Raw genomic sequence first — 40,614 nt, forward strand, 5'->3', positions numbered from 1 at the left:
TGCTTGATTTGCGCGTTCTCGGTGCGGCCGTTGCGCTGGGTCGGCACCGGCATCAGCGTGGCGTCGATGATCTGGCCGCAGCGGGCCAGATAACCGTGAGCTTGAAGCTGGCGGTTCACTTCATCAAACAGTGCCGCACCCAGGCCGGCCTGAACCAGCTTCTCGCGGAAGGTCCAGACGGTATTGCGATCCGGCACCTTGCCGCTGTCCTTGATGCCCAGGAAACGCTGGAAGCTGCTGCGGTCAAGCACCTGATATTCGCGCTGTTCATCCGACAAGTTGAAGAGCTGCTGGATGACCAGCAGCCGCACCATCAGTTCGGTGGGATACGGTGGGCGACCGCCGAAGTAGCGATGCGGCCGTGGCAGTGCCCGATCTACCGCGCCAGCCAGTGCAGTGAAATCGACATGCTGGTTGAGCGATTCGAGCGGATCGCCCAGCTTGGAGCGCTTGGCTTCGCGTTCTTCGTTGGCAAACAGGCTGGGCATGGTGGATGTTCAGGTCTGAGGGTGGATGGCAAGATCATGCCAGAGGGGGAGGTTTTTGGAAGTCCCCTGTACGCGCGCCTTCTGCCCATTCGCTGTGCGTAAGCACTTCCTCTCAACATTTCAAATTCATGAAATCTTCATGTGCCGATGTTATAGCTATGCCCATCCTGCACCCGTATGACAGCGCGCTTAAACAGCAACGGCAAGGTAGTGTGTGGACTGCAAACACGCGCCCTCGCACAGCCGGCTTGTTACCTTGCGCCATGCGGCGCCGCGGGCAGCGCATAACAAGGAGCTCAGTTTGGAATTACGCAAGATCATCGGTCCTGGCTTGGCTGTGCTGGTGGGCATCGGGCTCGTGGGCGGGCTGGTTTTTTCGGCGTTCAACAAGCAGCAGCATGATCGCATCCAGGCGGATGCCGATAGCGTGGTCACGGTGCGTGGCCTGGTGGGGTCAGAGAAAGAAGCGTTCTACCGCGATACGCGTGTGGTGGCGGCTTTCAAGCGGCTGGGGCTGGCGGTGGTGGTGGAAAAAGCCGGCTCGCGCGAGATCGTGGCGCGGCCCGATCTGAAGAGCTTCGATTTCGGCCACCCGGCCGGGGCACCCGCGGCGCTCAAGCTGCAGCAGGCGGTCAAGGCCAACCGCGTATTTACGCCGTTCTATACACCGATGGCGGTGGCGTCGTGGCGCGCGCTGGTGCCGGTGCTGGAGGCGAATGGCCTCGTCAAGCAGCGCGCAGGCGCTTACTACATCATCGATCTCACACGCCTGTTGCAGATGATTGCCAGCGGCACGCGCTGGCGCGAGCTGAAAGACAATAGCGTGTACGACACCGGCCGCGCGGTGCTGATTTCCAGTACCGATGTGCGCAAATCCAATTCTGCCGCCATGTACCTGGCGCTGGCGTCGTACCTGCTCAATGACAGCAACGTGGTGCAGTCGGATGAGGAAATCCGCAAGGTGCTCCCCATCGCCAGCGGCCTGTTCCTGAAGCAGGGCTTCCAGGAGGCCAGTTCGGCCGGGCCATTTGAAGATTATGTGAGCATGGGCATCGGCAAGGCGCCGCTGGTGATGGTGTACGAGGCACAGTTTCTGGAATACCAGTCCAAGCTGCCGCAGCTGAATGCCGACATGGTGCTGCTCTACCCGCAGCCCACGGTGTTCACCAAGCATGTGCTGGTGCCGCTGACCCCCAAGGGCGTGCGCGTGGGCGAGGCATTGGTGAACGACCACGAGCTGCAGCGGCTGGCTGCCGAATATGGCTACCGCGGCGCGGATACCGCCCACTTCCAGTCCTTCCTCATGCAGAAGAAGCTGTTTGCCCCTGCCAGCCTGGTCGATGTGATCGACCCGCCCAGCTATGAAACGCTGGAAAAAATGATCGAAGCCATAGCGGTGAAGTTCCAATGAACGCGCCTGCCAGCACCATACCCAGATACCCGGAGCAAGTACGATGAGCGAAATCCTGACCGCCCCAGAACCCCTGGTGCTGACCGCGCCAGAGCCGGTTGTGGCCGTGTTGCCTGCGCAGGCGCCAGAGATGGCACCCATTCCGGCCGAGCTGAAAGCACGCGTGGATGACCAGGTGAGCCGCTTTGTGGATGCGCTGGTCAGCGAGGATGTGAACAGCGATGGCTTCCGCCAGAAGCTGGATGCCGCGTTCCATTTGGGGCGGGAAGAAATCTCCATGGCCGCCAACCTGATGACCGGCCGCTTCATGGAGCGCAACTTCGTAGGGGTGGAGGATTCCACCGCCTTCCAGGCCATCGGCAAGCTGCGCAACCAGCTGGATGAACTCAATCCGGGCAAGCAGGGCGATCTGCTGTCGCAGAACAAGCTGCTGGGGCTGATTCCGTTTGGCAGCAAGCTCAAATCCTACTTCCGCAAATTCCAGTCTGCCGGCAGCCAGCTCGATAGCGCGCTGCAGCAGGTATACGCAGCGCGCGACGACATGAGCCGCGACATTGCCGAGATCGAATCGGTAAAGCAGAAGCTGTGGGACGGCATGCAGAAGCTCAACAGCGCCATCCACTTTGCGCGCGAGCTCGATACCCGGCTGGCCGGGCAGGTGGAAGGGCTGAAAGCCACTGATCCCAACCGCGCCCGCGCGCTGGAGCAAGAGGTGCTGTTCTACGCCCGCCAGAACCTGGCAGACATGCAGACGCAGATGGCGGTATGCGTGAACGGCTATCTGGCGATGGAAGTGCTGAAGAAAACCGGCCGCGAAATGGCCAACGGCTGCAGCCGCGTTGCTACCACCGGCATGTCCGCCCTGGCGGTGGCCACCACCGTGGCGCGCGCCACCGGCAACCAGATTGAGGTGATGAACATGCTGCAGGGGGTGTCCAGCACCGTGGGCGACCTGATCGAGCAAAGCGGCAAGGCACTCAATACGCACGTGCAGCAGACCGGTGAATTTGCCAGCAACCCGCTGATCGGCGTGGAGCGTTTGCAGTCGATGTTCGACCAGACCTTTGCCGCCATGGATGCCATGGACAAGTTCCGTTCGGACGCCATCGTGGTGATGGGCAAGAACAACGAGCTGATCCGCCTGCAGGTGGAGCGGGCAGAGGCCTACGTGGAGCGCGCGCGCGGCGAAACCGTGCGGGCCGCGCTGGGCGGCAACGATGCGCTGAGTGGCCCGGTAAAGCTCTGATCGAGGAATGCACATGCACTGGCATCGTTACCTGCTGGCCCTGGCCTGCGTACTGGCCCTGGCGGGCTGCGACAAGGCCGCACCCGATGCCGCCGCCGACGCGGCACAGGCGCCGGCCGCGTTGACCATCCTGGCCGGGTCCGAACTGAAAGACATCGAACCGCTGCTGCCCGATCTGGAAAAGGCCACCGGCCTGCATGTGCAGCTGAAGTACGCCGGCACGCTGGATGTGGTGGAGCAATTGCAGGACGGCGTGGCCTACGATTTTGCATGGATCGCCAACAACAAGTACGCGATGCTCAATCCGCCCGCGCGTGAGCGCATCAAGGCCAGCGAGCGCACCATGATCTCGCCGGTGGTGCTGGGGGTGAAAGCCGCCAAGGCCAAGGCACTGGGCTGGGATGACCCGGCCAGGTCGCCCACCTGGGCAGAGATCGCCCGCCGCGCCGGTACTGGCGATTTCCGCTTTGCCATGACTAACCCGGCCAGCTCCAATACCGGGTTCTCCGCCGTGCTGGGGCTGGCAGCCGCAGTGGCCGGCAAAGGCGACGCGCTGGAAGCACAGGATATCGACAAGAAAGCCCTCACCGCGTTCGCCCGTGCCCAGGGCCTGACAGCGGGATCATCCGGCTGGCTGGCCGAGGCCTACCTGCGCGAGCAGGACAAACTCGATGGCATCGTCAATTACGCATCGGTGCTGCACGGGCTGAACCAGGGCGGCAAGCTGCACGAGCCGCTGGTGCTGGTCTACCCCAAGGATGGCGTGATCACCGCAGACTACCCGTTCATGCTGATCAACCCGGCCAGGCGCGCCGAGTACGACAAGCTGGTGGCCTACCTGAAGGGCGATGCATTCCAGAAAGCCATGGCCGCCGCTACCTTCCGCCAGCCCATCAACCCGGCGGTGGCATCGGTATTGCCGCGCCGTGATTATTTCGAGCTGGCGTTCCCGGCCAAGCTGGCGGTGGTGGATGGCCTGCTGGATGCCTATCTGAACGAATTCCGCCGCCCGGCCGATTCCACCTTCGTGGTGGACATCAGCGGTTCGATGAACACCGGCGGGCGGATCGAGCAACTGCGCACCGCGCTGCAGGCGCTGGCCGGCGAGGATGCCACGCTGTCTGGCCGCTTCAGCCGCTTCCGCGAGCGCGAGAACATCAGCATGCTGACTTTCTCCAATGAAGTGCATGCCCGCCAGCGCTGGGCGTTGGGTACTGATCGCCAGGCCAATGGCAAAACGCTGGCCGATATCAGCGCCTTTGCGCACCAGCTGCAAACCCAGGGCGGCACCGCCATCTACAGCGCGGTGCGCGATGGCTACGAGGCTGCACTGGCACGCCAGGCCAAGGCGCCGGATCGCGTTTACTCGCTGGTGCTGATGACCGATGGCGAGAACAATGCCGGCCTGTCCATCAGCCAGTTCCGCGAGTGGTTTGCCAGCCTTCCGCCCGAGCAGCGCCGCATCCGCATCTTTGCGGTGCAGTTTGGCGAAGCCAAGCGGGACGAGCTGGAAGCGCTGACCGAGCCCAGCGGCGGCCGCGTGTTCGATGGCAGCAAATCCGGCCTGAAAGCTGCGTTCAAGGAAATCCGGGGCTACCAGTAATGGCAGGGTTGTCGCTTTCTACCCGGCTGGCGCTGTTTTTCTACGGCATGCCCAATATCGTGGGCAGCCTGTGCGCACTGGTGGTGCTGGCGCTGTATTTTGGCGGGGTGATTGCCGCATGGTGGTTTCCGCTGACCGTGGCCGCCTATGTGTTCGGCTGGTTGGCCACGCCGACACGCGGGCGTTTTGAAGCCAGCCTGATCGAGCGCATGAGCCTGATCGATGCGCTGGATGCACTGCTGGCCAGCGCCGGCAGCAAGTTACCTGCCGAGGCCACCACCTTGCTGGCCGCGATACGCAGCAAGGTGGTGGATCTGCTGCCCAGGCTGGATGAAGCCGGCTTTCCCACCCAGGCGCGCATCGAGCTGGGCAACGCCATCCGCCGTGATCTGCCGCATACCGTGGCCAATTACGTGGCATTGCCCAGCGGTTTTGCCAGCCTGCACCCGGTGCGCGCCGGCAAAACCGCCAGGCAGCTGTTGATCGAGCAACTGGCGCTGCTCGATAGCGAGATCGGCAGCATCGCCAATGATGTATTCGGCGAAGACGCCGACAAGCTCGCCGCCCACGGCGACTACCTGCGCGGCAAGTTCCAGCCGGTGAACTTTCTGGAAAGCTGATGCCGTAAGCCGCCTTGTATTGGGGCATCCCTGTCAGCGCTTCGATCCGCCGTGGGGAGGCTGCCGCATGGCCATGCGTTGCATCGATCCTACAGCGCCAGTTGATTGGCATGCATTACACCAGTGCTACGCGGGATACTTGCGCTTCCTATTGCCTGACGCCGCTGGCGCGTTGCGGGCAAGATATCCGTCAATATGGAATGCAGGCATGGATCAGAATATCTACAAACCCACTCAGGCCAACCTGGAAGAAACACCGGCTACTGGCGCCAATGCGCCGGCGCTGTGGAACCCGGACGCCGTCGGCAACTGGTGTCTGCTGTTTTCACCTGTTTTTGGCGCTACGCTCTCGCTGAAAAACTGGATTGCCATCGGTGATCAGCAACAGATCGCATCCGCCAAGGGATGGCTGATTGCGAGCATCGTGGTCTTTGTATTGGGGTTGTTTTTTCCGCCCTTCATGCTGATTTACCTCATTGTCTGGTACCTCGCCGCTAACCGGCCGCAGGCAAAATTCATACAACAACAATGGGGCAAAGCCTATCCGCGCAAATCCTGGGGCGCTCCACTGGGTATTGCGTTCGGCATTCTGGTTTCGATCTGGATGGCGTTTTTTGGTCTGGCATTGCTGTTGGGTGCTGCGCATTGGTAAAGGCAGCACCAGCAACGTCCGGCTTTCATGGCGAGCTTGAGCCGCCATGTATCGTGCTGATTTGCAGTAGCGAATATGAAAAGGTCCACGCGCCCCTGTTGCGGGAAATCTTTGCCAGCCAACCCATACTCTTTTACGCAGTGGGGCCGGGTTGTGAATCCTGGGAAGACGCGATGGATTGGCTCTGTGTAGCGTTGGATTACACTGGCGAAGTGCCGGGTGCATTTGTCGTGACCACCTGCCACCCGGATGAAGCGCTGGATGAAGCCATCGAGTTTGCCGGCCGATGGGCGCAGTTGGCTGAGCCGCCGGGTCTATTGAAAGTGATGCATCAAAACAGGTGTCTGAACCTGCGCGAGTGCATAGCGCTGGGCCGGTTCCGCGCCCATGAAAAATTCAAATCCTTGTTATCCAGAACATCATGAAGATTCTGATCGCGATCATTTCCACGGCCTTGTTGTTGATTTGCAGTGCGCATGCATTTGCACAAGAAATCAAGGTGGGCAACTATGCCTTTTCCTTGCCGGGTGGGTGGTCTGAAGAAATGCAGGCGCAAAAACTGCTGTATACCCGGCAAACTGCCGATGTTGATCAGCAGCGGCAATTGGTGGTGTCCCATTTTTCCAGCCAGGGGCCAATAGCCGATGGCAGGTTGATGGCGGCGTCAATGAGCTATCTGTCCGAGCTGAACAAGGCATTGCCGCCGTTGGAGCAGCAGCATGATTTTACCTACCATGATCTGCCCGGCGGTTTGCCCTATGCACTGATTGCCTATCAGGCGCCGGACCGGCATGTATTGCTTGGTTTGCTGGTGGGTAGCAGCCGGGGCATTTTATTGATGACCTATGAAGGGCAGGGCGCCGTTCCCGCGCTGGAAAAAGAACTGGACCGGATCATGCAGTCGATCCAGCTCAGCGCGCCGGCAGCGTCCACGAAACCCTGATCCGGCCTTCGCGGACAATCATCCAGCACATATCGGGGGAACATTGACACACGATTCCGATCCATTTGCACCTGATCTCGATCAGTTTGCCACTGATTTCGACCAGTTTTCTCCGCCATCATCGCAGCCGCAGCCACAACTGGAGCCGCAGCCGCAGCCGCAGCCGCAGCCGCAGCCACAGCCACAGCCACAGCCAGAAATGGAAAAAAATGATGTGGCGTATCTGGAGCGTGCAACTCAGGCGGAGATTGATCAAAGATTCCACAACATGCCTTTCTGGGCTCCGAAGCAGATTGCATTGTTGAGCTTTTTCTTTACGCCGATTTTCGGGGCAATGCTGTACCTGAAAAATGCGCAGACAATCGGGGACGCGTATTTCATCAATGCGGCCTGGCGTGGATTATTGACTGCGCTGATTGGCGCTGTATTGTGCATGTTCATACCGGGGCTCTATCTGGTGTTCTATGCAGTCTGGTTTTTTACCTCCGGCAAAGAGCAAATGAACCTGGTCGATGAGGTATGGGGGGACAAATTCGTTCACAAACCTTGGGGTAAGCCGATAGGCATTGCTTGTGGTATTTTCCTGGCGCTGATGGGCATTGCGTATTTCACTCGCATTTACCAGATTGATTGGGGCGCATTGTTCCGCTCGGTGGTTTCCGGATAGCGTTGATCATGCTGGTTCACGCAGCGGGGACGCCGATGATGGGCTCCATTGTGTGGCCGCCATTGCTTTGGAACGCTCTGCCCTGAGCCTGAGCTTGCAGTACCCGCCGCCCTTGGTGCCGGGCGACATGATCGTCATCACCGCACCGTCATCCGGTGTGCGCGTGGCTTTGCATCCGCGCCTCGATTGCGCCATTGCCGCGCTGCGCCAGCGTGGGTTCCGCGTGGTGGAGGGGGCGTATTTGCGCCAGCTACATCAATCCACCAGCGCACCGGCTGCCGCGCTTGCCTCAGCGCTGATGCAGTTTCTGCTAGATCCGGACATTGCCGCGGTGATACCGCCATGGGATGGCGAGCGGGCAATGGATTTGCTGCCGCTGCCCGATTTCCAGCTGCTGGCGCAATATCCTGCCAAGTGGTTTTGCGGGTTTTCCGATCTGAGCGTTGCAGTTGCCACTGATCACGCTGGCAGGCTGGCCCACGCTGCATGGCCTCAATCTGATGGATCTGGACGCCACCGGAGCACACAGCCTGCGGTCGCCATATTGGCTGGCAGCGATGATGCGGCTGTCACATCGCCTGGTTACATTTTGCCTATCCCCTCCGTGCCCGGCCGACCATGCCCACTGCACCGCCATTCCCCACGCTGCTTACCGACAGACTGGTACTGCGCGAGATCGTTGCCAGCGATGCGCCGGCGCTGCTGGCCATCCATGGCGATGCCGCGCAGATGCGCTGGTTTGGCGCGATACCGCTGCCCGGCATTACGGCGGCAGAGCAACTGGTGCACACCTTTGCCAGCTGGCGCCTGCTGCCCAATCCGGGCACACGCTGGGGCATACAGCCCCTGGGGAGCGATACCCTGATCGGCAGCTGCGGCCTGTTCAACTGGAATCGGGCCTGGCACAAGTGCACGGTGGGCTATGAGCTGGGCGCCGCCGCGCAGGGGCAGGGCTATATGCGGGAGGCGTTGCGCGCTGCATTGCGCTGGGGCTTTGCGCACATGGCGCTCAACCGCATCGAGGCGCAGATCCATCCGGCCAACCTGCCGTCGCTGAAGCTGGCGCAAGCGTTGGGTTTTGCCACTGAGGGCTGCTTGCGTGAAGGCGGATACTGGAATGACCAGTATCACGATCTGCTGCAGCTGGCGCTGCTGCGCAGCGATGAGCTCCGCGGTAATGCCATGAAAATGGCTTTACCGCAGAGCATATTACTCGGGATGCAATGATGGGCTGGCAGTAAAACGGGGGCGCTGGATCTGCAAGCCGGCGCTTTGCTCGAAACGATTCGCACACAGGTGGCAAATGCTTGTTGCCCGAAGCCAACTCATTCAACCAGCAAAAGCAGGTAAGTACCTGCACTGGTCTTTTTTGCATAGAGAACCTGTTTTTTTGTTTCGTTATTCCACGTATATGGAAATGCGCAAAGTACGATGTTTCCATCGATACCCGTCGCAGTGGTCTTGATAGCCAGTGCATTGCCAAATTTTTTCTTCAAGCCACTCTCTATCGGCCTGCGCAACAAACCGCAAACCTCCTGGGCAATTGGCGGGTTTGGCAGCCTGGTAATGTTCTTTTCCATTTCTTCAAGACGTGCAGCCGGACGTTGTTCATTTCGGCCATATATCCCCGACTTGCCGTCATCGTCAATATGGGAATACTGATGGCCATATTTCTTTATGAATGCTTCTGGATCCATATCTGCAGCGGTAGCCCCGGCAGTCATGGTGGCAAGCAGCAGCACGAAGGATGCACGGGAGAAAACGGAGTTCATCGGGTTCCTGAATGGTTGGGCGTTATAGCGCGTATATCCGCATGGGGCGACAAAAAAATTTGCCCATGGTGAACGCGTGACTGGCATCTTGGCTTGCATGGTAGCAGAGGCTGCATCCATGGCAAGCACGCTCGTAGCGCCGGTAACGATAGGCATTGCTCCTGCGTGGTCACGACAGCAATTTACCTCCGTAGGGTAATCGTATGTAAAGTGTACTTTACATTTTGATCAGATGCAGCTAATGTAAAGCACACTTTACATCAGGTTGCTAAACATGGCTTCTGCGCGCTATCTGCTCAAGATCATTGCAACACTCATTCTGCTGGTGGCGCTGTGCACCGCAACCATTGCTGCACCGCCGGATACCCGCGCCGCAGCCGCATGGCTGTTGCTTGCGCTACTGGTGTTGCTGGCCTTGCTGCCGCTGGCGCGCTGGCTGCTGGGCCGGGCGGATGAGCTGCAGCAGCTTATCAATGCACGCAGCTGCATGGCGGGTTTTGCCTTGCTGGCAGTGGGCTCGGCGGGGGTAGGACTGTTGCAGGCGCAGGGCTGGTTGCCGCTGTTCAACCAGCTGTGGACAGCGCTGGCGGCACTCGCGCTGTGGGGCGTCGGCTTGATGCTGGCAGATCGCCCGTTCCACCGGGAGGATGCACAATGACTGTCCTCGTAACGGGTGCTGCCGGCTATCTGGCATCGTGGATCGTGCGTTTGTTGCTGGAGGCCGGTGTGCAGGTGCACGGCAGCGTGCGTGATCTGGATGATGCCGCCAAGCTGGCGCATCTGCATGCATTGCAGCAGGCGTTTCCCGGCCAGCTGCAGCTGTTCGTTGCCGATCTGCTGAACGAAGGCAGTTTTCTGCCAGCACTGCACGGCTGTGAGATCGTCATCCACACCGCATCGCCTTATTTCTTGCGACCCACCGTGCAGCCCGTGCAGCAGCTGGTAGATCCGGCCGTACAGGGCACGCGGCAATTGCTGGCAGCGGTGAACCAGGTAGCCAGCGTGCGCAAGGTGGTGCTGACCAGCAGCATCGTCACGCTGTTCAACGACGCGTGTGACCACGCCGGCCCGCTCACCGAGGCCCATCACAACAATCGCTGCACGCTGCGCGATCAGCCGTATGCATATGCCAAGACCCGGGCAGAGGAATGCGCGGTGGGAATGGCCGCCGCGCAGCAGCGCTGGCAACTGATCACGCTGCACCCCGGCGCCATTTTCGGCCCGTCGCTATCGCGGCGTATCGACGCCACCAGCGTGGGCATGTTGCTGCAGTTTCTGGATGGCGCCTTCCGCAGCGGCGTGCCACGGCTGACGCTGGCGGTGGTGGACGTGCGCGATGTGGCAATGGCGCATGTGCGCGCTGCGCTGCAACCGGTGCCTGCCGGCAAGTACCTGCTGGTGGGGCAAAGCCTGACCCTGCTCGAGATCAGCCGCCTGCTGCAGGCGGTGGATGGCAGGAAGCCGGGCCGGTTGCCCACGCGGGAGCTGCCCAAGGCGTTGCTGTGGCTCTTGGCCCCGCTGATCGGCATGACGCGCCGCTATGTGAAGCGCAATGTGGGCTATCCGCTGCAGTTCGACAACCGTCATGCGCGCACGGCGCTGGGCATCCAGTACCGGCCGGCACAAACCACCCTGAACGATCATGTGCGGCAACTGCTGCTGGATGGCCTGTGGGTGCCGCAATGAAGAATTGCGTGAAGGCAATGCGCCAGCAACGGCAGCTTACCCAGCAAGACCTGGCAACGCATCTGGGGGTAAGCCGGCAAACCGTCATCTCCATCGAATCGGGCCAGTACGATCCCAGCCTGCCACTGGCTTTCAAGCTGGCGCGTTTGTTCGAAGTGAAAATCGAAGAGATCTTCACGCCTGATATAAGCTGAAGGCCCCCTCCAAGGCAAGCACATGCGCCCATTCCTGCCCGATTCATCACCGTGGCAAACGCCATTCGCGACAGCACATCTTGCCCGCAGCGGGCTGGCGCTTGCAATGGCGGCCATGCATGGCCGGGTGGCAAGCATGCTGCTTGGCGGGCTGATGGCCTGCGCTGCAATGTGGGGTGATCCCGCCAAGGCCGCGCCAGTGCCAGACCCCGCCCACTATCCGGCCAGCCCGCTATATACCGGCAAGATTGCCGCACCGGTGCTCGATAGCCCGTTCACCCGCATGTACCGCACGCGCATCCGCCTTGGCGCTGCGGCTGGCCCCAATTTTGCCGGCCATTACACGGTGGTGGCGTGGGGCTGCGGCATGGATGCGTACATGTTTGTGGTGGTGGATGCGATCACCGGCAAGGTGTACCGGCCCCCGGTGGGCTGCATGGCATTGGCAGGCGGATTCGATTTGCCGCTACCCGGTTTTGCCGCAGAGGCCAACCCCGGCTACCGGCCGGACAGCACGCTGCTGCTGACCATCGGCGTGGAAGACGGGCCGGACAGCAACCCGGATGACCGGGCTGCCACCATCTACCACTTCGAGCGGGGCCACTTCAAACGGATTTACCGCAAGCCGGCGTTGCTGCCTTAACCGGATGCGCGGCACCGGCAGCAACAAAGTGGCCAGTGCCCGGCCATATCAAGCGCAGCCTGCCTGCCCATGCTCGATGGCCAATGCCAGCCGCTCCAGCCCGATGGCAAAACCGGCGCCCTCGGCATAGGCGCCGCCGCCGGCCACCTGCTTCTGCGCGCCCAGTACCGGGCAGCGGATTTCAAAGCCTTCACCGCCCAGGTAATAGCTCAATCCGCGCCGGGTGCGCGCATCCGTTTCGTAATCCACGCCCAGCGTATCCATGAAGCGCTGGCACAGCTGCAAGCTGAATGCGCTGGCACGGGCGGGGTCTGGCCCCAGGTATTCAAAGCCCAACTGGGTGAATTCGCGGTAGCGCCCGGCTTGTGGACGCTCGTAGCGGTAGCAGCGGGCAATGTAGAAAAACAGCCGCTCTCTGGCGCCGCCCAGCAACACGCTTGCGCGCTCCTGGAAGATGGCCGTGGCCTCCGGGATCAGGCAGCAGGCGCGGCCTTTCTTGTCTGCAAATGCCCACATCTGGCCGATGATCTCGCTGCCGCCGGCCTTGTTGATGAAGGTATCCTGCTGCCACAGCGCAGGCAGGATGGCTTCTTCGGCGCCAGCTTCAATGAAGGCAGCTCCGGAAGCGGGCCTCCAGATCACGTAGCCGGGCGGCCTGCGGGCCGGTATAGATTTGTGTGCCTCTGATCATGGTCATGCTTGTTGCTCCAAGGGTGGATTTGCCTGTTTCGCAGGCAACAAAAAAGGCGCCGATGGGCGCCTGTGAATTGCTGCAGCTGGTGTGCCCGGTGGGGCTATGAACCAGTACGCTGAGCGAGCAAAACCACGGCGCAGCAGGGTGAGCCGTGGTGGTGATGCAGGTTCAGGAATGCGGTAGTCATGCAGCCAGTGTGGCATGGCCCGTCTGCGCGGGTCAATGCCGCGCTGGTGTGGTCAGGCGTGGGTATCGATCAGCGTGCCCAGCATCTCGTCGGCGGCCTTGACCACCTTGGCGGCAATCTGGAAACCATCCTTGGCGGCCAGCGTACCCACCATGCTGCTGGCCAGATCATCTGTCGCCGTGGTGCCGCCCAGCTGGCTGGCACTGGCTACCCGCGCAGCGGACATATCCATGGCGCGCTGGTAGTTCTGCATGCCGGCGAAGCCCGCGCCGAGTGCGGAGAGTGACATGGCATCCCCATTCAGGATTGAGTGTAAGAGAATGATGGGGGCGATGCTGGTTCTTGGCAATGCCGTTTATCTGCACTTACGCAGCACATTGTCATGCCCGATTGGCCTGTTTGCTTGGCATGCAGCATTACCAGCGGTTTCAGCGCTTATTGTTCTCGCAGCATCACCATATACAGCCCGTCATGACCTTTCTTGAAGTACAAGAACTGCCAGCGGGCTCGATTTTCCTGTTGGTATCTGAAAATACAAATGATGGTGGCGTGGTCGGCCGCATAGTCGGCAACAGTCACGCGCACGGTGCTGATCAGTTGTCTGGCCGCGATCTCCAGGCTGCCTACGAAGTCGTGGCACATCGTTTTTACCAGCGCCGGTTTTGGTAAGCGGGCAATTTCCTTCTGTAACCTGGCAACGCGCTCGGGTGGAATTTCATCTCCACGGCTGTAGATCAGCATCTTCCCATCATCGCCTTTCTTGACCGTTTGATGCCCTTTCTGCGTGATCTCGGCCTCTGGATCCAATCCGGCAGCAATGCCGTGCGCGGCGGCAATGCGATGAGCAGTGCAGCAAGCAGGTGATGTTTGACGGGTTTCATGGCGCATTGTGGATGACAGGGTGCGTCAGCATAGGATGAAACGCGATACCGTGCCAATGCTGGCACCTGGCTGCCGCCACGTGCCGTTATCGGCTGCGCGATTTCCTGCCCCCAAGTGCTATGCCCGTCAGGCCAGTCCGCCATTGGCCCGCAGGATCTGGCCGTTTACCCAACCCGCATCTGGCCCGGCCAGGAAGGAAACCACTGCTGCAATATCCTCCGGCTGGCCCAGCCGTTGCAGCGGCGGCGTCCTGGCAAAGTGCTGGATCTGCTCTTCGGTTTTGCCATCGAGGAACAAGGCCGTGGCTACCGGGCCGGGGGCGACCGCATTCACGGTGATGTCGCGGCCGCGCAGCTCTTTGGCAAACACGTGGGTGAACGATTCCACTGCCGCCTTGGTGGCGTTGTAGATGGCGTAGCCGGGCAGGTTCAGGGCCAGCGCGGTGGTGGAGAAATTCACGATGCGCCCGCCATTGTTCATGCGGCCGGCCGCTTCGCGCAGCGTGTTGAAGGTGCCACGCACATTGATATCGAACATCTGTGCGTAGGCATCATCACCGGCTTCGGCCAGGGGCACGGTTTTCATGATGCCGGCGTTGTTGATCAACACGTCCACCTTGCCCAATTGCTGCTCGGTGGCATCGAACAGCGCGCGTACCGCAGCGGTGCTGGCCACATCCGCCCGGACCGCAATGGCCTGGCTGCCCTGTGCCTGCAGCTCGGCCACCAGTGCATCGGCTTCAGCGGCGCTGGCCGCGTAATTGATGACCACCGCGTAGCCATCGCTGGCCAGGCGGCGGGCAATGGCCGCGCCGATGCCGCGGGATGCGCCGGTGACGATGGCAACGCGCTTTGTTGTGCTCATGCTGGGATGTCCTTGCGTGATGAATGGATGAAACGAAGCATGAACCATGCAGTATTGCAGATAATCAGCGGTAAATTGCCAATATAATTCCATTTACTTCAATAAATGCCGGGCCAGGCCATGGATCGCTTCCAGGAAATGCAGGTGTTCGTGCGCATTGCCGAGCGCAGCAGCTTTACCCGGGCCGCAGATGATCTGCAGATACCACGCGCCACCGTTACCAACCTGATGAAGCGTATGGAGGCCCGGCTGGGTGCCCGATTGCTGGAGCGCACCACGCGCACCGTGCGGCTGACGCACGATGGCGATGCCTATTACCAGCGCTGCCTGCGCCTGCTGGCGGATATGGAAGAGGCCGAGGGTGCATTCCGCAATACAGCGCCCAAGGGGCTGTTGCGGGTAAACCTGCAGGGCACGCTGGCGCGGCATTTCGTGGTGCCGGCGCTGGCCGGCTTCCTGGCGCAGTATCCGCAGATCGAACTGCAGATCAGTGAGGACGACCGGCTGGTGGACTTGGTGCGCGAAGGCATCGATTGCGTGCTGCGCGCCGGCAACTTGCAGGATTCAACCATGGTCGGCCGGCGCATCGCCTTGCTGCAGCAGGTAACCTGCGCCAGCCCGGCGTATCTGGCTGCGCACGGCACACCGCTTGATCCGGCGGCGCTGGCTGATGGCGGGCACCGCGCGGTCAATTACATCTCCAGCGCCACCGGCAAGGCAGTACCGCTGGAATTTACCGTGGCCGGGCAAGTGCTGCCGGTGCAACTGGGCGGGGTGGTTTCCGTGACCGGGGCAGACTTGTATGCGGGCGCCGCCGTTGCCGGCATGGGGTTGGTGCAGGTGCCGCGTTACCGCGTGCAGGATGATCTTGCTGCGGAGCGTTTGCATCTGGTGCTGGCAGATTTCCCGCCACCACCGATGCCGGTATCGGTGCTGTACCCGCAAAGCCGCCAGCTATCTGCCCGGGTGCGGGTATTCGTGCAATGGCTGGCGCAGGTGTTTGCGGCGGTGGATTGACGCTTAGCCGGGCGGCAGTACGCTTGGCAGGGTGAACGATGCGTTGTCGGGCAGATCAATCAGGAACGGCGCTGCGGCCCTATCGCCCGGTGTCGGGGCCGTGGCTGCGGCCATCCGCTCGATATCGCGTACATAGCTGTCGAATTTGCGATGGGTGCTGGGCAGGTTGAACGAGCCATAGGGTGAAACCTCCAGCACGGTTTGCTGGCCCGCCGCCAATCCTGGCCCGATTATATCCAGTAGATAGGTTCGGCCAAGAATGGGCGTGAATACACAGTGGCTTTGTATATCGCTGGCCAGATGGAGATACACCTCCTGACCCTTGCTGATGCGCGGATTGTCAGCTGCCAGTACAACCCCTCGGTATTGATAGCCCGCCGTGGGCGGCGGCGCCGTACCCAGCAATGCCGCCACCTCCTCCATCTGCGCGTCTTGATAGCCTGCCGCGGGCAGCGGCGCCATGCCGATCGACAATGCATGGATATCGCTCGCCATTTCAGGTTCCTCAATGCGCTGCTGTGCTGCCAGAGACGGATATGCTTCTTCTATCCGGACCACGTAGTAAGCGGATTGTGCTGTGTTGGCTGGCAGGTGCTCGGGAAATACCACCAGTTGCCTGCACGCCAGCGCCGGCTGGCCGAGCACGGCCAGCAAGAGCAATGACGTCGTGATCCGCATCGCTCAGCGCCGCGTGCAGCTGTTGATGTAGTCGAGCTGCGGGAAGTTTTTCTTCAGGTAGGCAGCGCCATCGGGCGCTTCGATCTTTTGCGGGTCCGGACCGTTGCCCCATGGCGGCATGTCGCCGTAGCCGGTATTGAACTGGCCAACCGTGTTGCCCAGCGATGCGGGGGCGATATAGCCGAACGGCGTTTCCCACGACATGGTGCCCAGCGAATCGATCTTGTCGCCCAGCGTGATGAACAGATGCGTGGCACGGCTGTTGGGGCCGCTGCCGGCAAAGCTCAGGTAGCCGCGCTTGAAGTTGCGCAATGCCGGTTGTTTGGTATCGTCGGCAATCGGGCTGTAGTTTTTGGCGTCCTTGCGCGGCGGCAGCGCGCCCAGCTGGCACAAAAAGTTGTTCACGCAACGGAACAGCGGCACCTGCTTGAAGTAGCCGTCATCCACCATCTGCAGAAAGCGCGCGGCACCCAGTGGCGCCCACGCGGGTTCCACCACGATATCCAGGTCCCCCTTGCTGGTTTTGCATTGCACGTTGACGGTGGCCGGGGCTTTGCTTGCCTTGGCGGCCAGCGCGTGGATGGGCATGGCAAGGCTGATGCCGAGCAGCGTGACAACAAGGATGGGCTTCATGGTGATCTCGGTAGCGCGCCGCATGGGCGCAGGCAATCTCGCGGATTGTAGCGCGTGGCTGCCGGAATGGGGCACGGCTGCGGCGATGGGTGTGGCGGCGTTGCTTGCAGCCCGCACACCGCGCAAGCCTGCCTTCCCGGTCGCTCAGGATGCGTATGGTTGCTGGCCGGTAGCGCGCAGCGTTTCACCGATTGCCGCCGCCAACTGATCATGTGCCGCTACCAGGCTAGCGGCATCCTTGTGCTGGCTGGCCTGTGCCAGCGTATCGAAGGTGGCTTGCCATGTGGGGCGGTTGGGCGTTCTGGGGCTGTCTTTCTTGATCAGCGCGTAATCGAGCGCGGCTTCCAGCGTATTGATGCTGCGATGCAGGCCGCCGGTTTCACCGGTCTGGATTTCGGGCAGTAGCGGGGTGGTCATCGGCGCTCCGGTATCGGGGATGCAGCGGGCTATGGGACCAATGGGCGCAGGTCGGCGTTGGTGCCCGTTGCCGAGACCCCGCAAAGGGGCGCTCACTTCCTGGTTTGCGTGCCCACCACAATGGCCAGCAGCAGCACCAGTTGCAACGGCAAGCGTAACAGCAATAGCCACGGCGCAACTTCGGGGAAGCGTTCTGCGTGTTGCCACATGTATACATTGGCGGGCGTAACCGCGATGGTCAACAGCATCAGCCCCCAGCCAGCCCAGCGCCGGCTGCGTGCCGGTATCAGTGCCGCCGCGCCGATCAGCTCCAGCAGGCCGCTGATGTAAACCGCTGCCAAAGGCCAAGGCACCGCCGGCGGCACGATTTGCGCAAAGGTGTGCGGCAGCAGGAAGTGCGCAATGCCACCCACCAGGAACCAGGCAAACACGATCCCCAGCGCAATGTGCCGCAAGCGCGATCCGCTGCTGGCCAAGCCATACGGGTAAACCTTGTGCGCCGGCTGGCTATGCTGGGTAACCAGCTGATCCACCTCCGGCACGCTATGGGGTGGCTGGCTATGTTGTGTGGCGTTGATGAGCAATGATCGGTTTCCTTGTTGGTGAGGGCGTGATCAGTGATCAAGCGCCGCCAGGGCTGCCAACAAAACGCTGCTGGCGGCGGTGTGTGGGCCGAATCGGGGCGATAAGCAAGGGAGGAGGGCGATTCGTTGACTCCTCCTTCACCGGCCGAACCCCACCAGCACCACCGGGCCGGCTTTTGCGGCTGATGCGGATCGTCAGCTCGCCGAATCGGTAGCCCGCCCTGAGCTGGCCTGCTTGGCGCTGCCATTGCCGGCAGCCTTGGCTGCCGCATTGCGCTTGCGGGTTGCTGCGGCCTTCTTGGCTGATGCAGAACGTTCTGCCGCGGTGCGCGATGCCGCTGCAGCACCGCCGATGCGGCCGCCCTTGCGGGCCGGCTCGTGGTTTTCCGCCTTGCCACGACCAGAGCCGCTGAGCTTGCCGCCACCAGTCATCTTGTTGACGGTGGCCCAGGCGCGCGCCTCTGCCTCTTCTTCGCTCACGCCGCGTGCTTCATAGCCTTCTTCGATATGCTCGGCCTGGCGCTTCTGCTTGTCGGTATACGACGATTTGTCTCCACGGGGCATGGCGTTCTCCTTGCGTTGACGGCTACGGTATTCGCCATCACCTTAGGCGATCACCTCCGCTGCTGGAATCAGACGAAGCCGGCGCGCCGGGTAGGAGAAGACCGGCCCGGCAGCAATCAGCTCGCCACCGCCACAACCGCCTGCGCGCCGCAACAACCCCGCTGCAGCCATCAACCGCCTTGCTGCAAATGCGCCTGCGCCAGCTCTGCCTGCATGGCCTGGATCAGCGCGCTGCCACCTTGCTCCAGCGCTTTTGCCGGGCCCGCATGCGCGGTGCTGGCCGGCAGATGGCGGTTGCCCCAGATGCCGATCTGCGCCAGCAGGGGCAGCAGCTCGATGCCCATCGCGGTCAGGCTGTAGATGGCTTTCTGCTTGTGGTCTGGATCATCCGCGCGGGTGACGATGCCGCATGCCAGCAGCCGGGCCAGCCGCTCGGTCAGGATGTTGGATGAAATGCCTTCTTCAGATTGCAAAAACTCGCGGAAATGCCGCTTACCGGCAAACATCATGTCGCGAATGATCAGCAGGCTCCAGCGGTCGCCCAACAGCTCCAGCGCCAGGTTGATCGGGCAGCCGGATTTTGCCTGTGCAGTCATGCCTTGCCTCATCAAGAAACTGCTTGCAGTTTTGCACCGGTTTTTCAATACTGCAACCAGTTGTATTTTGCAATTGGTTTGGGCGAGGCATGCGTGGGCATTGGCCCGTGCTGCTCACCCGGCAAGGAGCGCAGCAATGAGAAAACTGATCCTGCAAATGCAGATGTCCGTGGATGGCTTCATGGCCGCCCGCAACGGCATGGATTGGCAGCTATGGGGCTGGGGGGACAACTGGCGTTGGGATGATGTGCTCAAGCGCGATTTCAATGCCGTGTTCGATGACATCGATTGCATCTTGCTCAGCCGCAAGATGGCGGAAGAAGGCTATCTGGATCACTGGGGGCGGGCCGCCACCGCATTCGCCGCCGATCCGCACTATGCATTCGCCCGGCGCATAGTTGCGGTGCAAAAAGTGGTCACCAGCAGCCAGCTCACCACATCCCGCTGGCCGCGCACTACCGTCATCAATGGCGATCTGGCCAGCGCGGTGGGCACGCTCAAGCAACAGCCCGGCGGCGATATTATTGTGTTTGGCGGGGTGGGCTTTGCATCGGCACTGGTGGCCGCCAATCTGGTCGATGAATATCAGTTGTTCGTGAACCCGGCGGCGCTGGGGGCAGGGGAGGGGATTTTTGGTAGTCAGCGCGATGGTTTGCCGCTCAGGTTGATCCGGTCAACGGCGTATTCTTGTGGGATGGTGGTGAACCGGTATGCGGCTGGTGCCGCAGGATGAAGCCGCATGCAGCCCAATCAGGCGCTGCGGCAAATTGAGCCGGGCAAGCCGAACCAGAACACCTGTGTTGAATCCTTCAATGGCCGCTTGCGGGATGAATGCATGAACGAGCACTGATTCACCAGCTTGGTCCATGCCCGCGTGCTGATTGAGGCTTGGCGGCGTGAATACAACGAGAAGCAGCCAAGAAGGCATTGGGCGAACTGACGCCATCAGCGTATGCCCAGCAATTGGCAGCACGAGTAATTAAACAAACTAACCCCGGACTCCAAAGCGGATTGCTACTGAAGATAGGGTGACGTCGCGGGTAACCCATCAATCCCACCATGAGAAATCGCTAAGCAACTAGTGGTCCACAGGGTGGGCGAAGATCAACGGGGTGAGCTGAAATCAGCTTTCAGAGTATGCTTTGCCATGACCACGGAACGAGGTGTAACCGGGCATGTCCGCAAGTACTACCACCCAATCAGCGAAACTGCCTGTCCGTTACGAAATACTCATCGGGCTCATGCAGCAAACTGTTTTGCTCCAGATAAATCAGCCCACCCGGAATATCCAACGTGATATTGAAGCGCTTCAGAGCCCCCAAGCCCAAAACACCGTCGAATTCGCTGCTAGCCTGAAAGCCTTGGCTGGTTTGAACCAGTGCAGTGCCTTTGTCTTTTAGCTCGAAATCAGCCATCGCGATCGAGCCCAGATTGGCCCTGCGCCCGCGTAGCACCCCGCCATAGCCCCAGCCGACTACACCCTCCGGAGTAGTACGCAGTTTCTGCATCAAGTGCTGATTTTCAACATATGGGGTATTGAGCGCCAGATTGTCTTGCGAGCCGGTATCGAGCAGAAAACGCGCAGGTGCACCTTCCACCTTGCCTTCCACCATCGCAAAATGATCACCATACAAACTGGCTTTCAAATGCGTTTTATGTGCAGACTGAATGGGTGTGCCAGGCCTGTATACTGTCATCAGCTTGCGGTCAAAATCAAAGTCAATGGCGAATCGGTTTAATAAATCACCGCCAACCGAGCCGATGCATGGCGCGGCCAGCTTTACCCCCAGACAGAGTGCCGCATTATCGACCACCCTTGCGGGCCAATAATTCAACCGCAAACGATCGAGGTCAATCGTACCAATATTCGTCAAGCCTGCTTGCTCACCATCCTCGCCCGCACCTCTGATTTCGAGACTTGAATGCTCTTTTAATGCCAGCTCATCCTTTTTGCCTTTATCAAAAGTCGCTGTCGCCCCCGTATCAACCATCAAAGAATACGGCCCTTTTCCGTCGATTTTGGTCTGGATATAGATCCGGTTGTTTTTCAGCATAAAAGGCAGCTCGACTTTGTTGACGCCGTCAGCAAAGCGCCAAATGCCAATCCCGGCATCTGGGGGTGCAAATTCTGAAACTGCCAGTTTCCCTGCGTCGTAAGGCACAGTGTCGGCTGTCATTTCCCCATCGGGGAAATGAATCGTGAATTTGGCAGGCAACTGCGCACCGGCCAAGGCCTTCCAGGCCAGATAATTTTCTGAATAGACTGCTTTATCCTGCTTATCGAGTATGGAAAACTGCCAGATCAGATGATTATCGCGCCGGAATGCCAACTCATATCTGGGCAGGCCACTGGGCTCGAACTTCAGCACATCACACAGGGTTGGACCACAGGGCTCACTGCGCACCCAGCTGAAATACATCGTTGCCGGATTGTCTTTAAGTGGCGTCATGCTGTAAACAAGACGCAGGATTTTACCGCCTTGACCATACTCATTCGGGTATTGCTGCATCCCGCCGTTGATCAAGGTCCACAACTGGTCATAATCTGTACCTTGCCTGATCGTGATCTCATTGCCGTTGGTTTGGCGTACAAAGTACCCTTCCCGGGTGTTCACCTTCATCTCAAATGAATCGGCTTTGCTACTGTGGCCTTTAAAACTGACCGTACTCGATCCACGCAATGCGTAACCATCGAGTTTTTCAAATGCAGGCACATTCACCGCCTGGCGAGTCAGCGCCAGAATTTGCTCTGCATCAGGCGGGGTTTCAGGGGTAGCGGCAGATGCACCGCCGATAGCCCCCAACCAACATCCAAGCAGAATGGAATTGTTGAGCAAGATTTTAATTGGGGTATGCACAGAATAATGTCCTATTTTATTGATATTCAAGTAAAAATACACCACATTTACCCGGCGCTAAATAGCTAACATATCAATGCTTGTTACAACGCTTTCGAGCCGTTCGTGATAGACCTATTCCACAAGCGAGTAATCAATCATCAGGGGCGGTATATTTAAGTAATATCGAGTGACAGAGAAATCAATCAGAAACCTCAGGTTCCGCAGAAACAGTCAGCCCCCGCCCTTCAAGCCGCGCCCTGACCTCAGCCCATTCCCCCTTCACAATGCTATACGCCACCGTATCCCGCACCCGTCCGTCCCGCATCACCATGTGCTGGCGCATCACGCCTTCCTCGCGTGCGCCCAGGCGAGCAATGGCGTTGCGGGATGGGGTGTTGAGTACGTCGGTCAGCAATTCCACCCGGTTGCAGCCCAGCACATCGAATGCATGTTGCAGCAGCAGGTACTTGGCCTCGCTGTTTACATAGGTGCGCTGCCAGCGCCGGCCCAGAAAACTGAAGCCGATTTCGATGCGCTTGTGCGCGGGTTCGTAGCAGCGGAAACGCGTGCTGCCGGCAATCTCGCCGGTGGCCTTGTCGATGATGGCGAAGGCCAGCTCCTTGCCGCTGGCCTGCACAGCGCTGGCCTGGTCAAAGAATGCCGGCAGGTCGTCCGGGTGCGGCACGATGGTTTGCGTGATCTGCCATAGCTCGCCATCCCGGATGGCGGCAGCCAGGCCGGCGGCATGGGCGTGCTGCAATGGCTCCAGGTGGACGCGGGGGCCTTCAAGGGTGACGGGTTGCAGTTTCATCATGCGGATGGCAAGCGGGTTGCGGTTTGAGTAAAGGGCATTCTGCCTTGTTTGCTTTCTTTAAACTGATTTTTGCTGAATATTTTTGATTGAAATGCCGGGCTGGCCACCGGGAAAACAAGCCACTGGCCGGCATGGTCACGCCTGCCAACGGCGAAGCGGGCGCCGCTGACCATGCCAAAAATACCATTGTCTTTGCTGATGCGCTGCAGCATAAATCGGCAGGCGTGGTCGGGGATGTTGCCGGCCGGGCAGGCTGCCGATGCCGGCAGCCTTGCCATCAGCATGTATACCCAACAAGGACAATGCCATGCCTATCCACTACAAGTACGTCAAAGCCGGTGCACTCACGGAAGGCAGCTATCACGGCGAGGTTGATGCGGACGATCAGCATGGCCCGCTGGCGGCAGTGTTGCGGCATATTGCCAATGCCGAGAACGAAAAAATCGTTTTCAACTTCCCGCACCCGCAGCGCATTTCCGAAATGGGCGTGGACATCATCACGCCCGATCATGGCGATACCACGGCAACCCGCGCCATTGAACGCATCGAGATCTCCGACGACGGCACCATCTGGCGTGAAGTCACGCTGGTGCCGGCCTGAATCGCTGCTTGCCCGGCACCGCCGGGTAAACCTTCCGCCAGCATGTTGACGCGACGGAAAATGCCCGGCTTGCCCAAGCCTGAGTAGCATCTTACTCGCTGCAAAGCGTGTATTCCTGTACAAGACCTGCGCGATTTTCTGTGCTAAAACCGGTTGCTTGTGCCCCTTACAAGCGTGCTGGTGTTGCCATGCGTATTGCCGCCATCTTGTTGTTTGCCGTGTTGAACCTTGCAGCCAGCGCCGCCCATGCGCTGCAGCCCCCTGGCGATAGCCACGAGCAGTACGAGCGCTGGCTGACCCGTAGCGAGGCGGAACGCCCCGATCTGAGCACCGATGCCCTGCTGGACTGGAGCCACCTGGAAGTGAAGGCATGGTGGCAGCCGCAGCCCGCGCCGTATGCGCTGATCCTGCATGGCTCGCAGCCGCCGAACACGCCGCACGATGCGCGTTACCTGGGCATGGGCGACGACGTGCACGCCTTGCTCTACAGCATGGGCTTCCACGTGGTGGAGCTACTGCACCGCGGTTATGGCGAATCCGAGGGCGCACGCGCCGAAGCCAGGGCCAGCCTGCGTAGCACCGACGACGATAGCTATATCCGCGCCTTGCTGCGCGAACGCGCCAACGATATCCGCCCAGTGTTGCGCTGGCTCGATAGCAGCCCGCGGGTGAAGAACGGCGGCATCCTGATCGGGCATTCCGCCGGCGGGTTGACCGCGCTCTATGCCAGCAATGACCCTGCCGCCAGATCGGTAAAGGCGGTGGTCAGCCTGGAAGGCGGGCTGGGCAGCGGCCCGCTCAAGCTGGGCGTCATGGAGCAAGGCAGCCTGGATACCTTCCTGCGTATGAGCAAAACGCCCAAGCCCACCTTCATCGTGCACGCACCCAATGATGCCATCGTGTCTTACACGCTGGGCGAGGCCATTGCCACGCAGCAGGCGGCGGTGGGCAACAGCGTGTTCATCTCGCCCGATCTGCCAAGGGATACCGGCAAGCTCAGCAAGGGCGTGGAAGGCTATTACTATGCGCAAGAGCCACATACGCTGGTGATCGGCAAGGGTATCAAGACATGGAAGGATGCGCTGTACAGCTTCCTGACCCAGCCGCAGATCGGGCTGGAATAAGCGCCGCTGGCAAAACCTTGCCCACGGCATTGCGTGGGTGCCTAGCTGGGGCGCGGGGAGCCGTGGGCGACTAGCCTCACGTGTCGTAGTCTTGTACTGCCTGCGTTTCGCGTGCCTTCTCGGCCATGCCGCGCTGGTCGCGCTTCACTGGGTTTTGTCGGCCGCGCTGCTTGTTGGCGGCGATTCCACATGCCGCTTTCCTGGCCGGACCTGTTGCAAAGTGCTGCGAGGGGCGGGCCACACGCCAGCACACGGTACGTTGGCTAAACCATGCCCACCCGCCACCAGCCGGGTAGCAAGCTGCGCACCGCCGGGCGCTGGAAGCGGTCGTCGATCAGGTACACCACGCCTTCATCCGCCTGCGTGCGGATCACCCGGCCGGCGGCCTGCACCACCTTCTGCAGCCCCGGGTACAGATAGGTGTAGTCGTAGCCGCTGCCAAAAATCGTCTCCATTCTTTGCATGATCTGCTCGTTCACCGGGTTGAGCTGCGGCAGCCCCAGCGTGGCGATGAAGGCGCCGATCAGCCGGCTGCCGGGCAAGTCGATTCCCTCGGCAAACGCGCCGCCCAGCACCGCAAAGCCGATGCCCTGGCTGCTGGCGGTAAAGCGCGCCAGGAAGGCATTGCGCTCGGCCTCGCTCATCTGCCGGCTTTGTGAAAACTGCGGGATATCCGGCTGCAGTTCATCCAGCGCGCTCGCCACCTGCTGCAGGTAATCGAAGCTGCTGAAAAACGCCAGGTAGTTGCCCGGTTGCGCGCGGTATTGCGTGGCGATCAACGCTGCAATGGGTTCGGCCGAACCGGCTCGGTCGCGGTAGCGGGTGGAGATACCGCCCGCCACGCGCACGCTGAGCTGGTCCGCATGGAATGGCGATGCCACGTCGATGCTCACGGTGCTGGCCGGTAAGCCCAGCGTATCGGCATAGAAATGCACCGGGCTCAGCGTGGCGGAAAACAGCACGGTGCTGCGCGTGGCCTCGAAGCGCGGCGTGAGGAAGGGCGCAGGCACCACATTGCGGATGCACAGCACGGATGAGGCGGCACCGGGCTTGCCCGGTTGCGCGGGCAGCAGCGTGCTGTCGAACAGTGAATGCGCGGCAAAGGTTTCGCTCAGCCGGCAGAACTGCATGGCATCGAAGTAGAAATGCTGCAGGTCCGCATCCAGCCCGGCGGGTTCATCGCCCAGATAATCGTTGATGGCGCCGATCAGCTGCTGCAGCGCAAACTGCAGTTTGTCCGGCAGCGCGGGCAGCACCGCATACAGCGCTTCCTGCTCGCGCGTCAGCGCGCTCCAGCAGCGCTGTACTTTATCCAGCGGTTTTTTCAGTGCGGCCGGTGCGCTGCGCCGTATGCGTTTGAGCAGGCGCTGGTCCAGCTCGGCGCTGTACATGCCGCGTGCCCGCTCGATCAGGTTGTGCGCTTCGTCCACCAGCACGCCCACCTGCCACTGGTTGGCCACGGTCAGGCCGTGCAGCATGGCGCTGCTGTCGAAGTAATAGTTGTAATCGCCAATGATCACGTCCGCCCAGCGCGCCAGCTCCTGGCTCAGGTAATACGGGCAAACCTGGTGGGCCAGCGCAATATCGCGCACGGCGGTCTGGTCCAGCTTGCGCATGGGCTGGGCAGCGGTGGGGTGTGGCGGTGGCGCAGCGCTGCCGACGGATTGCGGCGTGGTGGCCAGCGCGGCTGCACGTGCGGCGGGTAGCCGGTCATAAAAACCCTGCGCCAGCGGGCACGATGCACCATGGCAGGCTTTGTCCGGGTGCTCGCATGCCTTGTCGCGCGCAATCAGTTCCAGCACGCGCAGCGCCTGGTTGGGCGCATGCCGGCCCAAGGCGTCCAGCGCATCCAGCGCCAGCGCGCGGCCGGAGGTCTTGGCGGCCAGGTAGAACACCTTGTCCAGCTTTTGCGCCGGCGCCGCTTTCAGCAGCGGAAACACCGTGCCCATGGTTTTGCCGATGCCGGTAGGCGCTTGCGCCAGCAGGCAACGGCCGGTGCGCGCGGCCTTGTACACTGCCTCGGCCAGATCGCGCTGGCCGGGGCGGAAGCTGGCGTGCGGAAAACCCAGCGTGGCCAGTGCTGCATCACGCTCAGCACGGTGCGCCAGCTGCAGATCCGCCCAAGCAATGAAATGGCTGCACAGTTCATCGAAGTACGCATGCAGCGCGGTGGCGCTGTAATGCTCGCGCAGCACGGTTTCCTTCTGGCTGACGATATCGAAATACACCAGCGCCACGTTCAGCTCATCCAGCCCGCGCGCTGCGCACAGCAGCCAGCCGTAAATTTTGGCCTGCGCCCAGTGCAGTGCGCGGTGGTTGTCCGGCATGCGTGCCAGCTCACCACGGAAGGTTTTGATTTCTTCCAGCTGGTTGTGCGCCGGGTGGTAGCCATCGGCACGGCCACGCACCAGCAGGTGCCGGTATTGCCCGCTCAGCGTGATTTCCGCCTGGTAGGGCGAGCCGCGCCGCCCGGTTACCGTGGTGTGCCCCACCATGCCTTCCTGTGCGGTGGGCGAGGGCGTAAAGCGCAAATCCAGATCGCCGCGCTTGGCAGCAAACTCGCACAGCTCGCGCACCGCCACGGTGTAGCTCACGCGCCATCCGCCCAGCGCAGGTAGCACACGGCCACGGGGATATCGTGCTGGCTGAAGTGAGCCAGCCAGCGGCGCTGGTTGTCTTGCAGCCGGTCGCCCGGGCCTTTTACCTCGATCAATTGGTAGCGTGCCTCATCCGGCCAGAAGCGGATCAGGTCGGGCAGGCCGGTGCGGTTGGCGGGAATATCCTGCAGCATGCGCGCAAACACCGCCTTGAGATGCGCAGCGGGGATGCACCGCAGTGCCAGCGCCAGCAGGGCTTCATCCACCACCTGCCACGCCACGAACGGCGATTGCACGCCGCGCTTGGCGTGATAGGTGCGGGTGATCGCCGCAGCATGGTTGCCGTCATCCAGCCGTGCCAGGCAGGTATCGAACAGGGCTTGCCGGCGCGCCACGAAATCCGCGCTGCCCAAGTCTGCCGGCCCGTGGTGATACGGGTGGAAGAAGGCGCCGGGCAGCGGGTGGAAAATTGCCTCCCAGCACAGCAAGCCCAGCAATGCGTTGAACAGCGTGTTTTCCACATATATCACCGGCGCGTGATCGGCGTGCAGGTGATCGCGCACCACCGCCTCCACATTCACCGGCTGCTGCGGCAGGCTCAGTGCGAGCTGCACGGTGGCATCGGCAGCGCGCGTGCGGGTAAGCGGCAGGCCCAGTGTGCGCTGCAGCCGCGGCAGTGCGCGCAGCAGTTGCTGGGTTTCCGCATCGTTTTCCGGGTGCGCCAGCGCGGTTTGCGCCAGTGCATGGGCTGCTGCGGGTTGCGGCAGTTTTTCCAGCACGCGGATGGCCCGCCAGCGTGCGCCGGGGTAGGGGCAGCTGGCATAGGTGTGCAGTGCGTCTGCCAGTGCACCGTTGCGCTCCTGCTGCTGGCCGATCAGGAAGCGCAGCCGCGCATGGCGGCTGTGCAGCCAGTCGTTGCTGCAATTGATCGCCTGCAAGGTGGCCAGTACATCGGCCGGCTCGGCGCCGTCGCCCAGTTGCTCGCGGCAGCGCGCCAGCTGCAGGTACACATCCACATCCGCGCGGCACTGGAAGCCACGGCTCTCCGGCGCAATCGCCACCGGCTCGAACACGTACACACCCAGGTCCGCCAGCACGAAATCAGACCAATCCTGGCGCAGGTTGCCGAAGAACATCAGCCGCAGCCGCTCGCACAGCGCATCCAGTTTCAGCTCATACACAAGCTCCGCAGTATCCGGCCACCAGGTTGCGAAGTGCTGTGCATCCGGCCATTGCTGGCTTGCCACTGCCAGCAGTTCTGCTTTGCCGGCACTGCGCGGCAGCAGTGTAGGCAATATCGCCTGCAGCTCACTCTTGGTCAGCAGGCCGAACAGCTGCGGGATATCCAGCAGCGGCGCCGCATCCACCCAGCCATGCGCCAGCAAGGGCGCTGCGGCTGCGTGTGGGCAGCCGATTTCGGCATACGCCAGCTTGCTGCTGCGGAACAGCGTGCCCTTGCGCATCACCATGCGCACCAGCAGCGCTTGTGCTGCCTGGGGCAACGCGCAAAAGCGCGCGATGAAGCCGGTTTCTTCCGCGTTCAGCAGGTCTGCATGGCGCGCGCTGATCCATGCCAGCATGCGGCGGAAGTTGGCCAGGTAATACAACGGGTCTTCCAGCGTGCGTGCCGCAGCGGGGTTCTGCGCTTTCACTGGCGTTTACCAGAGCGGGTTGCGGCAGGCAGCATTAGATAGCGGGCCATGCAAACGAACCCGCAATCAGGTTTGCAAGAGGTTGACCCGAGTGAAGACAGAACCGGCATGGTGGCGACAATAAAGCGGAAATGTTCTATGAACGTTCGTTCTATGTTACGCCTATCTGTGCCCGCCGTGGCTTGGCATCGCTGATCTTGCAGGCAGCGGGCAGATCAACGGTCATTTGCATGTATTGGGCATGCAGCGGGCATGCACTAGCCACGCAACGTGGCATGTAGGGGGCACCGATCTGGCAGCGGTTGGCCATGGGCTGAACCTGCATCCGGCACACTGCAGGCGCGGGTGCCCACCCAGGCCCGGCGTATCCGGGCAGATCACGCAATATCACGCAAGTACCTGATATCTCACAGGCTATCGGGTGTTCCGGCCTATGGTGGCGGCGCGCGGAAACGCGCCCAATCAGCACACATCCCACTGCACCGGAGTACCCCATGAACCATTTTCCCGCCCTGCCAGCTTCATCGATTGCCGCGCCATGGCTGGCCTGGTTGCGCCCCAGCCTGATGCTGACCGAAATGTGGCTGTCTGCCGGTTTCGTGATCTACCAGCGCATGCCGCTGCTGCTGCAAAACCAGCCGCATAGCGCCAAGGATCAGCGTGAGATTACCCGCATGGTGCAGGAGAAGGTAGAGGCTGCCGGCGAATCCGCGCAGGCCATCGGCATGCAGAGCATGCTGGCCGGCATGCGCTTCTGGACGGATATGTGGCAGCAGTCGCTACGGCAAGGGGCGAGTGCATTCACGCCCGGCAACACGCGCCATTTCAGCTACCACCTGTCGCCGGGGCAATGGCTGAAGTCGCTGCAAAGCGGCGCCAGGATCGCTACGCATGGCCTCCGCCCCATCCATGCACGCGCTACCGCCAACGCACGGCGGCTGGCCAAGCCGCGCTGAAGCCGGTGATCTGAACGAGGCTTTGAAATGACCGCATGACCAAGGGGCCGTTGCGATACGGCCCCTTTGGCTTGTGCGGCGTCTGTCGAATTGCCGCTCAGTGCGGATCACTGGCCATTTGCTGGCTGACCGACCGTTTCTCGATATGCGCCTTGTGCTGCAGCAAGGTCGGCAATGTATCGCTGGCAAAGGCCATGATATCGGTATCCGCACCCAATGTGGCCTGTTGGCTGAACAAGGTAACGGCTTCCTGATGGGCGCTGAGCTGGTCTGCCACATAAGCATGATCGAATGCCTTGCCGGACAGCTTTTGCAACCGCTGCAGCGCAAGGTTTTGTTCGTTGCTGGGGGTTGCCGGTGCGGGCTGGTTCTTGCGCGTGGCCAGCGCGGCGAGCTTTTGCTGGGCAGTCGCGTGGTCTTTGAGCATTTGCGTGGCAAATGCCTTGATGGCCGGGTTGCTGCTGTTGTGCAGCGCCAGCTTTGCTGCGGCCATTTCGGCGGCATTGGCATGGCCAGCAATGATGATGAAATCGCTGTCGGCCTGCAGCAAGCCTGCCTGCGCCTGCGCGATGGGCGTTGCCGCCACCGCCTGGTTGAGCAGCGCGGGGGTGATGAAGATGGCTGCGCCCAGCAGGGCGGCCAGTACGCGATGAGGCCGTTGGTGGTGGTGATGCCTGGCGATGTGCATGGTGCTCTCCCGGGTAGATGCCACCTGAATGCAATACGGCACCGCTGGGGTGCCGTATTGCATGGATTGATACCGGGCTGGCTTATTCCCAGTACGGCGATGCGTTGTAGTAGGTATGGATCTCGTGCGCCCAGCGCTCATCGGCCATGCTCGGCCAGTGATCCTTGTCGAAGCCGGGGGCGGTCTTCAGGCGGTCACGGCTTTCGTTCAGCACGAATTGCTTGTTGTCGGTATCGAGGATCAGCGCGCTGAACGGGATGGCAAACAGCTTGTCACCCAAGCCCAGAAAACCGCCGAACGACAGCACCGCATACGCCACGCGGCCGCGTTCCACGTCCAGCATCAGGCCCTTGATCTCACCCAGGTCTTCACCCTGCAGGTTGATCACGTCGTTGCCTTCCAGCGTATCGGCCAGCATCAGGTACGGGCCGGGGCCTTCGCCGCTCTGCAGCGATTCCGGTGTACCGATGATGCGTGCACCGCCGGTGCTGCGGCCAGAAACCGAATTGGCATCGTAGCCGCCGGCAGTCAGCGGCGTGTTCAGGTTGGCCTCGGTGGTACGGATATTCGGATTGAAGTTCGACATATCATTTCTCCTTGGTGATCGGCTGCAGCGCTGCCAGCCAGTTCTGGAACCGCAAGCCGCGTGCAACACAGGGCTGACGGTTTTCCGGTTCCGGTACAACTGCATCCAGTGTATGGAACTGCCCTGTTGCACTCTGTCCGCCGCAGGCACCAATTGGGCAGCGGCGGGGACTATGGCGGCGTCAGCAGTGGCTTGGCCGCCTGTGGGATGTACGGTAGCCCCGCTGACATCACTCAGCCGTTCACCGGCACGCCGCCATTGGGGTGGATCACCTGGCCGGTGATGTAGCTCGAATCGTCGGATGCCAGGAACACATAGGCAGGTGCTACCTCATCGGGCTGGCCCGGCCGTTTCATCGGCACATCCTTGCCGAACGTCGCCACCGATTCCTCGTCGAAGGTGGACGGGATCAGCGGCGTCCAGATCGGGCCGGGCGCTACCGCGTTCACACGGATGCCTTCTTCCACCAGCGATTGCGCCAGCGAGCGGGTAAAGGCCACGATGGCGCCCTTGGTGGCCGCGTAGTCCAGCAGCCTGCCGCTGCCGCGATAGGCAGTGACCGAGGTGGTGTTGATGATGCGCCCGCGATGCAGTTTCAGATGCGGTAGTGCTGCTTTAACCAGATAGAACTGCGCGAACACATTGGTGCGGAAGGTGCGCTCCAGCTGATCGCTGTCGATATCGCTGATCGACGCTTGCGGATGCTGCTCGGCAGCGTTGTTGACGAGGATATCCAGCCGGCCAAATTTTTCGATTACCCGCGCCACCGCCGTCTGGCAATGGCTTTCCTGGCTGATGTCGGTCTGGATCAGCAAGGTTTCACGCCCTGCAGCATGAATGGCCTCGGCGGTTTGCTCGGCATCGGTGGTTTCGTTCAGGTACACGATTGCAACGTGTGCGCCCTCCTTGGCATACGCCACGGCCGCCGCGCGGCCGATGCCACTATCGCCACCGGTAATCAATGCCACCTGGCCAGTGAGCTTGCCGGCTGCCTTGTAATCGCGTGCGAATGATTCGGGGGCGGGGTGCATCTGTATTTCCTGGCCTGGTTGCTGGTTCTGGTGTTGCGGGGGCAGCGTGTTGTCGGTGCTCATGGCGCTCTCCTTGGGTAGGTGTTCGGGATGGGGCTGGGACAGGGCAATACTTGTAGCCATCAAGCGTGGGCGCATGGTTGTGCAATGGCTGTCGGTGCGCTGCGGCGTGCCATGCCCGCATCTGGCTGATGCCGGATAAGGCGTGCCGGAAGCGTGGTGTCAGTAGCGACAGGCCGCCAGTGCATTTTGCGCGGATGTCTGACAAGGGCATGGGCACGCAGCCGACGAGCCCGGCGCGGCGGCGGGGCCAGAATATGACAATCGTTTCAGCACCATGCCGGAGTCGTCCCCATGCGCAGTACACTGGTCCGCAATCCGCTGTTCCCCATCGTCGTTCCAGGCACAGCCCCGGTGCGCCGCCGCACGCCGGCGCGTGGCTGGCAGGTGCCGGGCCGCGCCAGCCCATTGCCGGTGCATGCAGCAACTGGCCGTTGCAGGCCGCTGGCCGCAGCGGTGATGGCCGTTGCAGTACTGGCGCTGGGTGGCTGTGGCGAAGTGGCCACCTTGCCGGTTTCCGCCGGTACCGGCCCCACACCCACCTTGCCGCCGCCGAAGAAAACGCTGTTCCCCTCCGTGAATATCGCGCCGGCACTGGGTTGGGTGGAGGGCGCCACCCCCATCGCCGCCGGGGGTTTGCAGGTGGCGGCCATGGCGCAGGGGCTGGATCACCCGCGCTGGCTGTATGTGCTGCCCAATGGCGACGTATTGGTGGCCGAGACGAATGCGCCGCCCAAGCCGGAAGACAGCAAGGGCATCCGTGGCTGGTTCATGGGCAAGGTGATGAAAAAAGCGGGGGCGGGCGTGCCCAGTGCCAACCGCATCACCTTGCTGCGCGATACCGATGGCGATGGCGTGGCCGACGTGCGCACCGTGCTGCTGGAAGGGCTGAATTCGCCATTCGGCATGGCGCTGGTGGGGCAGCAACTGTATGTGGCCAATACCGATGCCGTGGTGCGTTTTCCATACATGCCCGGCGATACGCAAATCACCGCCGCGCCCACCAGGGTGGTTGATCTGCCGGCCGGCCCCATCAACCACCACTGGACCAAGAACCTGATCGCCAGTGCCGATGGCAGCAAGCTGTACGTCACGGTCGGTTCCAACAGCAATGTGGGCGAGAACGGCATCGATGCGGAAGCGGGCCGCGCGGCGATCTGGGAAGTGGATCTGGCCAGCGGCAGCAAACGGGTCTTTGCCACCGGCCTGCGCAACCCCAATGGCCTGGCCTGGGAGCCCACCAGTGGTTCGCTGTGGACGGTAGTGAACGAGCGCGACGAGATCGGCAGCGATCTGGTGCCTGACTACATGACCTCGGTACGCGATGGCGGCTTCTATGGCTGGCCATACAGTTACTACGGCCGCCACGTGGATCAGCGTGTGCAGCCGGAACGGCCAGAGCTGGTGGAAAAAGCACTGGTGCCCGATTACGCACTGGGGCCACATACCGCCTCGCTGGGGCTGGCGTCATCCGCCGGTACCGCGCTGCCGGCACCGTTCAACAGCGGCATGTTCATCGGCCAGCATGGCTCGTGGAACCGCAAGCCGCACAGCGGTTACAAGGTGGTGTTCGTGCCCTTCAAGGCCGGCGTGCCCGATGGCCAGCCGCTGGATGTGCTGATCGGTTTCCTCACCGACGATGGCAAGGCCAGTGGCCGCCCGGTGGGCGTGGCGATCGACCATCGCGGCGCGCTGCTGGTGGCGGACGACGTGGGCAACGTGGTGTGGCGCGTTACGGCGCGGCGGTAACGGTATGCGCCTCCCTGACCTGTTGAAAGCAAGTTTCCAGCCCCGGTTGTTCAGCCATGCTGCGGGCGGGTGCCGTTATCCCTCTGCCGCCAGCCCGCGGCAGCAGGCCACGGCGGCGTTGCCGGCGCGCGCGCGTACTGTCGTTATGATGCTGCTGGTGTCCGCATCGATCGGCCTGTATGGCTGCAGCAGCTTGCCGGCCGTGGTACCCGATCTGGCGGTCCGCCATACGCCGGTGCAATTGGAAGGCGCCAAGGGCACGCTGTCCGTTACCCAAAGCAAGGCGGTGCTGGCCAAGCTGGCCGCCAGCGGGCAAGGCAGTGACATCTTGCAGCGCCATCTGGCGCTAGAAGAAGCCATCGCCGGCAGCCCGCTCACCACCGGCAATGATGTAAAGCTGCTGCAGGATGGCCCGGCCACCTACCAGGCGATGTACGCGGCCATCGAATCCGCGCAAGACCATATCAATATGGAAACCTACATTCTGGAGGACGACGAAGTCGGCCAGCGCTTTGCCGAGGCGCTGATGGCCAAGCAGCGCGCCGGCGTACAGGTGAACCTGATTTACGACAGCGTGGGCACGTTGGGCACGCCGGCCGAGTTCTTCCAGAAGCTGGCGGACAGCGGCATCGCCTTGCTGGAGTTCAACCCGGTGAATCCGCTGACCGCCGGCAAGGATTGGTCGATCAACCAGCGTGATCACCGCAAGCTGCTGATCGTGGATGGACGCACCGCGTTCCTGGGCGGCATCAATATCAGTAGCGTTTATTCGGGCGGTTCGTTCAGCAAACGTGCCCATTCCGCACAGAGCGACGGGTTGGCCTGGCGTGATACCGATATTCAGGTCACTGGCCCCGTGGTGGCAGAGCTGCAGAAAATGTTCCTGCAGGGCTGGGAGAAACAGAAAGGCGCCGCAGCGGTCGCCCGCAATTACTTCCCCAAGCCGCAGGCTGCCGGTAACTACGTGGTGCGCGCCATTGCTGCCGCGCCGGACGAGGCCTATAGCCAGATTTACGGCACGCTCATTTCCGCCATCAACAACGCGGAAACCAGTGTGCAGATCACCAATGCCTATTTCGCGCCAGACCCGCAATTACTGGAAGCCTTGCAGGCCGCTGCCAAGCGCGGCGTGAAGGTCACACTGATCTTGCCCAGCAAGACCGATTCGTGGCTGATCTTTCATGCCGGGCGCGGTTTCTACACCGCGTTGCTGCAGGCAGGGGTGAAAATCTACGAGCGCCACGGCGTGATCCTGCACGCCAAGACCGCGCTGATCGATGGCGTTTGGGTCACCATCGGCTCCACCAATCTGGATTGGCGCAGCTTCCTGCACAACTACGAACTCAATGCCGTGGTATTGGGGGCGGGCTTTGCCAGCCAGGTGCAAGCCATGTTCGATAAAGACCTGGCCAAGTCGGACGAAATCACGCTGGAAAAATGGCAAAACCGCGCCCTCGACCTGCGTTTCAAGGAAGGGTTTGCGCGGATCTGGTCGTATTGGCTGTAACGGGGGTGGATGCGGTTGGGTGTGTAGTCCGGCGCGGGTAGGCAGGGTGCACTTGTCCTGCATGCAAATGCGGCAGGGCCGGCTAAAGCGGCCACCCGCAACGCTCTACCATGCAGTGGCAGTATCCCAACCGCAACGGAGAACATCATGGCTACCACCAGTACCCGCACTCCCGCCAAGACCAGCAAGCCGGCGACCAGCACCAAGCGCGCAACGGCAACCCGCACCAAGCACGATGCAGCAACCCAGCTGCTGATGGATGATCACGCCAAGGTGAAAAAGCTCTTCAAGCAGTTTGAAAAGCTCAAGAGCAAGGGCACTGCCAGTGCCAAGGCCGAGATCGTCAACCAGGCCTGTAGCGAGTTGACCGTGCATACCCAGGTTGAGGAACAGCTGTTCTACCCGGCAGTAAAGGCTGCGCTGGGCAAGGATGCCGACATGATCGACGAAGCCGTGGTCGAGCATGCCAGCTGCAAGGAGCTGATCGCCCAGCTGGAAGCCATGTCGCCAGAAGATGATCTGTACGATGCCAAATTCACTGTGCTGTCCGAGTTCATCGAGCACCACGTGGAAGAGGAAGAAACCGAACTCTTCCCCAAGGTACGCAAGATCAAGGCGCTGGATCTGGAAGACCTGGGTGCACGGATGAAGGCGCTCAAGACCTCGCTGACCGCCGCTGCGGGCACACGCCACTAAGCCGGCCGCACCGCAGGTAAAACGCCGATCACTGCCAGGCAGGATCGGCGTTTTTTGTTGAGCTGCGTGCTTGGAGAGTGGGGGCGTTACTTGCGGCTATCTGCTGTTGTTGGTGCCGCCTCCCCGGCCACACACATGAAAAAACAGGAGGCATTACCCCCTGTTTCCGGTTCAACCCCGCCCGCGGGCGGCGTGCAGCAGCTTCGATCAGCTGTTCTTGTGGCTTTGGCGGCCGGCATTCACATGCTGTTCATGCGTACCACCCCGCGTGCCGGTGCTGGCCTGCTGCTCTTGCGATTTGCCTTGCGATGGCACATTGCGTGCGCTGTCGCTACCGTGCGATGCACGGCCACCGGCGGCGGCGATTTCGCGTTGGCGTTCCGGATCCATGTTTGCAAACCCGCGGTTCTGGTTGGACGATTGCGATTGATTAGCCATGATGTGCTCCTTGCTGGAAAGGCGACATTGCCGCTTCCTCTTTCGCTACGGGGAAGCCGCTGCGCTGTTGCGCAACGTGAGGACAGCTTACGGCAGCAGCCGGCCGGTGCTAATCGGTGAACGATGCCCTTTTCTGGTAGGCCATGCCCAGCCGCATTGTCCGCCATCCCGGCGAGTGCTGTCCGAGGATGCCCATGCCAGATGGGCACCCGGCGCGGCTATTGGCCCGGGCCGTTATGCGTAGCTGCCGATGATCACGCTGGATGCCTTGAACACCGCGCTGGCGCGGCTGCCCACGCTCAGATCCAGTGTGGCAAGGCTGTCCATGGTGATGGTTGCCGCCACGGTGCCGCCGCCATCGAGCGCCAGCACCACGTCGGCATTGACCGCACCCGGCGTGATCACGCTCACGCTGCCGGCCAGCTGGTTGCGGGCGGAAAGCCGCACGCCATCCAGCCCGCAGGCGATCAGCACCGCGCTGGCAGGCACCAGCGCAAAAGCGGTACTGCCCGGCTGCAAGCCCAGCGATTCGCTGCTCTCTCGCGTCACGATGGCCACGATCTCGCTGCCGCCGCGCAAGGTCAGGGTGACTTCGTCGTTGACGGCACCGCTGCGCAGCGCGGTGACGGTGCCCAGCCATTGGTTGCGCGCACTGGTTTTCATATTGATGATCCGCAACAGGTCGAGATCGGTGGTGAGGTCGGTGGCTTCATTGCTGAGCATCTGCACGAAGCGCTGGTGCAGCGCATCGATCTGGGCAAAACGCGCCACCAGTTGCTGGCCGCGCAGGGTAAGCCGTGTGGCGCCGCCGCCGCGCCCGCCGGTCGTGCGCGCCACCAGCGGCTCGCCCGCCAGGTTGTTCATGGTATCGATGGCTTCCCATGCTGCCTTGTAGCTCATATTGATGGCCTTGGCCGCGCGGGTGATCGAGCCGTGTTCGGCCACCGCCTGCAGCAATGCCACGCGGTGCTTGCCGCCCAGCGTATCGCCACCAGCGGTCAGCCACACCGAGCCGGCAAGGGTCAGTGGCGCAGCAGACGTCATGATTGTTCCTTTGCGTGCACCCGGCCGTGGGCCAGGTGCACGATATCCTGGGCGAAATGCGCCACGTCGTCTTCATCGTGCGTGATCAGCAGCATGGGCAGCTGGATCTGCTGCTGCAGGTCACGCAGTTCATCACGCAGCCGCAGGCGCAATGGCCGGTCCAGCGCGGCAAACGGTTCATCCAGCAGCAGCGCCTTGGGCCCGGTCACCAGCGCGCGCGCCAGTGCGGTGCGCTGGCATTGCCCGCCAGATAGTTGCGCCGGGTACAGGCCGGCCAGCGGCTGCAGCTCCAGCGCCAGCAACCAGCGCTCCACCTCGCTGTGACTGATGTTACGGGCCGGATTACGCCAGCCGCGCGCCAGACCAAAGGCAATGTTCTGCAGCACGGTCAGATGCGGAAACAGCGCGTAATCCTGGAACACATAACCCAACTGGCGCTGCCGGGCCGACAGGTTGATATGCGCCGCGCTGTCGAACAGCGTCTGTGCCGATACGCGGATATGGCCACGGTCTGGCCGCACCAGCCCGGCCATCATCTGCAGCGTCTGGCTTTTGCCAGCGCCAGAGGGGCCGAACAACACCAGCCGCCCGGCGCTGCTATTGATCTGTAACGCCAGGTCGAAACGGCGCTGCCCATGCCGGTAGTGGCGGGCAATATCGATATCCCAGATCGCACCATCGCAGGCCGGGGTGTTCATCGTGGTGTCTGCCTGGTGGTGTAGCCGGGTGCCAGCTTGCCGGCGGCCAGCAAAACGGCCAGGCAGGTCAGCGAAGTCAGCCCCACCAGCAGCGCGGCCACGTCATCCTGCCCGGCCTGTACCGCTTCGAAGACCGCAATCGATAGCGTCTGCGTCTTGCCCGGTATGCTGCCTGCTACCATCAGCGTGGCACCGAATTCGCCGGTGGCCCGCGCAAACGCCAGCAGCAGTCCGGACAGGATGCCCCGCCACGCCAGTGGCAACGATACGCGGAAGAAAACCGCCAGCTCGCTCACACCCAGCACGCGCGCTGCCTGTTCCAGCTGCGGGTCTACCGCCTCGAATGCGGCGCGCGCAGCCTTGAATACCAGAGGAAAAGCCACGATGGTTGCGGCAATCACCGCACCCTGCCAGGTAAAGATCAGGTTGATGCCGAAGGTGGCCTGCAGCCAGCTGCCCAGCGGGCCATGGTTGCCGATCAGCACCAGCAGGTAATAACCCAGCACCGTGGGCGGCATCACCATGGGCAAGGTCAGTATCGCGTCCAGCACGCTGCGCCCTGGAAACGCGCGGTGTGCCAGCGCATGGCCCACCGCAACACCCAGCAGCAGATTCAGCAACGTTGCCCAGCCGGCTACTTTCAGCGTCAGCAGCAGGGCAATCCAGGCGCCGTCCACGTGGTTACGGCTTGCCGAAGCCGTATTTCGCCAGCACCGCCTGCGCCGCGGGCGTCAGCAGGAAGGCGACGAACTGCTGTGCAGTCCCGGCGTTCCTGCTGCTGGCAATCGGCGCAGCCGGGTAGAGAATCGGCGTGCTGGTGGGCACCTGCAGCGCCACTTTCACCTTGTCCGCCATCAGTGCGGCATCGGTGGCATAGACAAACCCGGCATCGACCTCGCCACGTGCTACGTAATCGAGTGCCTGGCGCACGTTCTGCGCACCGATCATCTTGGGTTCCACCGCTGCCCACAGGCCGGCTTTTTCCAGCACCGCCTTGGTGTAACGCCCCACCGGCACGCTGGCCGTCAAGCCGATGGCGATGCGGGTATACGCGGGCTTGCCCAGATCCGCCAGCGCAGTGGGCAATTGCTTTGCCTGCAGCGGGGTGATCAGTACCAGCGCATTGGAAACGACATTGCGCCGCTCCGCAGCGTTCACCAGCCCCTGTGCCTGTGCGTCATCCATGCTTTCCTGATCGGCACTGGCAAACACATCTACCGGCGCGCCCCTGGCAATCTGCTGCAACAAGGCGCCGGACGCTGCAAAGTTCAGCTGCACCCTGGTGCCGGGGTGCGCTGCCTCGAAGACCGGTGCCAGATCGCGGAAGGCATTGGTCAGGCTGGAAGCGGCCGATACGGTCAGGTCTGCCGCTGCAGCGGCGGTACTCAGCGCGACAGCCAAGACGATCAACAGCGCGGAGCGGACTGGTTTCATGGCGTATTCTGGCAAGTGGATAAGCGCAGTATATCGGTGGCTATAACGCTTTGTCGCCTTTTCCGCCAGTGGTCAGCCCATCAGCGTAGCGGCGGTGTCGTGGGTATAATCCGGCCCCTTGCGCTGATACAGCGCCTGCCCATTCTTATACAAGGAAGTACCTGATGTTGCGCCGGGTTTTGATCGTGTTGTCGCTGTGCTTGTTCTGTAGCCATGCTGCGCGGGCCGATTTGCTGGAGATTTTTGCCGGAGAGCTCAAGCAGCCCGGTGCCATGGCCTGGGGTGATATCTATTCGGAATGCGGCATCCGCAATGGCCGGATAGAGAGTGTTGGCCAGGTTGAATGCGCGCTGTACAAGCGCGGTGTCTTCATCGCCAAAAACAACCCGGGTGCCGTCAAGGGGCCGCTGGAAGAATGGGCCGCCGCAGACCTGGCAACCCGCAAAGAGCAGGAAGAAGAATTTACCAGCGTCTGCTACAAGCAGCTCCGGAAGGCGGACTCATACGGTACCGACATCGCCTGCATCTCGTTTTTGCGTGGCGTGCTCGATGAAGGCCTGCATCGCACTCCCGATGGCAACTTCCCGGGCAACCCGCTTGCCCCCGCTGCGGTGAAGAAGCCGGCAGCCTGAATACCGTCCATAAAGACAATCAGAACAGCCCCGCATGCGGGGCTGTTTTGCATTCTGGCGTTTCGACCGTTGCGTTTGGTGATCGTGTATTCCTCAGTTAGCCAATTGCATATAGATAACGCGCGCGAGGCTGCCGGGTGATCCGGAGCCCGCTCCAGCATCGCCAACGCCCATTGGGCAGTGACCAATCTGCTGCGGCCTGACTTCTTGGTCTGGTCAAAGGCGGCACCTGTTTGCTTGATGTTCACTGTGGGAGGGAGGATGAAAGAGGGGAGGCCGGCCAAGCCAGCTTGCCGCTCATCAGTAATCCGCTGTTTGTCCGCAAGGGCAATCGCTTCCGTCTTCCCGCCGCCATTTCGGCTCGCCACCTCTGCGCGCGCAGCGCGCAGAGGTGTTGTTCGGCGTTTGCTCTGCATTTCAGGGCTG

Annotated in this window: 47 protein-coding genes and 2 pseudogenes; 24 read left to right on the forward strand and 25 right to left on the reverse strand. The window is 61.6% G+C overall.

What is annotated here, in order from left to right:
* Positions 1–488 (reverse strand): transposase (locus IGB42_RS20450; protein ID WP_174764245.1); only part of this gene is annotated, 488 nt, incomplete at its 3' end.
* 301 nt (positions 489–789) lie between these two features.
* Between IGB42_RS20450 and IGB42_RS20455 the strand changes: the two genes are divergently transcribed.
* The 10 genes and pseudogenes from IGB42_RS20455 to IGB42_RS20500 all read left to right on the forward strand — a co-directional run bounded on the left by IGB42_RS20455 (position 790) and on the right by IGB42_RS20500 (position 8,857).
* Positions 790–1,899: a hypothetical protein gene (locus tag IGB42_RS20455; protein WP_159675225.1), complete on the forward strand. Its 1,110-nt coding sequence runs from the start codon at positions 790–792 to the stop codon at positions 1,897–1,899.
* Positions 1,900–1,942: 43 nt separating this feature from the next.
* Positions 1,943–3,145 (forward strand): toxic anion resistance protein, encoded by a 1,203-nt coding sequence (locus IGB42_RS20460; RefSeq protein ID WP_201800035.1) that lies wholly within the window; start codon positions 1,943–1,945, stop codon positions 3,143–3,145.
* Between the two features lie 13 nt (positions 3,146–3,158).
* On the forward strand, positions 3,159–4,748 hold the full coding sequence (locus tag IGB42_RS20465; protein ID WP_159675227.1) for a substrate-binding and VWA domain-containing protein: 1,590 nt from the start codon (positions 3,159–3,161) through the stop codon (positions 4,746–4,748).
* Positions 4,748–5,368 carry a hypothetical protein gene (locus tag IGB42_RS20470; RefSeq protein ID WP_159675229.1) on the forward strand — a complete coding sequence of 207 codons (621 nt, stop codon included), beginning with the start codon at positions 4,748–4,750 and terminating at the stop codon, positions 5,366–5,368. The genes IGB42_RS20465 and IGB42_RS20470 overlap by 1 nt, the downstream gene beginning before the upstream one ends.
* A 67-nt stretch (positions 5,369–5,435) precedes the next feature.
* Positions 5,436–6,020 (forward strand): hypothetical protein, encoded by a 585-nt coding sequence (locus IGB42_RS20475; protein WP_159675231.1) that lies wholly within the window; start codon positions 5,436–5,438, stop codon positions 6,018–6,020.
* On the forward strand, positions 6,014–6,445 hold the full coding sequence (locus IGB42_RS20480; RefSeq protein WP_159675233.1) for a hypothetical protein: 432 nt from the start codon (positions 6,014–6,016) through the stop codon (positions 6,443–6,445). Before IGB42_RS20475 ends, IGB42_RS20480 begins: the two co-directional genes overlap by 7 nt.
* Positions 6,442–6,963, forward strand: a complete 522-nt coding sequence (locus IGB42_RS20485) for a hypothetical protein (RefSeq protein ID WP_159675235.1) — start codon at positions 6,442–6,444, stop codon at positions 6,961–6,963. The genes IGB42_RS20480 and IGB42_RS20485 overlap by 4 nt, the downstream gene beginning before the upstream one ends.
* Before the next feature lie 43 nt (positions 6,964–7,006).
* Positions 7,007–7,630 carry a hypothetical protein gene (locus tag IGB42_RS20490; protein WP_159675237.1) on the forward strand — a complete coding sequence of 208 codons (624 nt, stop codon included), beginning with the start codon at positions 7,007–7,009 and terminating at the stop codon, positions 7,628–7,630.
* A 127-nt stretch (positions 7,631–7,757) separates the two neighbouring features.
* A pseudogene (locus IGB42_RS22720) lies at positions 7,758–8,069 on the forward strand (LD-carboxypeptidase); the annotation flags it as partial.
* Between the two features lie 179 nt (positions 8,070–8,248).
* Positions 8,249–8,857 (forward strand): GNAT family N-acetyltransferase, encoded by a 609-nt coding sequence (locus tag IGB42_RS20500; RefSeq protein WP_159675241.1) that lies wholly within the window; start codon positions 8,249–8,251, stop codon positions 8,855–8,857.
* A 98-nt stretch (positions 8,858–8,955) separates the two neighbouring features.
* On the opposite strand, the gene IGB42_RS20505 is transcribed toward IGB42_RS20500, so the two are convergent.
* Entirely contained in the window at positions 8,956–9,558 is a 603-nt protein-coding gene (locus IGB42_RS20505; protein ID WP_159675243.1) for a hypothetical protein, read from the reverse strand.
* Between the two features lie 118 nt (positions 9,559–9,676).
* Here IGB42_RS20505 and IGB42_RS20510 point away from each other — a divergent pair, with 118 nt between their 5' ends.
* The 4 genes from IGB42_RS20510 to IGB42_RS20525 are packed head-to-tail and all read left to right on the forward strand — an operon-like array spanning position 9,677 to position 11,925.
* Positions 9,677–10,060, forward strand: a complete 384-nt coding sequence (locus tag IGB42_RS20510) for a hypothetical protein (RefSeq protein ID WP_159675245.1) — start codon at positions 9,677–9,679, stop codon at positions 10,058–10,060.
* Complete coding sequence (locus tag IGB42_RS20515) at positions 10,057–11,088, forward strand: NAD-dependent epimerase/dehydratase family protein (protein WP_159675247.1); 1,032 nt, start codon at positions 10,057–10,059, stop codon at positions 11,086–11,088. Before IGB42_RS20510 ends, IGB42_RS20515 begins: the two co-directional genes overlap by 4 nt.
* The gene (locus IGB42_RS20520; RefSeq protein ID WP_159675249.1) at positions 11,085–11,282 is read left to right on the forward strand and encodes a helix-turn-helix transcriptional regulator; all 198 of its coding nucleotides are present in this window, start codon (positions 11,085–11,087) and stop codon (positions 11,280–11,282) included. Before IGB42_RS20515 ends, IGB42_RS20520 begins: the two co-directional genes overlap by 4 nt.
* A 22-nt stretch (positions 11,283–11,304) precedes the next feature.
* Positions 11,305–11,925 carry a hypothetical protein gene (locus IGB42_RS20525; protein WP_159675251.1) on the forward strand — a complete coding sequence of 207 codons (621 nt, stop codon included), beginning with the start codon at positions 11,305–11,307 and terminating at the stop codon, positions 11,923–11,925.
* Between the two features lie 48 nt (positions 11,926–11,973).
* Here the strand turns inward: IGB42_RS20525 and IGB42_RS20530 are convergent, their stop codons facing one another.
* From IGB42_RS20530 to IGB42_RS20545, 4 genes are all read right to left on the reverse strand, one after another.
* Positions 11,974–12,567: an ATP phosphoribosyltransferase regulatory subunit gene (locus IGB42_RS20530; protein ID WP_159675253.1), complete on the reverse strand. Its 594-nt coding sequence runs from the start codon at positions 12,565–12,567 to the stop codon at positions 11,974–11,976.
* A gap of 291 nt (positions 12,568–12,858) precedes the next feature.
* On the reverse strand, positions 12,859–13,095 hold the full coding sequence (locus tag IGB42_RS20535; protein WP_159675255.1) for a flagellar basal body rod C-terminal domain-containing protein: 237 nt from the start codon (positions 13,093–13,095) through the stop codon (positions 12,859–12,861).
* A gap of 146 nt (positions 13,096–13,241) precedes the next feature.
* Positions 13,242–13,694, reverse strand: coding sequence for a hypothetical protein (locus IGB42_RS20540; protein ID WP_159675257.1), 453 nt, complete (start codon positions 13,692–13,694; stop codon positions 13,242–13,244).
* 120 nt (positions 13,695–13,814) lie between these two features.
* Complete coding sequence (locus tag IGB42_RS20545; protein WP_159675259.1) at positions 13,815–14,552, reverse strand: SDR family oxidoreductase; 738 nt, start codon at positions 14,550–14,552, stop codon at positions 13,815–13,817.
* Positions 14,553–14,672: 120 nt separating this feature from the next.
* On the opposite strand from IGB42_RS20545, the gene IGB42_RS20550 reads away from it, so the two are divergent.
* Positions 14,673–15,569 (forward strand): LysR family transcriptional regulator, encoded by an 897-nt coding sequence (locus IGB42_RS20550; protein ID WP_159675261.1) that lies wholly within the window; start codon positions 14,673–14,675, stop codon positions 15,567–15,569.
* Between the two features lie 3 nt (positions 15,570–15,572).
* On the opposite strand, the gene IGB42_RS20555 is transcribed toward IGB42_RS20550, so the two are convergent.
* From IGB42_RS20555 to IGB42_RS20580, 6 genes are all read right to left on the reverse strand, one after another.
* Positions 15,573–16,223: a hypothetical protein gene (locus IGB42_RS20555; RefSeq protein WP_159675263.1), complete on the reverse strand. Its 651-nt coding sequence runs from the start codon at positions 16,221–16,223 to the stop codon at positions 15,573–15,575.
* Positions 16,224–16,250: 27 nt separating this feature from the next.
* Complete coding sequence (locus tag IGB42_RS20560) at positions 16,251–16,880, reverse strand: peptidylprolyl isomerase (protein ID WP_159675265.1); 630 nt, start codon at positions 16,878–16,880, stop codon at positions 16,251–16,253.
* Positions 16,881–17,024: 144 nt separating this feature from the next.
* The gene (locus tag IGB42_RS20565) at positions 17,025–17,297 is read right to left on the reverse strand and encodes a hypothetical protein (RefSeq protein ID WP_159675267.1); all 273 of its coding nucleotides are present in this window, start codon (positions 17,295–17,297) and stop codon (positions 17,025–17,027) included.
* A gap of 92 nt (positions 17,298–17,389) precedes the next feature.
* Positions 17,390–17,881: a hypothetical protein gene (locus IGB42_RS20570; protein WP_201800036.1), complete on the reverse strand. Its 492-nt coding sequence runs from the start codon at positions 17,879–17,881 to the stop codon at positions 17,390–17,392.
* A gap of 195 nt (positions 17,882–18,076) precedes the next feature.
* Positions 18,077–18,445, reverse strand: coding sequence for a plasmid stabilization protein (locus IGB42_RS20575; RefSeq protein WP_159675269.1), 369 nt, complete (start codon positions 18,443–18,445; stop codon positions 18,077–18,079).
* A 170-nt stretch (positions 18,446–18,615) separates the two neighbouring features.
* A complete protein-coding gene (locus IGB42_RS20580; RefSeq protein ID WP_174764246.1) occupies positions 18,616–19,041 on the reverse strand; it encodes a helix-turn-helix domain-containing protein in 426 nt (141 codons plus the stop codon).
* Positions 19,042–19,177: 136 nt separating this feature from the next.
* Between IGB42_RS20580 and IGB42_RS20585 the strand changes: the two genes are divergently transcribed.
* Together IGB42_RS20585 and IGB42_RS20590 are read left to right on the forward strand one after the other, a co-directional pair.
* Positions 19,178–19,774 carry a dihydrofolate reductase family protein gene (locus IGB42_RS20585; RefSeq protein WP_159675271.1) on the forward strand — a complete coding sequence of 199 codons (597 nt, stop codon included), beginning with the start codon at positions 19,178–19,180 and terminating at the stop codon, positions 19,772–19,774.
* Between the two features lie 24 nt (positions 19,775–19,798).
* Positions 19,799–20,073 (forward strand): annotated as a pseudogene (locus IGB42_RS20590) (transposase); the annotation flags it as partial.
* A gap of 167 nt (positions 20,074–20,240) precedes the next feature.
* Here the strand turns inward: IGB42_RS20590 and IGB42_RS20595 are convergent.
* The 3 genes from IGB42_RS20595 to IGB42_RS20605 all read right to left on the reverse strand — a co-directional run bounded on the left by IGB42_RS20595 (position 20,241) and on the right by IGB42_RS20605 (position 22,979).
* Positions 20,241–21,929, reverse strand: coding sequence for an aspartyl protease family protein (locus IGB42_RS20595; RefSeq protein ID WP_159675273.1), 1,689 nt, complete (start codon positions 21,927–21,929; stop codon positions 20,241–20,243).
* 151 nt (positions 21,930–22,080) lie between these two features.
* Complete coding sequence (locus tag IGB42_RS20600; RefSeq protein ID WP_201800037.1) at positions 22,081–22,695, reverse strand: GNAT family N-acetyltransferase; 615 nt, start codon at positions 22,693–22,695, stop codon at positions 22,081–22,083.
* Entirely contained in the window at positions 22,692–22,979 is a 288-nt protein-coding gene (locus tag IGB42_RS20605; protein ID WP_159675274.1) for a hypothetical protein, read from the reverse strand. The genes IGB42_RS20600 and IGB42_RS20605 overlap by 4 nt, the downstream gene beginning before the upstream one ends.
* A gap of 23 nt (positions 22,980–23,002) precedes the next feature.
* Here IGB42_RS20605 and IGB42_RS20610 point away from each other — a divergent pair, with 23 nt between their 5' ends.
* Together IGB42_RS20610 and IGB42_RS20615 are read left to right on the forward strand one after the other, a co-directional pair.
* Positions 23,003–23,296, forward strand: a complete 294-nt coding sequence (locus IGB42_RS20610) for a hypothetical protein (RefSeq protein ID WP_159675276.1) — start codon at positions 23,003–23,005, stop codon at positions 23,294–23,296.
* 188 nt (positions 23,297–23,484) lie between these two features.
* Positions 23,485–24,420: a S9 family peptidase gene (locus IGB42_RS20615; RefSeq protein ID WP_159675278.1), complete on the forward strand. Its 936-nt coding sequence runs from the start codon at positions 23,485–23,487 to the stop codon at positions 24,418–24,420.
* Between the two features lie 263 nt (positions 24,421–24,683).
* Here IGB42_RS20615 and IGB42_RS20620 read toward each other — a convergent pair whose 3' ends face one another.
* Positions 24,684–27,014: an ATP-dependent DNA helicase gene (locus IGB42_RS20620; protein WP_159675280.1), complete on the reverse strand. Its 2,331-nt coding sequence runs from the start codon at positions 27,012–27,014 to the stop codon at positions 24,684–24,686.
* Positions 27,011–28,669 (reverse strand): VRR-NUC domain-containing protein, encoded by a 1,659-nt coding sequence (locus tag IGB42_RS20625; protein ID WP_236822674.1) that lies wholly within the window; start codon positions 28,667–28,669, stop codon positions 27,011–27,013. Before IGB42_RS20625 ends, IGB42_RS20620 begins: the two co-directional genes overlap by 4 nt.
* A gap of 494 nt (positions 28,670–29,163) precedes the next feature.
* Here IGB42_RS20625 and IGB42_RS20630 point away from each other — a divergent pair, with 494 nt between their 5' ends.
* The gene (locus tag IGB42_RS20630; RefSeq protein ID WP_159675282.1) at positions 29,164–29,625 is read left to right on the forward strand and encodes a polyhydroxyalkanoate granule-associated phasin; all 462 of its coding nucleotides are present in this window, start codon (positions 29,164–29,166) and stop codon (positions 29,623–29,625) included.
* 97 nt (positions 29,626–29,722) lie between these two features.
* On the opposite strand, the gene IGB42_RS20635 is transcribed toward IGB42_RS20630, so the two are convergent.
* The 3 genes from IGB42_RS20635 to IGB42_RS20645 all read right to left on the reverse strand — a co-directional run bounded on the left by IGB42_RS20635 (position 29,723) and on the right by IGB42_RS20645 (position 31,993).
* The gene (locus IGB42_RS20635; protein WP_159675284.1) at positions 29,723–30,313 is read right to left on the reverse strand and encodes a DUF4142 domain-containing protein; all 591 of its coding nucleotides are present in this window, start codon (positions 30,311–30,313) and stop codon (positions 29,723–29,725) included.
* Positions 30,314–30,395: 82 nt separating this feature from the next.
* Positions 30,396–30,899 carry a PRC-barrel domain-containing protein gene (locus IGB42_RS20640; protein ID WP_159675286.1) on the reverse strand — a complete coding sequence of 168 codons (504 nt, stop codon included), beginning with the start codon at positions 30,897–30,899 and terminating at the stop codon, positions 30,396–30,398.
* Positions 30,900–31,132: 233 nt separating this feature from the next.
* Complete coding sequence (locus IGB42_RS20645; RefSeq protein WP_159675288.1) at positions 31,133–31,993, reverse strand: SDR family oxidoreductase; 861 nt, start codon at positions 31,991–31,993, stop codon at positions 31,133–31,135.
* A gap of 291 nt (positions 31,994–32,284) precedes the next feature.
* On the opposite strand from IGB42_RS20645, the gene IGB42_RS20650 reads away from it, so the two are divergent.
* The 3 genes from IGB42_RS20650 (at position 32,285) to IGB42_RS20660 (ending at position 35,942) form a co-directional block, all read left to right on the forward strand.
* Complete coding sequence (locus tag IGB42_RS20650; RefSeq protein WP_236822676.1) at positions 32,285–33,739, forward strand: sorbosone dehydrogenase family protein; 1,455 nt, start codon at positions 32,285–32,287, stop codon at positions 33,737–33,739.
* Between the two features lie 148 nt (positions 33,740–33,887).
* A complete protein-coding gene (gene cls / locus IGB42_RS20655) occupies positions 33,888–35,246 on the forward strand; it encodes a cardiolipin synthase (protein ID WP_374705062.1) in 1,359 nt (452 codons plus the stop codon).
* A 147-nt stretch (positions 35,247–35,393) separates the two neighbouring features.
* A complete protein-coding gene (locus IGB42_RS20660) occupies positions 35,394–35,942 on the forward strand; it encodes a hemerythrin domain-containing protein (RefSeq protein WP_159675292.1) in 549 nt (182 codons plus the stop codon).
* Positions 35,943–36,149: 207 nt separating this feature from the next.
* Here the strand turns inward: IGB42_RS20660 and IGB42_RS20665 are convergent, their stop codons facing one another.
* From IGB42_RS20665 to modA, 5 genes are all read right to left on the reverse strand, one after another.
* The gene (locus tag IGB42_RS20665; RefSeq protein WP_159675294.1) at positions 36,150–36,380 is read right to left on the reverse strand and encodes a KGG domain-containing protein; all 231 of its coding nucleotides are present in this window, start codon (positions 36,378–36,380) and stop codon (positions 36,150–36,152) included.
* A gap of 234 nt (positions 36,381–36,614) precedes the next feature.
* A complete protein-coding gene (locus IGB42_RS20670) occupies positions 36,615–37,424 on the reverse strand; it encodes a TOBE domain-containing protein (RefSeq protein WP_159675296.1) in 810 nt (269 codons plus the stop codon).
* Positions 37,421–38,122, reverse strand: a complete 702-nt coding sequence (locus IGB42_RS20675; RefSeq protein ID WP_159675297.1) for an ATP-binding cassette domain-containing protein — start codon at positions 38,120–38,122, stop codon at positions 37,421–37,423. Before IGB42_RS20675 ends, IGB42_RS20670 begins: the two co-directional genes overlap by 4 nt.
* Positions 38,119–38,799: a molybdate ABC transporter permease subunit gene (modB, locus tag IGB42_RS20680; RefSeq protein WP_159675299.1), complete on the reverse strand. Its 681-nt coding sequence runs from the start codon at positions 38,797–38,799 to the stop codon at positions 38,119–38,121. Before modB ends, IGB42_RS20675 begins: the two co-directional genes overlap by 4 nt.
* A gap of 4 nt (positions 38,800–38,803) precedes the next feature.
* Positions 38,804–39,556, reverse strand: a complete 753-nt coding sequence (gene modA, locus IGB42_RS20685; RefSeq protein ID WP_159675301.1) for a molybdate ABC transporter substrate-binding protein — start codon at positions 39,554–39,556, stop codon at positions 38,804–38,806.
* 164 nt (positions 39,557–39,720) lie between these two features.
* On the opposite strand from modA, the gene IGB42_RS20690 reads away from it, so the two are divergent.
* A complete protein-coding gene (locus tag IGB42_RS20690; RefSeq protein WP_159675303.1) occupies positions 39,721–40,188 on the forward strand; it encodes a hypothetical protein in 468 nt (155 codons plus the stop codon).
* The last annotated feature ends 426 nt before the right edge of the window (positions 40,189–40,614 follow it).

This window comes from Andreprevotia sp. IGB-42, from assembly GCF_009848685.1.
Taxonomy (GTDB): domain Bacteria; phylum Pseudomonadota; class Gammaproteobacteria; order Burkholderiales; family Chitinibacteraceae; genus Andreprevotia.

Bases quoted from the DNA above. Each gene is read 5' to 3' on its own strand.
- IGB42_RS20540 (WP_159675257.1), bottom strand. From the start codon at position 13,694: ATGCGCCATGAAACCCGTCAAACATCACCTGCTTGCTGCACTGCTCAT.
- IGB42_RS20605 (WP_159675274.1), bottom strand. From the start codon at position 22,979: ATGCTGATGGCAAGGCTGCCGGCATCGGCAGCCTGCCCGGCCGGCAAC.
- IGB42_RS20650 (WP_236822676.1), top strand. From the start codon at position 32,285: ATGCGCAGTACACTGGTCCGCAATCCGCTGTTCCCCATCGTCGTTCCA.
- IGB42_RS20460 (WP_201800035.1), top strand. From the start codon at position 1,943: ATGAGCGAAATCCTGACCGCCCCAGAACCCCTGGTGCTGACCGCGCCA.
- IGB42_RS20510 (WP_159675245.1), top strand. From the start codon at position 9,677: ATGGCTTCTGCGCGCTATCTGCTCAAGATCATTGCAACACTCATTCTG.
- IGB42_RS20670 (WP_159675296.1), bottom strand. From the start codon at position 37,424: ATGACGTCTGCTGCGCCACTGACCCTTGCCGGCTCGGTGTGGCTGACC.
- IGB42_RS20545 (WP_159675259.1), bottom strand. From the start codon at position 14,552: ATGAGCACAACAAAGCGCGTTGCCATCGTCACCGGCGCATCCCGCGGC.
- IGB42_RS20585 (WP_159675271.1), top strand. From the start codon at position 19,178: ATGAGAAAACTGATCCTGCAAATGCAGATGTCCGTGGATGGCTTCATG.
- IGB42_RS20560 (WP_159675265.1), bottom strand. From the start codon at position 16,880: ATGAAGCCCATCCTTGTTGTCACGCTGCTCGGCATCAGCCTTGCCATG.
- IGB42_RS20550 (WP_159675261.1), top strand. From the start codon at position 14,673: ATGGATCGCTTCCAGGAAATGCAGGTGTTCGTGCGCATTGCCGAGCGC.
- IGB42_RS20665 (WP_159675294.1), bottom strand. From the start codon at position 36,380: ATGGCTAATCAATCGCAATCGTCCAACCAGAACCGCGGGTTTGCAAAC.
- IGB42_RS20615 (WP_159675278.1), top strand. From the start codon at position 23,485: ATGCGTATTGCCGCCATCTTGTTGTTTGCCGTGTTGAACCTTGCAGCC.
- modA (WP_159675301.1), bottom strand. From the start codon at position 39,556: ATGAAACCAGTCCGCTCCGCGCTGTTGATCGTCTTGGCTGTCGCGCTG.
- IGB42_RS20600 (WP_201800037.1), bottom strand. From the start codon at position 22,695: ATGATGAAACTGCAACCCGTCACCCTTGAAGGCCCCCGCGTCCACCTG.
- IGB42_RS20470 (WP_159675229.1), top strand. From the start codon at position 4,748: ATGGCAGGGTTGTCGCTTTCTACCCGGCTGGCGCTGTTTTTCTACGGC.
- IGB42_RS20610 (WP_159675276.1), top strand. From the start codon at position 23,003: ATGCCTATCCACTACAAGTACGTCAAAGCCGGTGCACTCACGGAAGGC.
- IGB42_RS20520 (WP_159675249.1), top strand. From the start codon at position 11,085: ATGAAGAATTGCGTGAAGGCAATGCGCCAGCAACGGCAGCTTACCCAG.
- IGB42_RS20500 (WP_159675241.1), top strand. From the start codon at position 8,249: ATGCCCACTGCACCGCCATTCCCCACGCTGCTTACCGACAGACTGGTA.
- IGB42_RS20675 (WP_159675297.1), bottom strand. From the start codon at position 38,122: ATGAACACCCCGGCCTGCGATGGTGCGATCTGGGATATCGATATTGCC.
- IGB42_RS20645 (WP_159675288.1), bottom strand. From the start codon at position 31,993: ATGAGCACCGACAACACGCTGCCCCCGCAACACCAGAACCAGCAACCA.
- IGB42_RS20580 (WP_174764246.1), bottom strand. From the start codon at position 19,041: ATGACTGCACAGGCAAAATCCGGCTGCCCGATCAACCTGGCGCTGGAG.
- IGB42_RS20690 (WP_159675303.1), top strand. From the start codon at position 39,721: ATGTTGCGCCGGGTTTTGATCGTGTTGTCGCTGTGCTTGTTCTGTAGC.
- IGB42_RS20515 (WP_159675247.1), top strand. From the start codon at position 10,057: ATGACTGTCCTCGTAACGGGTGCTGCCGGCTATCTGGCATCGTGGATC.
- IGB42_RS20535 (WP_159675255.1), bottom strand. From the start codon at position 13,095: ATGTCACTCTCCGCACTCGGCGCGGGCTTCGCCGGCATGCAGAACTAC.
- IGB42_RS20630 (WP_159675282.1), top strand. From the start codon at position 29,164: ATGAACCATTTTCCCGCCCTGCCAGCTTCATCGATTGCCGCGCCATGG.
- cls (WP_374705062.1), top strand. From the start codon at position 33,888: ATGCTGCTGGTGTCCGCATCGATCGGCCTGTATGGCTGCAGCAGCTTG.
- IGB42_RS20575 (WP_159675269.1), bottom strand. From the start codon at position 18,445: ATGCCCCGTGGAGACAAATCGTCGTATACCGACAAGCAGAAGCGCCAG.
- IGB42_RS20525 (WP_159675251.1), top strand. From the start codon at position 11,305: ATGCGCCCATTCCTGCCCGATTCATCACCGTGGCAAACGCCATTCGCG.
- IGB42_RS20635 (WP_159675284.1), bottom strand. From the start codon at position 30,313: ATGCACATCGCCAGGCATCACCACCACCAACGGCCTCATCGCGTACTG.
- IGB42_RS20485 (WP_159675235.1), top strand. From the start codon at position 6,442: ATGAAGATTCTGATCGCGATCATTTCCACGGCCTTGTTGTTGATTTGC.
- IGB42_RS20475 (WP_159675231.1), top strand. From the start codon at position 5,436: ATGGCCATGCGTTGCATCGATCCTACAGCGCCAGTTGATTGGCATGCA.
- IGB42_RS20465 (WP_159675227.1), top strand. From the start codon at position 3,159: ATGCACTGGCATCGTTACCTGCTGGCCCTGGCCTGCGTACTGGCCCTG.
- IGB42_RS20565 (WP_159675267.1), bottom strand. From the start codon at position 17,297: ATGACCACCCCGCTACTGCCCGAAATCCAGACCGGTGAAACCGGCGGC.
- IGB42_RS20660 (WP_159675292.1), top strand. From the start codon at position 35,394: ATGGCTACCACCAGTACCCGCACTCCCGCCAAGACCAGCAAGCCGGCG.
- IGB42_RS20505 (WP_159675243.1), bottom strand. From the start codon at position 9,558: ATGCCTATCGTTACCGGCGCTACGAGCGTGCTTGCCATGGATGCAGCC.
- IGB42_RS20640 (WP_159675286.1), bottom strand. From the start codon at position 30,899: ATGTCGAACTTCAATCCGAATATCCGTACCACCGAGGCCAACCTGAAC.